The sequence below is a fragment of the Oerskovia sp. USHLN155 genome, assembly GCF_037145535.1.
GTDB classification, from domain to species: Bacteria; Actinomycetota; Actinomycetes; order Actinomycetales; family Cellulomonadaceae; genus Oerskovia; species Oerskovia rustica.
The window spans coordinates 57,257-114,791 of sequence record NZ_JBBCXG010000011.1 but is presented as its reverse complement, the minus strand read 5'-3'; the positions used below and the strand labels follow the sequence as shown (position 1 = coordinate 114,791).

Genomic DNA, 57,535 nt, shown 5'->3' with positions numbered 1-57,535 from the left:
AGACGCCCACCGCGGTCGAGGACTGGAAGTCCTCGGCGCGCGGAACCCGCACGCCCTTGTCCGCGGCGGCACCCACGATCGCGCGGGCCAGGGGGTGCTGCGAGTCGGCCTCGACGGCCGCCGCGAGCGCGAGCAGCTCGTCCTCGCTGCCCGACGTCGCGACCAGGTGCGTCACGACGGGTTCGCCCTTGGTCAGGGTGCCGGTCTTGTCGAACAGGACGGCGTCGACCGTGCGCATCTGCTCGAGCGCCATGCGGTCCTTGACGAGCACGCCCGCCTTGGCCGCGCGCTCGGTCGAGATCGACACCACGAGCGGGATCGCGAGGCCCAGCGCGTGGGGGCACGCGATGACGAGGACCGTGATGGTCCGGATCAGCGCGCTCTCCGGCGTGCCCCAGACCGTCCACGCGACCAGCGTCAGCACCGCGGCGCCGAGCGCGAACCAGAAGAGCCAGCCCGCGGCGCGGTCCGCGAGGCGCTGCGCGTGCGAGGACGACGCCTGCGCCTGCGTCACCAGGCGCTGGATGCCCGCGAGCGCCGTGTCGTCACCGACCGCGTCGACCGTGACGCGCAGCGCCTGGTCGGTCGCGACCGTCCCGGCCACCACGTGGTCGCCGACGGTCCGGCGCACCGGGCGCGACTCGCCCGTGATCATCGACTCGTCGACGTCCGCCGACCCCTGGGACACCACGCCGTCCGCGGGCACGCGCCCACCAGGACGCACCACGACGACGTCGCCCACGACCAGGTCGGTCGGGGACACCGTGGTCACCTGACCGTCGGCGCCCACGCGCTCGGCCTCGTCCGGCAGCAGCGCGGCGAGCGACTCCAGGGCCGACGACGACTGCGCGAGCGAGCGCATCTCGATCCAGTGGCCCAGCAGCATGATGACGACCAGCAGCGCGAGCTCCCACCAGAAGTCGAGCTCGTGCGACAGGATCCCCAGGCTCGCACCCCACGACGAGACGAACGCGACCGTGATCGCGAGCGCGACGAGCAGCATCATGCCGGGCTTGCGCGCCTTGAGCTCGTCGACCGCCCCCGTGAGGAACGGCTTGCCGCCCCACACGTACATGACCGTGCCGAGGACCGGCGAGATCCACGCGATGCCCGGGACGTCAGGGAGCGAGTAGCCGATGATCGAGGCGAACATCATGCTGGCGCCGACCGTCGGGACCGCGAGGGCGAGCATGATCCAGAACAGGCGACGGAACATCGCGACGTGGCCCGCCTGGCCGCCGTGGCCGCCGTGGCCCTGGTGGCCGCCGTGCGCCGAGTGGTCCTCGTGGCCGCCTGCGTGGGCCGAGTGGTCGTCGGGGTCGGCGTGGCCGGCGTGGGCCGAGTGCTCCGTCGCGGTCATGGTCGACATGTCGTGCCCGGCGTGGTCCGTGCCCGCGTGGGCGTCGTGGCTCGCGGCAGGCGCGGCGGTCGCTGCGTGGCTGGTGTGCCCCGCGTGCGAGCCGTCGCTGCCCACGTGGTGCTCGTGGTCGTGACCTGCGTGCCCGCCGTGACCCGTGTGGTCACCGTGCTCGTCGTGGTCCATGGGATTCACTGTCCCGTCCTCCCTCGTATCGCGCCGGGCGACCTTGGCGCTCCGGCATACCCCCTAGGGGTATCGATAACTCCTGATACTGCCGCAGCATTCCCGGTCCGTCAAGAGCAAGCCGCGCGACGCCGACGCGCGGTGCCCCGATTGCGGACCTAGCCTGAAAGCCCGACGACGGGCGGAGCAGCCATGACCCTGGTCCTTCACGACGAGCTCTTCGACGCGCAGCTCGTCCGAGCGCTCGCCTATACCGCGCAGGGTGGTGCAGAGATCGGCGAGTGCCTCGAGACGGCCCGCCGCATCACCCGGACCGACGGGAACCAGTGGTACGACGAGTGGTCCGCGACCGCCGCGCGCGTCGAGAAGACGGCCGAGGAGAGCGACATCGCAGGTCACCCGGTCAGTGCCCGCGGCGCCTGGCTGCGCGCCTCGAACTACTACCGCACCGCGGGGCTCTTCCTCATGGGGGCTCCCGTCGACGACCGGTTCCGTGAGAGCTCGCGCCGCCAGACCGAGACGTTCCGCAAGGGGGCCGCGCTCCTGGACCTTCCGCCGGACGTGCTCGAGATCCCGTTCGAGGGCGGGACGCTCCCCGGCTACTTCTTCCGGGCCGCCGACGACGGGCGCCCGCGCCCCACGGTCCTGCTCGTCGACGGCTACGACGGCACCGCCGAGGAGCTGTACTTCGCGAACGCGGTCGCTGCCCTCGACCGGGGGTACGACGTGCTCGCGTTCGACGGCCCGGGCCAGGGCAGCGTGATCCTCGACCAGGGCGTCGCGTTCCGTCCGGACTGGGAGACCGTGGTGAGCGCCGTCGTCGACCACGCCCTGACCCTGGACGAGGTGGACCCGCAGCGCATCGTGGTGCACGGCTGGAGCTTCGGCGGCTACCTCGCGCCCCGCGCCGCGTCCGGGGAGCACCGCCTCGCGGCCTGCGTCGCCGACAGCGGACCCTACGACCTGTTCGGCACGGTCACCGCGAAGTTCCCCTCGCTCCTGGCCGGCCACCTCGACGACGACCGCGGTGCCGCGCTCCGGGTCGTCGAGACGACGCTCCACCAGCTCCTCAAGAAGCCCTCGGCGGGCTGGGCGCTGCGCCGGAACCTGTGGGCGCACGGCGTGCGCGACCCGCTCGACTTCATCCGGCTGTCCCACGACTACACGATGCGAGGGCGTGAGCACCTCATCCGCTGCCCGGTGCTCGTGTGCCGCACCGTGGGCGACGACCTCTCCGCCTCGGCCCGGACGCTCGCCGAGAACCTCACGTGCCCGACCGAGTACGTCGAGCTCGGCCCCGAGGACGGCGTCACGGGCCACTGCGAGATGATCGGCCGCGGGGTCTTCCACCAGCGCGTCTACGACTGGCTCGACGAGACCCTCGAGTACGACGGCGCCCCCGCGTAGCCGGGGTCCCCACGTAGCCGGGGTCCCGAGAACGGGACTGGGGACGTTCTGCGGTGGATGACGACCTCAACCTCGTTCTCGGCACCCGGGTGCATAAGTCAGGGTGCCGTGGGCACGCTCGTGACCGTCGTCAGGAGGAACGCCGAGTCCTCCAGGGCGGCGACGGCGTGCCGCTCGTGCGTGAGCACGCGCAGCTCGCCCGGCCCGACCTCCTCGTCGCCCTCCAGCGCGGTGACGCGGACGCGGCCGCGCAGCACCTGGATGCTCGCGGCGGGCGGCGAGTTGTGCTCGCCGAGCTCGACGCCCGCGAGGATCGCGATGATCGTCTGGCGCAGCACGCCGTCGTGCAGCACGACCTCCGCGCTGCGGCCGTTGTCGCCGTCCCGGGCGCGCGTGAGGTGCGCGTCGGTGAGCAGCTCGAGGTTCGTCATGGGGTTTCCGTTCGGGTGGGGGCGGGGTTTCCATCATGGCGGTCGGGCGTCCGGTTCGCCCGGTGCGCGCGGGGTGCCCGACGGCGCCGCGCACCCGCGCGGTCGTCGCGCCCTGCGGATGTGACCTCCTGGGAGAGGGCGCGTGCGGATCGTGTGACGCCCGTCACTCGTCGGCAGGTCGGCGCGCGATCCGGGGACGGGTGACAGAGCATGGGGTGATGCACGTGCCCACCTTCGTCGACGTCTGGCAGCTCCTCAACGACGCCGATCGCGAACGTCTCGCCGAGATCGACGAGACCGAGACCGAGATCCTCGACTTCCTGCGGACGCAGCCGGTCGAGGACGTCGACGCGCCCCTGTTCTCCGACCTGCAGGTCGAGCGCCTGCGCGTCTACCGGGCAGCGCTCGAGCGCGCGAACCCGGGCGAGTCCCAGCCCGAGGCCGCGTCGGCCTAGAACCGCGCGCCACGTCGAGTGTGCACTTGTGGCGGTCGACCGCCGCGACGGACGACCACAACTGCACACTCGGTGGGCGTGACGGTGAACCCAGCACGCCGACGACGCGTGCCGGTGGCCCGGGCGGCGGATCGGACGGCCGCGGGGCACAGCCGGGGTCAGTGGGTCGGCATCTCCAGGCAGCCGCCGTCGGCGATCGGGCCGCCCGCCTCGAGGGTGACCCCTTCCGGGGTGACGCCGCCGTAGACGCAGCCTCCCGGGACGCTCACGCCGACCCCGAAGCTCGTCGCAGGGTCGCCCGACGGCGTCGTCCCAGGGGTCACGCCGAACGTCTCGAACCCCGCGCCGGTCAGTGCGGCCACGACCTCGTCGTGGCGCAACGGGTCGCCCGTGACGAGCGGGGCGAGCGCGGCCTCGACCGCCGGGACGGACAGCGCGGCCTCGGCGTCCGACGCGGGGGTCCCGCGGCGCTCGCGGTAGGCCTCGTTCGAGGAGTCGAGCCCCTGGTTCTCCGGCTCGGGGGTCGGGTCCGTCGACCCGGTGACCGCGGGGGGCGCTTCCGGAGAGACGTCGTAGGCGTCGGCCCACCGGTTCACCAGGACGACGTAGCCCACGACGGCCACGACGAGCGCGACCGTGACGAGGGCCGCGAGCCCGACCACGACCCGGACCACCCACGTGGCCGCACGCGAACGACCGGCGGGCGTGACGTCGTCGGGCAGGGGGTGGCTCATCCGGCGAGTCTCGCCGCGCTGCGGCCGACGCGTCCAGCGCAAGGCTCGACCCTGCGCGAGATCTTCACGCACGGCACGCGACGGGGCGAGGGCGGTCGGACCGCCCTCGCCCCGCATCGTGCCGTCACCGTCGCGGCCTACGTCACCGGCAGCCGCAGCGCCTCGCCGAGAGGGACCGTCGGCCCCTGGAACGGGACCACGTCCTGGGCGCACGTCGCCCCGTCGGTCGCCTCGAGGTCGACGAGGTAGCGGGCCACCGCGGCGTCGGCGCACGCGGACTTGCCGATGATCGTGTGCCCCCAGCCCTCGACCGTAAGCACGCGTGCGTCGGGCCAGTGGTCGGCGTACGGCTGCGTGAACGCGTAGGGCGTCGCCGGGTCGAACCGGGTGCCGACGACGAGCACCGGCGCTTCGGTCGTCTGGTCCCACGGACCGGTGAACGCGTCGCGGTCGGTCACCGGGACGAACTCGCACTGGATGCCGACCCAGCCGCGGAAGCGGCCGAAGTGCGGGTACTGCGCGTCGAGCGCGTCGACCTTCGCCGCGTACGACCGCGGGGCGCCCGGCGTCGTGACGTCCACGCACAGGCTCGCGAGCGCGCCACCGACCGACGGGTAGTCCTGCGCGTACCCGGCCCGGCGCAGGAGCTCCCCGAGCGACGGGGCGGCGCCGCGGGCGCTCGGCGCGTCCGCGGCAGGCGGCCCGACGGCGCCGCTCAGCACCGCGAGGCCTGCGAGCGTCAGGTCGAGGTCGCCCCAGGCGGCCGGCTCGTAGAGGTAGGAGAAGACGAGCGCCACGGTCTCGGGATACCCGATCGGGACGGTCGACCCGTCCGGGAGCGGCACCTCGACGGGCGCCTCGCGCAGGGCCGCGTACGTCGCCTCGACGACCTCGGCCGGGTCGCCGAGCGACGCGAGCGCACAGGCCGACGGGCCCGCCTCGGCGCACAGCCGCGCGAACTCCTCGAACGTCTCCGTCGCGCCGGCAGCCTGCCCGATGCGCGCGCCCAGCAGCTCGTCGGAACCGACGCCCGACCACGCGTCGACGTCCATCGTCCCGTCGAGCACCATCGCGCGGACCCGGTCCGGGAAGAGCGCCGCATAGGTGGCCCCGAGGACCGTGCCGTACGAGTAGCCGACGTAGCTGAGCTCGTCGTCGCCCACGGCCTGGCGCAGCAGGTCCATGTCGCGGGCGACGTTCGCGGTCGACGAGTGCGAGATGCGGTCCCCGGAGAACAGCGTGCACGACGCCCCCAGCGTCGCCATCTGCCCGAGGAAGCGCCGCTCCTCGCGGTCGGTCACGGGGAACGCCGGCACGTCCGACAGGAACGCCGTCTCGCGCCCGGCGTCGCGGAAGCACGTCGCGGGATCGGACGTCCCGACGGCGCGCGGGTCGAACCCGATCACGTCGAACCGGGCGAGCACCTCGTCGTCGAACAGCATGCCGCCGAGCTGGTGGAGGCCCTCGACGCCCGGGCCGCCCGGCCCACCGAAGTTCGTGAACAGGCTCCCCACGCGCTGCGCGGGGTCGGTCGCTGGGAGGCGGGTCAGGCCGATCGTCGTCGTCCGGCCCCGCGGACGGTCGTAGTCCGTGGGGACCTCGACGCTCGCGCACTCGAACGCCTCGAGGCCCGTGCCGTCGCACGGACCCCACGCGATCTGCGGCACCGGGGCCTCGACCTGCCCGCCCGGCGACGGCGGATCACCCCCCGGCCCGGTGGCGGCCACGGCAGGCACGCCACCCAGGAGAAGGACCGCCGCCAGCGTGGACGCTGCGGCGCGGACTCGTGTCGTCGTCGATCGCGAAGTCATCGGGACCATCCGAGCACGACCATGTCGGACATGCACCTCGGGGCCCGGGGGCCCCGGGGCCTCGACGCACGAGCGTCGACGAGAGGAGCGTCCTCACCCGACGCGTGTCCTCCTGCACTCACCCGCCGGGAGCGGGAGAGTAGGGGCCATGCAGATCCTCTCCTCGATCGGGACGGCGCTGTTCACCGCTGCCGCCACGCTCGTCATGGTCCTCCTGCTCGCGGCGACGGCTCGCAGGGTCCTCGGGGTACCGGTCGGGTGGATCCGGTCGATCCTCATGACGATCCTCGTGGTGACGCTCGGGTCGTGGGGCCTCACCGAGGGGTTCCAGCAGCTCGGGGTGCAGGAGCCCGACGGGTCGCTCACGGTCCACCCCGGGGTCGTCCTCGTGATCATCGTCCTCGCGTGGGCGTGGTCGTTCGTGATCGGCCTCGGGCTGCTGCTCGTCCTGGAGCTCCTGGTGCCCACGGGCAGCATCCCGACCCCGTGGCGCGCGATCGTCGAGCTGCGCAGCGGGTCCAAGGACCTGTGGCGCTACACCCAGATCATGGGGATCATGGTCCGCCACGGCCTGGGCGGGTTCTTCGGTCGCGGCGCACGGCGGCGCAGCCACCAGCGGACCACGGACTCCGAGGAGAGGGCCGTCGCGCGAGAGCTGCGGGCCGCGCTGAGCGACGCGGGCGTGACGTTCGTGAAGCTCGGCCAGATGCTCTCGACCCGCGCGGACCTGCTGCCCGCGGTGTACGTCGAGGAGCTGTCGCGGCTCCAGAGCCAGGTCCCGCCCGCGCCCTGGGCGCACGTCGAGGCCATGGTCACGCGGTCGATCGGCGCCCCCGTGGACACCGTGTTCGCGCACCTCGACCCCGACCCCATCGCGTCCGCCTCGGTGGGACAGGTGCACTGCGCGACCCTGCTCGACGGCCGCGAGGTCGTCGTCAAGGTCCAACGGCCGGGGGCACGCCAGCAGGTCCTGGGCGACCTGCGGATCGTGCTGCGGATCGCGCGCAGGCTCCAGCGCGACACGTCGTGGGGGCCGTCGCTCGGCATCCTGGACCTCGCCGAAGGCTTCGCGGCCTCGCTGCGCGAGGAGCTCGACTACACGACCGAGCTCGAGAACACGCTCGACGTGCAGGGCGCGCTCGCGACGATCCGGCGTTCCAAGCGGCACCCGCTGCCCGGTGCGCACCAGGTCGACGACCCCGACGCGAACGTGCCCCTCGTCGAGATCCCCCGCGTCTACCCCGAGCTGTCGAGCTCGACGCTCCTGGTCATGGACCGCCTCGACGGCACTCCCGTCGGGGACGCGGCCGAGCTCCTCGCGACGTTCGACGACGACGCGCGCCACGACATCGCAGCCCGCCTGCTGCGCGTCACGCTCGACCAGATCGTCGTGACCGGGGTGTTCCACGCCGACCTGCACCCGGGCAACGTCCTCCTGCGTGACGACGGATCGCTCGGTCTGCTGGACTTCGGGTCGGTGGGCCGGCTCGACGAGGCCGAGCGGGTCGCGCTCGCGGCCGTGCTGCTCGCGGTCGAGGCCGACGACTCGATCGCGGCGACCGACGCGCTCATCGAGCTCCTCGACCAGCCCGACAGCTTCGACGAGCGCCGGTTCGAACGCTCGGTCGGGCAGCTCATCCTGCGGTTCCGCGGGGGAGGGGCCGCGAGCAGCGGCTCGCTGTTCGCCGCGATGGTCCGCCTCGTGAACGACGCGGGCATGGGGGTGCCGCCGCAGGTCGCCGCGGCGTTCCGCACGATCGCGGCGCTCGACGGGACGCTGCACGTCCTGTCGCCCTCGTTCGAGCTCGTCTCCTCGGCGCGCGACGAGGGCGAGGAGCTGCTGCGCAACATGGTCAGCCTGCGCAAGATCCGGGCCAAGGCAGGGGCCCAGCTCCTGGCGTTCGCCCCGTCGATCGAGCGCCTGCCGCGGCGCCTCAACAAGATCACGTCGGACCTCGAGGCGGGGAGGTTCACGGTCAACGTCCGGGCGTTCTCCGACCCCGGTGACCGGAGGTTCGTCACGAGCCTCGTGCAGCAGGTCATCTCGACGATCATCGCGGCCGCGAGCGTCGTGGGCGGGGTGTTCCTGCTCATCGCGGAGAACGGGCCGCAGCTCACGAACGACCTGAGCTGGTACTCGGTCTTCGGGGCCGTGATGCTGTTCGTCGGCGCGGTGCTCAGCATCCGGGTGCTGATCTACGCGTTCCGCGGCGCCCCGGCGGACAGGGGCTGGTAGGAGATGTCCCGCCGCGAGCTCGTCGTCCTCGGCACCGCCAGCCAGGTGCCCACCCGGACACGCAACCACAACGGCTACGTCCTGTTCTGGGACGACGAGGCCATCCTGTTCGACCCGGGGGAGGGCACGCAGCGACAGATGCTGCGTGCGGGGGTGTCCGCGACGGACCTCACGCGGATCGCGATCACGCACCTGCACGGCGACCACAGCCTGGGGCTGGCCGGCGTCGTGCAGCGGATCAGCCTGGACGGCGTGCCGCACACGGTCCCGGTGTCCTTCCCGGCGTCGGGCGCGACCTGGGTCGACCACCTGCTCGACGCCACGTCCTACCACCACCGTGCGGACCTCGCGCTGCAGCCGTTGTCCGCCGACGGGGTCGTCCCGCCCGTGGGCCCTGACCCGGGCTTCACGCTGCGGGCCGAGCGGCTCGACCACGGCGTCGAGGCGTTCGGCTACCGGCTCGACGAGCCCGCCGGTCGGCGCATGGTCCCCGACAGGCTCGCGGCGGCCGGGATCCACGGACCGGCGGTCGGGCTGCTCCAGCGCGAGGGCGTCGTCGAGGTGGGCGACGGACGGACGGTCCGGGTCGAGGACGTGAGCGTCGTGCGCCCGGGACAGTCGTTCGCGTTCGTGATGGACACGCGGCTGTGCGACGCGGTCTTCTCGCTCGCGCGCGGCGTCGACCTGCTCGTGATCGAGTCGACGTTCCTCGACCGGGACCGCGACCTCGCGCACGCGTTCGGTCACCTGACCGCGCTCCAGGCGGCGACGGTCGCGGCCGAGTGCGGGGTCCGGTCGCTCGTCCTGACCCACTTCTCGCAGCGGTACCAGGACCCGGCCGAGTTCTGGGCCGAGGCCAGGACCGTGTTCGACGGCGAGCTCACGGTCGCCGAGGATCTCGACCGGGTGCAGGTCCCGCCGCGCGTGCACTGAGCCGGTGGCCGGCCGGCTGCGGGCAGTCGAGAACGGGGTTGAGGTCGTTCTCGTGGGGATAGCGACATCTTCCCCGTGCTCGACGGCGCGGAATCCCGTGCTCGGCACCACTACCCTCGGAGCATGCCCGACGCGCCCGATGAGCACGACCAGCCCGACGCGCCCGACGACGCACCCCGCCGCCTCCGCTGGGGCTGGCTGCTCCTCGCCGTGGTGGTCGCGGTCGTGTCCTTCCTCGCGGTGAGCGTCCAGGCCGGCCAGTGCGTCGACTCCGTCACGCCCGGCGCGTCCTACTGCACCACCGGTCCCGTGCTCGGCACCGCTGGCTGGCTCGTCGGTCTCGCCGGAGCGGGGTTCGTCATCTACGCGGTGCGCCGGGGGCTCGGTCGGAGGTAGGCGCCAGGACCGTGGGTGCCTCCCGCTACGGTCCACCTCATGGCTGATCGCGCGCAAGGCACCCCCACCCCGCCCACCGACTCCTCGGTCGATCGCGAGGACTGGTACGGCCGGGACCTCGACGGCGAGACGTTCGAGCGCGTCGCGTTCGGTGACTGCGACTTCTCCGAGATCACGACGACGGGCGCCACGTTCACGGAGTGCACGTTCCGCAACGTCCGGTTCAACGCGTCGACCCACACCGACTCGGCCTTCGCGAACTGCACGTTCTCGCGCTGCTCGTTCTTCGACACCACGTTCACACGCTGCAAGACCGTGGGGTCGACGTTCACCGAGTGCACCTTCGACCTCCTCAAGGTCGTGGGCGGCAACTGGTCGTTCGTGACGATGGCCGGGGCGGACCTGCGCAGCGTCACCGTCACCGGGGCGCGCTTGCGCGAGGCGGACCTGACGGGCGCTCGCTGCCAGGGCGCCGTGCTGCGCGACCTCGACCTGTCCGGGGCCTGGCTGCACAAGGCCGACTTCACGGGCACGGACCTGCGAGGCAGCGACCTCAGCGCGCTCGATCCCCTGAGCAGCATCGTGCAGGGGGCCATCGTGGACCCTGCGCAGGCGCTCGTGGTCGCGGAGGCCCTGGGCCTGGACGTGCGGACGCACTGAGCGTGGGTGGGCTGTGCGGACGCACCGAGTGCGGGTGGGCTGTGCGGACGCACCGAGTGCGGGTGGGCCGTGCGGACGCACCGAGTGCGGGTGGGCCGTGCGCCCGCCGACGACACGCCGACGACGCCCGACGCCCCGGTGAGACGCGTCACGTTCGCGTCATGATCGCCGCGCGAGCGTGTCTCTTCTCCTGACAGGCGCTTCACGCCCGACCGTCGGGCACGCCGTGGAAGGACCCACCCATGTCGACGACGAGCGAGACCGACCTCCGGGCCTTGGCCGACGAGGAGCTGGTCGACGCCGTCCGCGGGGGCTCGCAGGACGCGTACGCGGTCCTGTGGTCGCGTCACTCGGGTGCCGGGCGCGGCGCGGCCCGTCGCGTCACGTCGTCGTTCGACCCGGACGACCTGGTCCAGGAGTCCTTCCTGCGGATCCTGCGCGCGATCCAGGCGGGCAAGGGACCGACCGGTCCGTTCCGCCCGTACCTCTACCAGACCATCCGCAGCGTCGCGATCACGTGGTCGCACGCGCCGGACCCGATCGCTGTCGACCAGGTGCCCGAGGTCGCCGACCCCGTGGACATGGCCGACGTCGTGGTCGAGGGGTCGGTCACCGTCACGGCCTTCAAGGCGCTGCCCGCCAGGTGGCAGGCCGTGCTCTGGTACACCGAGGTCGAGGGCATGGACGCCCGCGAGGTCGCGCCGCTGCTCGGCCTGAGCGCGGGGTCGGTCTCGGCCCTGGCCTACCGGGCGCGCGAGGGGCTGCGCCGGTCCTGGCTCCAGGCCCATGTCAACACGGCCGCGGTCTCCGACGAGTGCCGCTGGGCCGCGGAGCAGATGGGCGACTACAACCGGGGCGCCCTGAGCGCACGGAACAAGGACCGTTTCGAGGAGCACCTCACGGGGTGCCTGTCGTGCTCCATCCTGGTCGACGAGGTCGACCAGGTCGCCTCGCGGCTGGGCCTCCTGCTCGTCCCGCTGGTGCTGGGCGTCCCGGCCGTCCTGGGCGGCAGCTCGGCGGCCCTCGGCGGAGCGGGCTTCGTCGCTGCCAAGGGCGTCTTCATCGACCCGACGGCGGATCTCGCCCTCGGCGCCGCGGGCGCCCCGGGCGGGGCAACGGCCAGCGGGTCCGGCGGCGGTGCGGGCGGCGACTCGACCGGGTCCGGCGGCTCTGCGGGCAGCGCCGCCGCGGGTGCAGCAGGTGCCGGGGCCGTCGGTGCGGCCACGACGTCCGGGCTCTCCGGCGGGGCGATCCTCGCGCTCGTCACCGCCGGTGTCGCCGTCGCGGTCGGGGCGGTCGCGGTCGCGCAGCCGTGGGGCGCCACCCCGCCCGTCGTGGCGGAGCACTCCGGACCGGGCCCGCAGACCTCGGCCGACGGGGCGTCCCAGGCCCCGTCGGCCGACGGGCTGGCCCTCGTGCCCGGGACGGACCCGACCGATCCCACGACCGTCCCCGACGAGGTGCACCCGGACACCGCACCGGCGGCAGGGCAGGACGACGACTCCACGGCGGACCAGCCGTCCCGCGGCGCGGGTACCGGTCGGGCGACGAACCCCGTCCGCCCGGCTCCCGACCCGGCCGCTCCTCCCGTGGTGCCACCGGTGGAGCCGGTCGAACCGCCCTCCGAGCCTGTCGACCCGCCGGGGGACCCGGAGCCTCCGGTGACCCCACCGGTGGACCCGGAACCTCCGGTGGACCCACCGGTCGACCCAGAACCCCCGGTCGACCCTGTCGACCCGAAGCTCGCCGCGCCGACCCTCGTAGCCCCGCCTGTGGGTGAGCTGGTCTTCCTGCCCGAGCTCTCGGGCACGGGCGAGCCCGGCGCGATCGTGACGGTGTCGGCGACCAGCCACGGAACCTCTGCCGTGGTGGCCAGTGCGGACGTCGCGCCCGACGGCACGTGGCGAGCGACGCCGTCGGGCAGCGCGACCGTGTGGGAGACGCTCACCGTGACGCAGGAGCGCAACGGCACCACCTCCGAGGCGACGAACGTCCCGGGGCCGTTCACGTTCCTGCTGCCGACGATCCTCGCTCCCACCGACGGCGGGTCGATCCCGTGGGGGCCGTCCGTCACGGTGCGCATCGACGGGCGCGCCGGACTCACGACCGAGGCGTTCCTCGACGGTCGGTCCACCGGCAACCTGCACACCATGTCGGGCAGGCCGATCGACCTGGTCGCCTCGGGTCTCGACCCGGGGCAGCACACGCTCGGGCTGCGCTACGTCGACCGGGCGACGGGCGCCGTCGGGCCGGTCGTGACCTCGACGTTCACGATCGACCAGCCACCGAGCTAGTCGGCCGGGCGGCGGACCACGGTCACCGGGCACGAGGCGTACTCGACGGCCTGGCGGCTGACCGAGCCCAGCAGGAGGCGGTCGAACCCGCCCGTCCCCCGGTTGCCGACGACCAGGCGCTCGGCGCCCTCGGCCGCCTCGATGAGCCCCTTCGCAGGGTGGGCGTGCACGACGCTGCGGCGGACCTGGTCCTCGGGCAGGTCCACGCCTGCGGCCTCGAGCGCGCGGTCGAGCTGCTCGCCGGCGAACTTCTCGTAGTCGTCGACGGGCGGGGTCCAGCCCCACGAGTCGGGCAGCGGGGCCAGCGTGACGATCTGCCAGCAGAACACCGCGTCCAGGACGGTGCCCGTGCGCCGGGCCACCTCGAGCCCGTGGCGCAGCGCGTGCACCGACGTGCGCGAGCCGTCGACGCCCACGACGACGCGCGAAGGCGCGTCGGCCGCGGCCGGGGCTCCGGCGTCGTCCGCCGCGTCGCCCTCGGCGGGACGCACGACCGTGACCGGGACCTGCGTCGCGCCCTGGACCACGGCCGACGACACCGAACCCAGCACCAGCCGACCCAGGCGCCCCAGCCCACGGCTGCCCACGACGAGCATCTCCGAGTGCTCCGCACGGGCCAGCAGCGCGGTGGCCGCCGAGCCCTGGACCTGCTCCGCGTGCGTGACGACCTCGACGCCCGTACGGTGGCGGGCCTCGTCCAGGAGGGTCAGGACCTGGTCCTGCTTGAGGTCCGCGAGGTGGCTGAAGTCGGCCGGCTCCGAGGGGCGCGGACCGTCCTTCCAAGAAGGTTCCCAGGCGAGGACCGCGGTGAGCGGCACGCCTCGCGAACCTGCCTCGACGAGGGCCCAGTCGAGGGCTTCCTGGGACTGGACCGATCCGTCCACACCGACGACCACGTCACTCATCGACGTCACCTGCTCTCTCGTTCGACGACCGTCCAGCGCTCCTGTGCGCCGTCCGCACCTCCATCTTCGCCGGTCCTGCGGGCGACGTCACGCCTGGGCGTGTCTGCTTGATCACGAGGGAGCGTCAGCATCGCCGGGACCGTGCCACGACCTCAGAAGCGCGGCCCGTCGTCGCCGTGCAGGAGGTTGCGGATCGGGGCCGTCGAGATGTCCACGCGGTCCACGAGGTCCGCGGGCCCGGACACGATCACGGCCCGGTCGGCGAGCGGCACGTACACCGCGACCGTGGCCCGGACGGCGACCCGGACGCACGGGTGCGAGACGTCGTCGACCACGAAGGCCGTGTGCTGGAGGGGGGCCTTGTCGACCTCCTCCACGATGGCCCGCATCGCGGACCGGTAGTCCTGGTACGCGTCGGCGAAGTCGGCGCCGGTCGGCCCCTCGGTACCGTCGGGGGCGTCGTTGTGCAGGGGAGCGGCGAGGGCACCGCTGAGCGCGGCCCGCACGATGTCCTCGACCTGCTGCGGGTCGTCCGTCCCGACGCGGAGCGTCTCGACGTCGACCGCCTCGCCGACGAACGACACGTACGCGCGCAGGAAGCGCTCCTCGGTCGGGTCGCGGTCGTCGCCCCCCGTCCCGGTGACGGTCTCCTCCTCGAGGTCCAGGCCCCACATGAGCGGGTCCGTGATCTCGCCGACGACACCGCTGAAGCGGGCGAAGCGCGCGACGATCTGCTCCCACGACTCGTGGGCTCCTGCTGGTTCGTCCGGCTTGTGCATCGTCCTCCCTCGGACTGGCGCGTGCCCCTGCCTCGAGACTGCCCCTGTGGCGTCCTGGGGTCAACGATGCTGGCGGCGCGTCCGTCGCGCACGTCGGGAGCGGGTGAGTCCGGTCGGCGGAACGTGTGGTCCGCCCGCCGGGACGACGCCCTGGTCTGCGACGACGCGTGCCAGCCTCTGGGGATGACCCAGGGGAGCACGCAGCCTGAGCGGCGTCCCACGAGGCGTCGACGACGCCGCGGCCCCGGCTGGGTGCCCGACCAGCACGGCGCGTGGGCGATGCTCGCCGTGCCGCTGCTGGTCGGGGTCTTCCTCGGCAGCCCGGCCTGGGTGCACGTGCCCCTCGCCGCGCTGTGGTTCGTCGGGTACTTCGCGTTCTTCGCGACCGGCCTGTGGTTGAAGTCCCGCTTCAAGGCGCGCTGGTGGCCGCCAGTGCGGGCGTACGGGATCGCGACGGTCGTCCCAGCCGTCGCGGTCCTGCTCCTGCGCCCCGACCTCCTGGCGTGGGTGCCGCTCTTCGCCCCGCTCGTCGCGGTGAGCCTGTGGAGCTCCTACCGGCGCAGCGAGCGCTCGCTGCTCAACGACGGCGCCACGGTCCTCGCGGCGTGCCTCATGCTGCCGGTCGCGTTCGCGGCGGGCGTGGGCCCCGGCGCGCGGCCCGGCGCGGCGTGGCCCGGCGTCTGGCCGCTCATGCCCCTGCCCGACGGCGTCACGGGCGTCGCGGGGATCGGGTGGCTCCAGGTGTGGGCGCTGTTCGTGGTCGTGCTGGCGTACTTCGCGGGGACGATCCTGTACGTCAAGACGCTGATCCGTGAGCGCGGCGAGCGCTCCTACCTCGTCGCCTCGGTGGTCTACCACCTGGCGGCCGGCGTGGTCGCGTCCGCCGCCCTCGCGGCGGCCGGGCTCGTGTGGTGGCCCGCGGCCGCGCTGTTCGCGGGGCTCACGGTGCGTGCGGTCTGGGTGCCGCGCACGCAGGCGACGCCGATGCAGTTCGGGATGGGCGAGGTCGTGGCGAGCGTTCTCGTGACGGTCGTCGTCCTCGTGCTGCCGCAGACGTTCGAGGCGGTCGGGTCCGGCGCGTCGGGCGCCGTCGGGGCGGGAGGGTCGGTCGCCGTCGGTGCGGGCGGCCAGGGTGGCCTAGAGGCGGGCGCCGCGGCGACCGTGGTGCCCTGACCTCGCGTTTCGGTCATCCCCACCTCGCCTAACGGTCACCGGCGGGCGGAACGGACAGCCTCCGGACACCGGTCGCGGTCCTGCCGAAGGTCACGGAGCGAGCCCCTCGTCACGCCCCTGGCGAACAAGGGCATATCCGTGGGGTCGGCCCCGTTGGTCCCGGATAGAGTCGTTGCGGTCAGGCCTGAGCACCACCGGTGCGGGTGTACGCCGCTCGTGAGGAGCAGCACATGTTCGAGAGATTTACCGACCGAGCCCGTCGGGTCGTCGTCCTTGCCCAAGAAGAGGCACGGATGCTCAACCACAACTACATCGGCACCGAGCACATCCTGCTCGGCCTCATCCACGAGGGAGAGGGAGTCGCAGCCAAGGCGCTGGAGTCCCTCAACATCTCCCTCGACGGTGTGCGCTCGCAGGTCACCGAGATCATCGGCGAGGGCCAGCAGGCCCCCAGCGGGCACATCCCGTTCACGCCGCGCGCCAAGAAGGTCCTGGAGCTCTCGCTCCGCGAGGCCCTTCAGCTCGGCCACAACTACATCGGCACCGAGCACATCCTGCTCGGGCTCATCCGTGAGGGAGAGGGTGTCGCAGCCCAGGTCCTCACGAAGATGGGCGCCGACCTCAACCGCGTGCGCCAGCAGGTGATCCAGCTGCTGTCCGGGTACCAGGGCAAGGAGCCCGTCGCCGCGGGCGGCCCTGCCGAGGGCCAGCCTTCCGGCTCGGCCGTGCTCGACCAGTTCGGCCGCAACCTCACGCAGGCCGCACGCGAGGGCAAGCTCGACCCCGTCATCGGACGCACCTCGGAGATCGAGCGCGTCATGCAGGTCCTGTCGCGCCGCACCAAGAACAACCCGGTGCTGATCGGTGAGCCGGGCGTCGGCAAGACGGCCGTCGTCGAGGGCCTCGCCCAGGACATCGTCCGGGGCGACGTGCCGGAGACGCTCAAGGACAAGCAGCTCTACACGCTGGACCTCGGCGCCCTGGTCGCCGGGTCCCGCTACCGCGGTGACTTCGAGGAGCGCCTGAAGAAGGTCCTCAAGGAGATCCGCACGCGCGGCGACATCATCCTGTTCATCGACGAGATCCACACGCTCGTCGGTGCGGGTGCTGCCGAGGGCGCGATCGACGCGGCGAGCATCCTCAAGCCGATGCTGGCTCGCGGCGAGCTCCAGACCATCGGTGCGACCACGCTCGACGAGTACCGCAAGCACATCGAGAAGGACCCGGCCCTGGAGCGTCGTTTCCAGCCGATCCTCGTCTCGGAGCCGAGCCTGCCGCACGCGATCGAGATCCTCAAGGGTCTGCGCGACCGCTACGAGGCGCACCACCGCGTGTCCATCACGGACGCCGCGCTGGTGGCTGCCGCGACGCTGGCCGACCGGTACATCAACGACCGGTACCTGCCGGACAAGGCGATCGACCTGGTCGACGAGGCCGGCGCGCGTCTGCGCATCCGTCGCATGACCGCCCCGCCGGAGCTCAAGGAGCTCGACGAGCAGATCGCCGAGGCGCGTCGCGACAAGGAGTCCGCGATCGACGAGCAGGACTTCGAGAAGGCCGCGCGTCTGCGCGACACCGAGAAGCAGCTCACGCAGCAGCGCGCGGACAAGGAGAAGGCCTGGAAGGCCGGAGACCTGGACACCGTCGCCGAGGTGGACGAGGACCTGATCGCCGAGGTGCTCGCGATGTCGACCGGCATCCCGGTGCTCAAGCTCACCGAGCAGGAGTCGTCGCGCCTGCTGAAGATGGAGGACGAGCTGCACAAGCGCGTCGTCGGCCAGGAGACGGCCATCAAGGCGCTCTCCCAGGCGATCCGCCGCACGCGTGCAGGCCTCAAGGACCCCAAGCGTCCCGGTGGCTCGTTCATCTTCGCCGGCCCCACGGGCGTCGGTAAGACCGAGCTGGCCAAGGCGCTCGCCGAGTTCCTCTTCGGGGACGAGGAAGCGCTCATCCAGCTCGACATGTCGGAGTTCTCGGAGAAGCACACGGTCTCGCGTCTCTTCGGTTCGCCTCCCGGCTACGTCGGTTACGACGAGGGTGGCCAGCTGACGGAGAAGGTCCGTCGTCGTCCGTTCTCCGTGGTCCTGTTCGACGAGGTGGAGAAGGCGCACGCCGACATCTTCAACTCGCTCCTGCAGATCCTTGAGGACGGTCGCCTGACCGACTCGCAGGGCCGCGTGGTGGACTTCAAGAACACCGTCATCATCATGACCACGAACCTCGGTACGCGGGACATCGCCAAGGGCCTGCAGACCGGCTTCAACGCCGGCGGCGACCTGGTGACGAGCTACGACCGCATGAAGGCCAAGGTGAACGACGAGCTGAAGCAGCACTTCCGCCCCGAGTTCCTCAACCGTGTCGACGACGTGGTGGTCTTCCCGCAGCTCTCGCAGACCGAGATCGTCCAGATCGTCGACCTGATGATCGCCAAGCTGGACAAGCGCCTGCGCGACAAGGACATGGGCATCGAGCTCACGACCGCCGCGAAGGCACTGCTGGCCGAGAAGGGCTACGACCCGGTCCTCGGCGCTCGTCCGCTGCGTCGCGCGATCCAGCGCGACATCGAGGACGTGCTGTCCGAGAAGATCCTGTTCGGCGAGCTCAAGGCCGGTCAGATCGTCCTGGTCGACGCCGAGGGCGAGGGCCTGCTGGGCGAGTTCACGTTCCGTGGCGTCTCCAAGGACGACCACGAGCGTGGCCCGGTGAGCGTCGCCGCGACGGCAGCGCTCAACGCCCCCGCGGGCATCTCGACGGCCGACCTCCCGCCGACCGGCGAGCTGCAGGCCGGCGCGGAGTGATCCTCCCGGCAGCCATCGGCTGTCGATCCCCGGTCGTCTGACGCCGACCGGCTCGAAGGGCCCTGATCCTCACGGATCGGGGCCCTTCGGCGCGCCCGGGGACGTGGTGTGGGTGGGGACGTAGGGCGGCGGGTGCGGGACCAACGTCCCTGACGCCGGCCGGCTCCTCGGCGAGAAACTGGTACATCGGTATCAGTTCAAGGAGAACGGCAGGCACATGGCACCCCAGTACACCGCGACGGTCACCGGCACCGCGAAGTCCCCGACGCGCCTCGACGTCCAGATCAGGGACTTCTCCGTCACGATCGACGAGCCCGCGTCGCTCGGCGGCGACGACACCGGCCCCAACCCCGTCGAGCTCGTCCTGTCCGGACTCGCCGGCTGCCTCAACATCACGACCCACATGGTCGCCAAGGAGCGCGGCATCGAGGTGCGGAGCCTGAGCGTCACAGCGACGGGATCGCTCAACCCCCAGCGGCTGATGGGGCGGCCGACCCCGGACCGCGCGGGCTTCCAGGGCATCCGGCTCGAGATCGACGTCGACGCCGACGCGACCCCCGAGGAGATCGACGCACTCCTCGTGGCCGCCGAGGAACGCTGCTGCGTCGCGGACAACCTGATGAACGCGACCCCGGTCAGCGTCGTGCGGGCGGGGGCACCAGCCTCGGCAGCCTGACGCCTCCGCTCCGCCCCGGGCCTGGGCCCGGGGCGGAGCCGCGTGGCGTCTCGGACGCCTCCCGGCGGGGTCAGTCGTGCCCCGCGAGCGAGGCGAGCGCGGTGCGCCACAGCTCCTCGGAGTGCTCGACCGCCTCGGGGGAGTCGTTGTTGTCCTGCCGGATCGTCACACGCGTGCCCTTGGGGTCCGGGGCGAGCGTGATCGCGACCTCGTGGTGGTTCTCCGGGACGTCGGGCACGCCGCTCGCAGGGGAGTAGTGCGTGAAGCGCAGCGTCCGGGGTCGGTCGACCTCGAGGACGGTGCCGTGGTCCTCGAAGTGCTTGCCCTGGTACTGGCCCTCGAACGTGATGGTGCTGCCCGGCTGGTAGTCCGTCTCGACGTTGGCTCCCAGCATCCAGGTCGCGGAGGGGTGGACGAGCTCGGCCCACACCCTCTCGGGGCGGGCGGCGATGTGGATCGAGGCGGTGGCGACGAGTCCGGTCATGGGACCTCTCCTCTTCGAGCGGTTTTCCCCGACCGTAGCCCTCGGGGCGGGGGTCGGCACGTGCGGGTGCGCGCCGAGCGTGCAGTTCGGGCTGTCTCGAGCGCCCGGCGACAGCCCGAGCTGCACACTCGACGCGTGCACCGACCCGGCCCGGCCGTCCACGACGTCACGCACGGCCGGCCTCGTCCAGGACGTCGCGCACCAGGGTGACCACGTCGGCAGGGCGGAGGAGCTGCGCACGGTCGACGACGAGCACCGTCCACCCGCACCGCCGCAGCGCGCCGTCGGGCGCGATATTCAGCCCACCTCGCCGAACGCCGCCGCGAACCGCGGCAGGCTCGCCTCGAGCGTCTCCATGCTCGCCGTGAGCGAGATGCGGAACCGGCCCGGGGTCTCGAAGTACTTCCCTCCCAGGACCAGGACGTCGTGGTCGGCGAGGAGGGCCTCGAAGGCGCGGTCGTCGGGATCGGGGGAGCGGGGGAAGAGGTAGAACGTGCCCTCGGGGCTGTGCAGGTCGTAGCCGATGTCTCGCAGCCCGGCCACCATGAGGTCGCGCTTGCGCTGGTAGAGCGCGACGTCGAACGGGATGCGCTCCAGGAGCGGCAGCGCGTGCTGGAGGACGGCGTTGGGGAACGCGTAGCCGATCGCGATCTGGAGCGCCTCGATCGCGGGCCGCAGGCCCTCCCGCCCGGGCAGGGTCGGCGGGACCGCGAGGTACCCGATGCGCTGGCCGGGCGCGAGGAGCGTCTTGCCGTAGCTGTAGGCCAGCAGGGTCCACGGGTAGACCTCTGCAGGGCTGTGGAACTCCGTGCCGTCGTAGACGATCCGGTGGTAGGGCTCGTCCGACACCACGAAGACGCGGCGCCCGTTCCGCACCGACGCCTCGTCGAGCAACGTCGCCAGACGGCGCAGCTCGTCCAGGGGGTACACGCGTCCGGTCGGGTTGTTGGGCGTGTTGACGAGCACGACGCGGGTGCGCGGCGTGATCGCGTCCGCGATCGCGCCGAGGTCCAGGTCGAACGTCTCGGGGGAGACCGGCACCTTGACCGGTACGAGCCCGGCCTCGCGCACGATCACCTCGTACGCGAACCAGGGCGGCACGCTGTAGACGACCTCGTCGCCCGGGTCGCACACCAGCTTGAGCGCGAGGGCCAGGGCGGTGAATCCGCCCGTGGTGAGGTGCACGTCGTCGGGCTCGAAGGGCAGGTCCACCACGTCCCGCAGCGACTCCGCGGCCGCGGCCCGCGCGGCAGGCTCGCTGACCTTGTACCCGAACCAGTGCTCGTCGCGCGGGACGGCGCTCGCGCGCAGCGCCTCGACGTACTCGGCCGGGGCCGGGTCGTGCGGGTTGCCGAACGTGAGGTCGAGGACACCGGGGCGGGCCCGGCGCTCGGGATACTCGTGCGCGAAGAAGCCCAGCAGGACGTCGAACGGTGTGGACCGCGCGAGGTCGCGCACGCGTCGGGAGATCGTCTCGTCGGCCATGGGAGCTCCTCGCTCGGGCGACGGCAGGGTGGACGGCGGTGTCCGTGAGTGGTCGCCGGGTGGCGACGGGCGGCGGGTGGCAGGGCCGCGAGGATCAGGCTGTTCCACGCTAGCACCGGGCCTGCGGGCCGGCCGGGGGGAGCCGGGAAGGCCCGACGGCGAGCCCGTGCTCGCGGTCGAGCGCATCGAGGAGGTCGAGGCCCCGCCTGGGGCCGAACGCCCGCGCGACCGCCACGACGCGCGCCAGGCGGACCGGGCCTGTCGGCGCGAGGGGTTCGAGCCAGAGGTAGAGCGTGGCGATCTGCGGTCGCCGGGCTCGAGGTCATCGGCAACCTCCACCCGCTCGGCGAGCCCGCGGGCGAGGACGTCGTCTCCCGCTTCTACGACTCCCTGGGCAACACGCTGGACTACGCGTACGAGCTCGCCGGTGACCGCCTGACGATCTGGGCAGGGGCCAAGGGTGGGCCTGCCTACTTCGAGGGCCTGTTCGACGCCGACGGTGACTCGGTCGTCGGGGAGTGGGTCTACCCGGGCGGGGGCGTCGCTGACAGGAGCTTGCCACTGTGCCGAGTGTGCAGTTCGGGCTGTTGATCCGCGCAGGTGGCAGCCCGAACTGCACACTCGACGATCGGGGAGGCCCGACGGCGCCGCTCGGCCCGGGCGTTTCCCGCCCCGTCGAGGGACCTGCCGTGGGCGACCTCACACCGTTTCCTGACGGGCCGACACGTTAGGATGGTTCGTCTGTCCGACTTCGTAGTTGGGGCGGTCGAACGGTCTGCGGCATCTCGCGACACGTCTCGATCCGGGCTGGAAACCCCACGATCCCCGCTGCGTCCCCGAAGGTCGGTCATGCCCGTTTCTCCTCCCTCCACCTCTGCGCCCTCGGCCCAGGTGGTCCCTCCCTCCGCCGAGCCCCACGGCTCCGCGCCGGTCGAGCAGTACGCGCCGGTCGAGACCGGCCCCCGTCGCTGGTGGATCCTCGTCATCCTCGCGCTGACACAGCTCCTCGTCGTGCTCGACGGCACGATCGTGAACATCGCCCTCCCGCAGGCCCAGGTCGAGCTCGGCCTGACCGACACGCAGCGCCAGTGGGTCGTCACGGCCTACGCGCTCGCCTTCGGCGCACTCCTGCTCCTCGGCGGGCGGGTCGCCGACTACTGGGGTCGCAAGCGCACCTACCTGCTGGGCATGGTGGGCTTCGGGGTCGCGTCGCTGCTCGCGGGGCTCGCGCGCAACGGCACCGAGCTCGTCGCGATGCGCGGTCTCCAGGGTGTCTTCGCCGCACTGCTCGCGCCCGCCGCGCTCGCGCTGCTCACGGTCTCGTTCCCGCATGGCCGCCAACGGAACACCGCGTTCGCGGTCTTCGGGTCGGTCGCGGGGGTGGGCGCCGCTGTCGGGCTGGTCCTGGGCGGTGCCCTGACCGAGTTCGCCGACTGGCGCTGGTGCCTGTGGGTCAACGTCCCCGTCGTGGTGGTCGCGCTGGTCGCGGGCCAGCTGCTGATCCGTGAGAGCAAGGCCGAGGGGGACAACCGGTACGACGTCCTGGGGACGGTCGTCGTGGTGCTCGGCCTCGGCTCGCTCGTCTACGGGTTCACGCTCGCCGAGCACAGCTGGGCCGCGCCCGAGACGGTCGCGTGCCTCGCGGCGGGCGTCGTCCTCCTGGCGCTCTTCGTGTGGATCGAGTCGCGCGTCGCGCAGCCGCTGCTCCCGCTGCGCGTCCTGACGGACAGGGTCCGCGCGGGGGCGTTCCTGCTCCAGGCGATCTTCGGTGCGCTCATGATCGGTGCGCTCCTGTACCTCGCGCTCCACCTGCAGATCGTCATGGGTCTCTCGCCCCTGCAGGCGGGCCTGGGCACGCTGCCCATGACGATCATGACGCTCGTCCTGGCGCCCGTGGTCACGCAGCTTCTTGCGCGGTTCGGGCCGCGGCCGCTCATGATCGGCGGGCCGCTGGTCGCCGCGGTCGCGCTCGTCTACCTGAGCCGGATCACGGTGGAGGGTTCGTACGCGGTCGAGGTCCTGCCGGCTCTCCTCGTGCTGGGCGCGGGCATGGCGCTGGTGCTGGTGCCGCTGCAGAACGTCGCGCTCTCGGGTGTCGAGCCGCACGACGCGGGCGCCGCGAGCGCGACCGTCAACGCGTCGATGCAGATCGGCGGCTCGATCGGGCTGTCCGTCTTCACGACGCTCTACGTGGGCGCCGTCGCCGGGGCGGTCGTCACGGACGAGGCGTCGCAGCTCTCGGCGTTCGTCGACGGCTACTCGGCAGCGTTCGTCGCGACGGCGGTCACGCTGGTCGTGGGCGCCGTCCTCGCGGCCGTGCTGATCCGCGGGCCCCGCGAGCGCCTCCTGCCGCAGGGCGAGCAGGTCGCGGTGCACCTGGGCTGAGTCACGCCGCGGTGGGCGCTGCGCCACCGGGGGTGCCCGACGGCGTCACGCGCCTCGGGTGCGCCCGGCGGCGCGTCGGCGAGTGTGCAGTTCGGGAGGTCTCTCGACCTCCGGGACAGCCCGAACTGCACACTCGACGGTCCGTGCCCGGACCGGACCGGGGTGAGCGACGCCGTCGGGCGTGCTGGGGAGACCTGGCCCCCGGGACCGCGCAGGCAGGACGTCAGCCCGCGAGGAGCGCCCGGATGTCTCGCTCGGCCTGACCGGGCGACGCCGTGCGGCAGCCCTTGTCGACCCAGCCCTGGATCAGGCGCGGCTCGTCGCGCAGCAGCCCCCACCCCCGGCGCAGCAGGGTCAGCGGCGGCTTGCGCGACTCCCCGAGGTCGCGCAGCAGGCGGAACCAGAACGTCATGAGCCGGGGCCTGCGCAGACAGATCGCGTCGGCCAGGATGCCCTCGGCCCGGCAGGCCGCGACGAGCTCGGCCGCGAAGATCCCCTCCGCGATCACGAGGCGCGACCCGCTCACGTCGAGCTGCGTCGTGCCCGTGCGGCGCGACGTCGGGATGTCGTACACCGGGACGTCCGAGCGACCCGTCGTGACGAGCGCGAGCAGCGCCTCCATGGCGCTCGCCGAGTCCCAGCTCCCGGGGGAGTCCCAGTCGACGATCCCGAAGCGCTGCGGCATCCCGGGGTGGTCCACGTCGTGGTAGAAGTCGTCGAGCTCGACGACCGGCAGTCCCAGGCGCCGGGTGAGCGACGTCTTGCCCGAGCCCGACGGCCCCGTCAGCAGGACGATCCGACGGGGTGGGACACGCGTGCCCTCGGGCAGGTCGAAGAGGCCGTTCGTCACCCGACCATTCTCCCAGCCCGCAGACGCACCTGGTGCGCGGCGCCGTCGGGCACGGGCTGGGTCCGGCGCGGGCGCCGAACCTGCACTTTCGGTGGGAGCCCGTACGGGAGTACGTACGTACCGAACCGTGTGGGCGCCCCTGATGTGGGCGCCGCGACGCGCGGCCTAGCGTGACGGCACACGATGCCGCGGCAACGGTGCCGCAGCCGTGCTGGGGAGGCGGTCGATCATGCAACGCAGCAGACGGTCCGTGAGGCGGTGGCTCGCAGGAGTCGCCGCGACGGCAGTGGTGGCGGTACCGCTCGTCGCGCAGGTACCCGTGGCGTCCGCGGCCGAGGCGTGCGCGCCGGCGTGGTCGGCGTCGTCGGCGTACACGGGCGGGAGCGTCGCGTCGTACAGCGGGTCCAACTACAAGGCGTCCTGGTGGACCCAGGGCGAGACGCCGGGGACGCAGCAGTGGGGGGCGTGGAAGATCGTCGGGCCCTGCGGGACGGACCCCACGGGGACGACCGGCGGGACGACCGGCTCCACGGGTGGGACGACAGGGACGACCGGTGGCACGACCGGCTCCACGGGCGGCACGACCGGAGGAGACCCGACCGGCGCCGACCCCGGCACCCCCATCTCCACGAACCCGCAGGAGAAGTGTCGCCCCGACGGGCTCGCCGTCAACAAGACCGTCGACGTGCCCTACTGCGACGTGTACGACGAGGCCGGGCGGGAGAAGCTGCCCAACGGGCTCGACCGCCGCGTGATCGGGTACTTCACGTCGTGGCGGACCGGCAAGGAGGGGACGCCGTCGTACCTGGCGAGCGACATCCCGTGGACCAAGCTGTCGCACATCAACTACGCGTTCGCGCACGTCGGACCGGACTCGAAGATCTCGGTGAACGCCGAGTCGGCGACGAGCGAGGCGACGGGCCTGACGTTCGCGGGCGCCGAGAACGCGCTCGACCCGACCGTCCCCTACAAGGGCCACTTCAACCAGCTCACCAAGTTCAAGAAGCAGCACCCGGGCGTCCGCACGCTCGTGTCGGTCGGCGGCTGGGCCGAGACCGGCGGCTACTTCGGGGTCGACGGGAACCGCGTCGCCTCCGGTGGCTTCTACACCCTGGACACGCAGGCCGAGTACGACGCGTTCGCGGCGTCCGCGGTCGCGATGGTGCGGACCTACGGGTTCGACGGGATCGACATCGACTACGAGTACCCGACCTCGAACGTCAAGGCCGGCAACCCGGACGACTTCCAGATCGCGGACGCCCGGCGCGGGCAGCTCTGGAAGAACTACGAGCAGCTCATGAAGACCACGCGCGAGGCCCTCGACAAGGCCGCCGCGCAGGACGGCGAGTACTACATGCTGACCATCGCGGCCCCGGCGTCCGGGTGGCTGCTGCGCGGCATGGAGGTCTTCCAGATCATGCCGTACCTCGACTACGTCAACGTGATGTCCTACGACCTGCACGGGACGTGGAACGACTTCGTGGGCGGCAACGGCGCCCTGTTCGACGACGGCAAGGACGGCGAGCTGGCGGCCGCAGGCGTCTACGGTGCGTACGACGGGATCGGGTACCTCAACGCCGACTGGGCCGCGCACTACTTCCGCGGGGCCGTGCAGGCCGGGCGCATCAACATCGGTGTCCCGTTCTACACGCGCGGCTGGACCAACGTGCAGGGCGGGACCAACGGCCTGTGGGGCAAGGCGGCGCTGCCCGACCAGACCAAGTGCCCGCCGGGCACCGGGCCCTCGCTGGGCGGCACGTCCAAGTGCGGCAACGGCGCGGGCGGGATCGACAACATCTGGTACGACGTCGACAAGGCCGGGGCGAAGATCCCCGCGGGCGGCAACCCGATCTGGCACATGCTGAACCTGCAGAACGGCAAGGTCGGCTCGTACGCGGCGGCCTACGGCGCACCGACCGGTCCGCTGACCGGGACCTACCAGCACAACTTCGACCCGGTCACCAAGACCGAGTGGTGGTGGAACGCGCAGACGAAGTCGTTCATCTCGGGCGACTCCGACCAGGCGATCCAGGCCAAGGCCGACTACGTGGTCGCGGGTGGCTACGGCGGTCTGATGATCTGGGAGCTGGCCGGGGACTACGGCCTGGACGCGGCGAGCGGCGAGTACGGCATGGGTGACAGCCTCGTGACGCGCATGCACTCGACGTTCTCCACCGCGGCACCCTACGGAGCGGCCAAGTCCAAGACCGCGACGCCGGCGCAGGCGATCGACCTGGGGGTGTCCTTCTCGGAGTTCGCGCTCGGGGACAACAACTACCCGATCAACCCCCGGGTGACGTTCTCCAACAGGTCGACGGTCGCGATCCCGGCGGGGTCGACCATCGCGTTCGATTTCGCGACGACCACGTCCGCGACGATCGGCGAGCAGAACGGCTGGGGCATCACGACGGTCGCGGGGCACTCGGGCAACAACGTGGGCGGGCTCAAGGGGGACCTGCACTCGGCGACGCTCAAGGTGCCCTCGGGCGGCATCCCGGCGGGCGGCTCGGCGTACACCAAGCTGTCGTGGCGGCTGCCCATGGCGCAGATCTCGAACGTCCGCGTGACGATCGGGACGAACACCTACGCCACGACCTACGACCACCCGCGCGGCGTGAAGGTCGTGACCCCGGTGGTCTCCGGCGGGACGACGGGCGGCACCCCCGGGGGCACCCCGGGCGGGAGCACCGGCGGTGCCGGGTGCTCGGCGGCCCCGTGGGTCGCCGGGACGGCGTACAACGGCGGAGCGCAGGTCACGCACGCGGGCCACAGGTGGTCCGCGAGGTACTGGACGCAGGGCAACGCCCCCGTGGCCAGCGACTGGGGGCCGTGGAAGGACGAGGGGGCGTGCTGATCCCTTGAGGCCGGTGCCGAGGTAGAGGGATCGCGTCGAGGTAGAGGGTTGGAGCCCTCTACCTCGACGGCGGCCCTCTACCTCGCGCACGTCGCCGGGCCGGCGGGCTCGCGGCCGGGCCACCGGTCGTAGGCTTCCCGGGTGACCTCCGCCGACGCCCTCGCCGCCACCGCCCTCGACTCGATGCGGTCCTGGAGCCCGCTCAGCCCGGCGCAGGCCGCGCTGCGCGAGGAGTACGTGGCCTTCGTCGAGGAGGGCAGGGGCGACGTGATCTTCCGTGGCGGCGCCGAGCACCTGACGGGGAGCTGCTTCGTGCTGACCCCGGACCTGCTGCACGTGCTGCTGTGCTTCCACCGCAAGGGCCAGTTTTGGGTCCAGGTCGGCGGGCACGTCGAGCCGGGGGACGAGAGCCTCGCGGCGGGGGCGTTCCGGGAGGCCCGGGAGGAGAGCGGGATCGTCGGGCTGGTGCCGTTCGAGCCCGACGGCGCCCCCGTGGACCTGCACCGGCACGCGCTGTCCTCGCGCTTCGGGACCTGCCTGGTCCACTGGGACGTGGGCTATGCGGCGTTCGCGGAGCTCGATGCCCTGCCCGTGGTCAGCGACGAGAGCGAGGCCGTCGCGTGGTTCCGGGTCGACCGGCTCCCGCCCGACACGCCCGACGACTTCCCCGTGCGGCTCCGCACCGTCCTCGAGGAGATGACGCACCGCCGTCGGGCGTCCGCCTGACACGTGACCCCAGGGTCATGTGTACGCTTGTACACATGACCTTCCCGGACCCTTCCGACCAGCGCACCATGCGCGAGCGCATGCTCGCGGGCGACCTCTACCTCGCCGACGACCCGCAGATCGCGGCCGACTCCGAGCGCGCCATGTCGCTCAGCCACCGCCTCAACACCCTGGACCCGAACGACGGCACGGCCCGTCGCGAGGTGCTGACCGAGCTGCTCGGCGCGTTCGGCGAGGGCAGCGACATCCGCCCCCCGTTCCGCTGCGACCTCGGCTACCGGACCACGATCGGCGCCCGCGTCTTCGTGAACTTCAACCTCGTGTGCCTCGACGTCGCCCCCGTCACGATCGGTGACGACGTGCTCATCGGCCCGAACGTCCAGCTCCTGACGCCCACGCACCCCGTCGAGCCCGGCCCGCGCCGCGACAAGTGGGAGGCCGCGCAGCCCATCACGATCGGCGACAACGTGTGGCTCGGCGGCGGCGTGACCGTGTGCCCGGGTGTGACGATCGGCGAGAACACGGTCGTCGGCGCCGGGTCCGTCGTGACCCGCGACCTGCCCGCGAACGTCGTGGCCGTGGGCAACCCGGCCCGCGTGCTGCGCCACATCGACGAGTGACCGGCGTGCGCCGCGTCGACCCCGACCGCAAGGACCGGATCGTCGACGCGGCCCTCGACGTGATCGCCGAGCACGGCGTCGCGGGCACGACCCACCGGGTGGTCGCCGCCGCGGCCGACGTGCCCCTGGGGTCCATGACGTACCACTTCGAGAACCTCGACGAGCTGCTGCGCCTCGCGTTCGAGCGGCACGCGGTCCAGGCCGCGGCGCGCTTCGAGGCGGCCATGGCTGCCGTCCCCGAGGGCGGCGACCCGGTCGAGGCGATCGTCGCGCTCGTGTGCGACGAGTCGGGGAACTACCAGCGGGACCTGCTGGTCGCGCTCGAGCTCTACGTGCTCGCGGCGCGCAAGCCCGCCTTCCGCACCGTCACGCAGCGGTGGATGGCCGCGAGCCGGGCCGCCCTGCGCCGGCACGTGGACGCGGACGTCGTGCCCGACCTCGACGCCCTCATCGAGGGGCTCGTGCTGCACTCCGTGCTGTCGACCGGGCCCGACGGGCGGCCACCGCTCGACCCCGAGCGCGTGCGCCGCGCGGTGCGACGCCAGGTGGGCTGAGCACCCGCTCGCGCTGCCGAGCATGCGGTCGTGGTCCGGTTCGGGCTCGATACCGACGCCAACCGCATCCTCGGCACCGAGCGGGGGCCCGGGCAGCGAGGGAGCGAGCGCTCAGCCCAGCAGGATCACGTGGAGCGTCCGCGGCCCATGCACGCCCTCGACGCGCGAGAGCTCGATGTCGCTCGTCGCGCTCGGCCCTGAGATCCACGTCTGCGGGCGCGTGGGGTGCGCGGCGAGGATCGTCACGGCCTCGGGCAGCGTGTGCACGACCTGCTCGGTCCGCACGACGCACACGTGCAGGTCGGGCACCAGGGTGATCGCGCGTCGCCCCTGGTCGTCCTCGCCGTCCAGGACGATCGTCCCGGTGTCCGCGACGGCCAGCCGCGAGGCGGTCAGGACCGCGTCGACCTGGTCGAGCTCGGCCGCGGTCCGCCGGTCCTCGCGCGAGTCCTGCACGACGGCGGTGCCGTCCCCGAGCGTGCCCGTCCAGCCCGCGGGCACCCCCGGGGGCACGACGACGGAGCGCGCGTCGGCGAGCAGCTCGCCCACGGTGCGGGCCAGGTCGGTCTCGGTCGCGGCCCGGTGCACGATCGCGCGGTAGTCCACGAGCCGGTCGACGAGGATCTCGACCGCCTCGGCCGACCCGGGGGAGTGCTCGCCCGTCGTCCGGTACTCACGTGAGATCGGCGCCTGTGCGGCCACGGCGTCCCCGAGGTGCGCGCCGTCGGTGATGACGGCCGCGCGCACGCGGGCCAGGATGTCGTCGCGCGCGCTCATCGGGGGCCTCCGGTCGTGTCGGGCGAGGCGGGGTCCTCAGGCGAGGCGGGAGGGGCGGGCTCGTGCGCAGCGTGGTCGGTGGCCCACCACTCGCGGAAGCTCTGCTTGGGCAGGACGGGCAGGTCACGGGCGTCGGTCCACCTCGAGCCCGGGAACGGCAGCGACGTGATGCGGCCCTTGCTGCCGCCCAGGACCCGGGTCACGCCGCCGGCCTTCTCGGCGAGCTCGAACCGGCCGGGCTTGGCCATGACGAACGACGCGGCCTTCATGGCCGCTCCCCAGGCCGTGGGTCGGCCCCGGTCCTGGTCGACCTCGCGCGCGCGCAGGTGCACGAGCAGCGACGGGATGTCGATCTTGACGGGGCACACGTCGTAGCACGCACCGCACAGCGTCGAGGCGTACGGCAGCGAGTTGTTGGGGTCCGACTTCCCCGTCGACCCCGTGAGCTGGGGCGTGAGGACCGCACCGATGGGGCCCGGGTAGACCGAGCCGTACGCGTGCCCGCCCACGCGCTCGTACACCGGGCACACGTTGAGGCACGCCGAGCAGCGGATGCAGTGCAGCGCGGCGCGGCCCACCTCGTCGGCCAGGGCCTTGGTGCGCCCGTTGTCGAGCAGGACCAGGTGGAACTCCTGCGGCCCGTCGCCCGGGGTGACGCCCGTCCACAGGGAGGTGTACGGGTTCATGCGCTCGCCGGTCGAGGACCGGGGAAGGAGCGCCATGAAGACCTCGAGGTCCTGGTACGTCGGGATGAGCTTCTCGATGCCCATGACGGTGATGAGGGTCTCGGGGAGCGTGAGGCACATGCGCCCGTTGCCCTCGGACTCGACGACCGCGAGCGTGCCCGTGTCCGCGACGGCGAAGTTCGCGCCGCTGATCGCGACCTTCGCGGAGAGGAACTTGCGGCGCAGGTGCGCCCGGGCGGCCATGGCGAGCTCGCGCGGCGCGTCGGTCAGGTCGGGTGGGGCGTCGCCCATGCGCTCGAGGAAGATCTCGCGGATCTCGGAGCGGTTGCGGTGGATCGCGGGCACGAGGATGTGCGAGGGCATGTCGTCGGCGAGCTGCACGATGAGCTCGGCGAGGTCGGTCTCGAACGCCGCGATGCCCTCGTCGGCCAGCGCCTCGTTGAGCCCGATCTCCTGCGTGACCATCGACTTGACCTTGACGACCTCGGTCTCGCCCGTGGCCTTGACCAGGTCCGCGACGATGCGGTTGGCCTCGGCGGCGTCCCGGGCCCAGTGCACGACGCCGCCGCGAGCGGTCACGTTGCGCTCGAGCTCTTCGAGGAGGTGCGGGAGGTCGCTCATGACGTGGGCCTTGATGGTCGAGCCCGCGTCGCGCAGGGCCTCCCAGTCGGGCACCTCGCCGACGACGGCCGCGCGCTTGGCCCGGATGGTCGAGGTCGCGTGGGCCAGGTTGCGGCGCAGCTGCGTGTTCTGCAGCGCCTGCCTGGCGGCCTCGGGGAAGGTCTCGCCCCAGCGCAGCGGCGCGTCGGGGTGAGGCACGTCGTCGGCCCAGCCGGGGCCCGCGGTGGTGCCGGGAGCGCCGTGGTGCGTGCCGCCGTCGGGCAGGGTCTTCGCGCCCCGACGGGTGGGGAACCCCAGGAAGGTGCTCATCGCGCGGCCTCCTCGTCGTCCGGGCGAGCGTGGGCGCCCGCCGGTTCCGCCACGAGCGTCGGCACGTCCTGCGTCGAGGCCAGGATCTCCGCGAGGTGCATGGTGCGCACGCCCGTGCGCAGCTTCGAGAGGCCGCCGCCGATGTGCATGAGGCACGAGTAGTCGCCCGCCGTGAGGACCTCGGCGCCGGTCGACTTCACGTTCGACATCTTGTCGCTGAGCATCGCGGTCGACGTCTCGGAGTTCTTGAGCGCGAACGTCCCGCCGAACCCGCAGCAGCTCTCGGCGCCGGGGAGCTCGACGAGGTCGATCCCGTCGACGGCCCGCAGGAGCTGGAGGGGCTTGTCTCCCACACGGATCATGCGCAGCGAGTGGCACGTCGGGTGGTAGGTGACGCGGTGCGGGAAGTGCGCGCCGACGTCGGTCACGCCGAGCACGTCGACGAGCAGCTCGGACAGCTCGTAGGTCTTGGCGGCCAGGGCCTCGGCGGTCGCGCCCAGCTTCTCCTGCCCCGCGCGCCGGCACACCATGGCCTGCTGGTGGCGGATCGAGCCGGTGCACGAGCCCGACGGCACGACGATCGCGTCCCACTCCCCGTCGAGCGCGGGCGCGAACGTCTCGACGTGGTTCTGGATGACGGGCACGGCCTCGTCGAAGTAGCCGGTGTTGACGTGCATCTGCCCGCAGCACGTCTGCTGCTCGGGGAAGTAGACCTCGTGGCCGAGGCGTTCGAGGAGCTGGACGGTGGCCCGGGGGGCCTGGGGGAACATCGCGTCGGCGATGCAGGTGGCGGCGAGGGCGATACGCACTGGGGACTCCAGCCGGGCAGGGGGCGGTGGGATTCAGTCTGGTCCCGGCGGACGGCGAGTGCCCGTCGGAGGTGCTGTGCGGCCCTCCCGTCCCCTGCTCGGCGATGAGCAGGCTGTGGTCTGACCACATATTGTCCGAGCCACTGTAGACCATCGCGTCGCTGTGGTCGGACCACATCGGCAGGGTGGGTCAGAACGGGCCCGACACCGCGGCCACGCTCGTCCGGCCAGCCTCGCGCGGCACTACGCTGACCCCGTGCGCACCCACGAGATCGTCCTCGCCCGGATCGAGGCGGACCTGACCGCCGGCCGCTGGGGCCTCGGCGAACGTCTCCCGGCCGAGCGCGCGCTCGCCGAGGAGCTCGGCGTCTCGCGCCCCTCGGTCCGCGAGGCGCTGCGCGTCCTGGAAGCCATGGGCATCGTCCGCACCGCGGTCGGTTCGGGGCCCGACGCCGGCGCCACCGTCATCGACCGGCCCGCCGCAGGCCTCGGTGCAGCCGTGCGGCTGCACGTCGCGTCCGGGACGCTCGTGGTCCGGGACGTCGTGGAGACCCGGGTGCTGCTGGAGACGTGGGCGGTCGGGCAGGCCGCTGCGAAGGCCGCGGGCGCGGGGCTCGCCGAGGCTGTCGCGCTGCTCGACGCCATGGACGACCCCGCCCTCGACGCGGCCCGTTTTCGCGAGCTCGACGCGGCGTTCCACGTGGAGCTCGTCCGGCTCGCGGGCAACGCGCTCGTCGAGGCCGTCATGACCGGGCTCCGCGGGGCGATCGAGTCCTACGTCGAGGCCGGCACGGAACGGCTGGAGGACTGGCCCCGCACCGCGGTGCGCCTGCGCGCCGAGCACCGCACGATCCTCGACGCGGTCGCGAACGGTGACGGGGCGGGCGCGGTCGTGGCCGTGCGCGAGCACATCGAGGGCTTCTACCGCGAGGCGGGGTTGTGAGCCGGACCCCGGGGCGCGGCGCCCGCCCGTGGGCCGCCACGTCGTAGTGTTCCTCTGGGCCTACCCGGTCCGCCGCCCACCCACGAAGGACCCCGCATGACCATCGACCACCTGGACGTCCTCGCCGCGGCGCAGCGCATCTCGGGGCAGGTGCGGCCCGTCGCGCTCGCTCCCATGGACCCGGGTGCCCTGGGTGCCGCGACGGGTGTGTTCGCGCTCGAGCTCATGCAGCACACGGGCTCGTTCAAGGCGCGCGGCGCCCTGAACTTCGTGGGTGCTCACCTCGACGCGGGCACGCTGCCCGAGGCCGGGATCGTGATCGCGTCGGGCGGCAACGCGGGCATGGCGAACGCGTGGGCGGCGCGGGCGCACGGGGTCCGGGCGACGGTGTTCGTGCCCGAGACCGCGCCGCCGGTCAAGGTCGCGCGACTGCGCACGCTCGGCGCAGAGGTCCACCAGGTCGGGTCCGAGTACGCCGAGGCCCTCGACGCCGCGCAGCGCTTCGCGGCCGAGACCGGCGCCCTGGCGTCGCACGCCTACGACAACCCCCTGATCGCGGCCGGCGCGGGCACGCTCCTGCAGGAGATCGTCGCGGCCCGCCCGGACGTCAGCACGGTCGTCGTCGCCGTCGGCGGTGGCGGGTTGTTCAGCGGGGTGGCCGCCGCGGCGCGGCCGCACGGGATCCGGGTCGTGGCGGTCGAGCCCGTCGGCGCGCAGGCACTGCACGCCGCGCTCGACGCCGGCCGCGTGGTCGACGTCCCCGTCGCGTCGGTCGCGGCCGACTCGCTCGGCGCCCGCCGGACGTCCGAGACGGCGCTGTCGCTCGCGCGGCACGGCGACGTCCGCTCGGTCCTGGTGTCCGACGACGCGATCGTCGCCGCGCGCCGGCACCTGTGGGACGAGCGGCGGCTCGTCGTCGAGCACGGGGCCGCGGCGGCGCTCGCGGCGCTCGAGTCGCGCACGTACGTGCCCGATCCCGGCGAGCGCGTCGCGGTCGTGCTGTGCGGGGCGAACACGGACCCGGCGGACCTGGCGCGCTGAGCGGCCGTCAGAGCGAGCGTGGCCCCGGGCGCACGCTCGCCCTGACACCCGTGCCCGACGGCGGAGCGCACCCCGGGGGCCGGCCGGCGTGAGGTCAGGCCCCGCTCTCGATGCCCGACGGCAGTGCGTCGTCGGCCCACGTGCCCGGGGTGCCGACGCGCCAGAGCGGGCGTGCCGCTGCGATGACGGCGACCGTGGCGACGAGCAGCCCGGCGAGCGCCACGAGCGCGGTCCCGATCCCGAACCGGTCGAGCAGCCCGGCCCCGACGAGAGGGATCAGGGGTCCGGCGGCGAGCCCGGTCAGTCCCATGATCGAGGCGAGACGTCCCTGCATCTCGAGCGGGGTGATCGCCGCGGCGTAGCCTGCGAGGCCCGCGTTGACGGCCGGGACCAGGAGGACGGCGAGCGGCAGCACGGCCACGTAGGCGGGGTACGTCTGGAGTGCGGCCATGAGGGTCGCGCCGACGGCGAGGGTGACCAGCGCGGCGACCGTGAGCGCCCCGGCCCGGACGCGCGCGACGAGCCGCGGTGCGAGCACGGCCCCGACGAGGATGCCCACGCCGACGGCGAGGTCGATGACCCCGATGAGGACGGGGGCGACCCCGGTCCGGACGAGCTCGAGGTTGATCCCGACGAGCAGCCCGCCGAACGCGACGTTGATGACGACGAAGAGGCCCAGGAGCGTCCGGAAGAGCGGGACCGACCAGACGAAGCGCAGCCCCTGGCGCAACGCCTCGACGGGTCGGGTCGCGCGGGCCTCCGCGGTGTCGCCGTTGAGGGGCTCGCGCACGGCCCACGTGCATGCCGCGGTCGCGGCCGACCCGATCGCGGCCGCGACGAGGGGGACGGCGTGCCCGACGGCGAAGAGCAGGCCGCCGACGGGACCCGCGAGCAGGCTCGCGACGGCGTCCCGCCCCTGGGACGCGGCGAGCGCCGTCGGGAGCTGAGGGGTCGGGACGACCGAGCGGAAGGCTCCGCTCGTCGCGGGATCGACGAAGGCTCCCACGACCGAGGCGCCGAACAGCACCAGCGCGAGGTGCCAGGCGGTGAGCGATCCGAGCGCTGCCGCGACGCCCACGGTCACCCAGAGCGCGGCGCCGACGGCGCTCGCGGCGACGATGAGCCGGCGCCGGTCCACGCGGTCCGCAACGACGCCGGCCGGGAGCGTCGCGAGCAGGGCCCCGACCTGGCCGACGGCGGCGACGGCTCCGGCCTGGAGGACCGACCCGGTCAGCGAGTAGGCGACGAGCGGGACGGCGAACAGGGCGAGGCCGGCTCCGAGCGACTCGGTCGTCAGCCCGGACATCAGGAGCATGTACGACCGGTTCCGCAGGAGGGGCGGAGGGGAGGGCGGTGCCTCGACCTGCGTCTCTGGCGAGATGGGCTCCTCCGATGCGGGGGAGCGCAGGGGCGAGGCCGCCGGGGCCGCAGGGTGCGTCGAGGCGCGGGGAGGTGGCGGCGTGCTCTGGGTGGTCGACATGCGACACACGGTAATCTCGCAACAACTAATGCGCAATGATCATTGCGCAAGTGGTCGTGCGGACGGCGACGGCGTTGCTAGCCTCGGGGGATGCGCGAGACCTTCCACGTCCAGGACCCCACGGCGCTCCGGGCCGTCGCGCACCCCATGCGGCAGCGGATCCTCACGGAGCTCGCGGCCCTCGGGCACGCCCGGGCTGCGGATCTCGCGCAGGCGATCGGAGAACCCGCGAACTCCATCAGCTTTCACCTGCGGGTGCTGGCCAAGGCGGGCATGATCGCCGAGGCTCCTGAGCACGCTCGCGACCGGCGCGACCGCGTGTGGACCAACGTCGCCGAGAGCTACGTCGTCGACCCCGGGTCGCCCGAGGCCGTCCGGGAGGTCGTCCGCCCGGCGCTGGTGTGGGCCGAGCGCCTGTTCGTCGAGGCGAACGACGAGAAGGCCCGGCGGGGCGACCGGTTGCTCGCGATCAACGCGCTCGTCCTCACGCCAGGGCTGGCCGCGGAGATGACGCAGGACCTGGCGGACCTGCTCGAACGCTGGGCGGACCGCGCGCTCACCGAGGCCAAGGAGTCGCCCGACCCGGCGCGGCGCGCCTACCAGGTGCTCGCGGTGCTGGCTCCCCACGGGCAGGACAGGAGCGACGACACGCACTGAGGTGCCGTCACGTCGTCCCATGAGAATGCCCGACGGCGGAGCGCACCCGGGTACGTGGGTGCGCTCCGCCGTCGGGCATGCAGGGCGTCGAGCCCGAGCGGCCGGGCCGCGCGCCGGGCGTCAGCCGAAGATCTCGTCCTCGAGCAGGACCACGTCGTCGAGGCGGTTGCGCACCGACGTCACGCGCCAGCGGTCCGGGAAGAGCGCCAGGTACTCGCCGTCCTCGCGCTGGAGGACCTCGACGCCCGGCTGCTCGTTGAGCTTCGCGACCCAGTCCTTCGTGGTGCGCAGCGCCATCGAGTAGCCCAGACGGTCGAGCGTCACGGGCGCGTTGAACTCGGTCGCCATGCGGTGCTCGGCGACCTCGAACTGCATGGGGCCGACCACGGCCAGGACGGGCGCCTGGTCACCGCGCAGGTCCGAGCGCAGGACCTGGACGACGCCCTCGGCGCCGAGCTGCATGACGCCGCGCTGGAACTGCTTGTAGCGCGAGACGTCCTTGGCGCGCATGACCGCGAAGTGCTCGGGCGCGAACGTCGGCAGCGGCGGGAACTCGACCTTCTTGTCCAGGTACAGCGTGTCGCCCACGCGCAGGCCGGCGGCGTTGACGAGGCCCACGACGTCGCCCGGGTAGGCCGTGTCGACGATCGTGCGCTCGCGCCCGAAGACCTGCTGCGCGTACTTGGTCGCGAAGGGCTTGCCCGTGCGGGCCGAGCTCACGACCATGCCGCGCTCGAACACGCCCGAGCAGATGCGCGCGAACGCGAGGCGGTCACGGTGCGCGGTGTCCATGCCGGCCTGCATCTTGAAGACGAACGCGCTGAAGGGCGCCTCGACGGGACGCGTGTCCTCGTTCACGGTGACGCGCGGCGAGGGCGAGGGGGCGACGTCGACCAGGACGTCGAGCAGCGCGTGCACGCCGAAGTTCTGCACCGCCGAGCCGAACAGCACCGGGGTCGTCTGACCGGCCAGGAACGACTCCTGGTCGTGGTCGCCGTTGGTGTCGGCGAGCAGCTCGGCCTCCTCGGTCGCGGTCGTCCACGCGTCACCCTCGCGGGCCAGGGCCGCGTCCGGGTCCATGATCTCCTCGGGGGCGATCGTCGTGCCGCCCGCGGTGCGCGTGTAGTGCACGTACTGACCCGTGCGGCGGTCCAGGACGCCGCGGAAGTCGCCGCCGACGCCCACGGGCCACGTGAGCGGCGTCGGGACCAGGCCCGTGCGCTCCTGGATCTCGTCCATGAGCTCGAGCGCGTCCTTGCCCGGACGGTCCCACTTGTTGATGACCGTGATGAGCGGGATGCCGCGGTGCTTGCAGACCGCGAACAGCTTCATGGTCTGCACCTCGAGGCCCTTGGCGGCGTCGACGAGCATCACGGCCGCGTCGACCGCGGACAGCACGCGGTAGGTGTCCTCGGAGAAGTCCGCGTGACCCGGGGTGTCGACGAGGTTGATCATGGCGTCGCGGTACGTGAACTGCAGCGCGGCCGACGTGATCGAGATCCCGCGGTCCTGCTCCATGTCCATCCAGTCGGACACCGTGCGCCGGCCCGCCTTGCCGTCCGCGCGGCCCGCCTCGCGGATCGCGTTGGCGTGCAGGGCGAGCGCCTCGGTGAGGGTCGACTTTCCCGCGTCCGGGTGGCTGATGACCGCGAACGAGCGGCGGCGCGAGGCCTCCGCGAGGACGGTCGCCTGCTCCTTCGCCGCGGTCGCCGGTGAGGCGGCCGCGGGGGCGGTGGTGCTGGAGGTCGTGGTGGGCTGGTCCGCTGAGGGCACTGGAACGTCCTGTGGCTTCCTGCAGTTTCCTGCGCGATCGAGGTCGAGGGGCGGGGCGCATCCGCGCGGGACGCAGCACCCAGCTCTCCATTCTCCCGCGAGATCGAGGCCGCGCTGACCACGTGCCGAGCACCCCGGTCGACTGGCCGCGGCGGGGGCCGGGTCGCTCCGCTGCGGAGACCCGCTCACTCCGGTGCGGGGTCGCCCCGGCTGAGCCGGATCTCCTCCAGGTCGAGCCGCGCCTGGACCTGGCGCAGGACGGTGTCGTCGATCGCGCGCTGGTCGCGCAGGCGCACGACCGTCTCGCGCTTGCGGGCCAGCAGTGCGAGGCGCAGCTCGGTGTACTCGTCGTCGAGGCGCACCGCGGGGTCCGGCTCCCCGCCCTCGTCGCCCTCCGCGTCCCGGGCGCGCAGCAGCGTCAGGTGTTCCTCGTACTCACCGCGCAGGCGGTCGACGACCGACGGGTCGGTGCCGAGCGCCGCCGCGACGTCGGGCAACGCGTCGAGGGCCTCCTGGGCGGCCGTCTCGTCGGCGAGCCGGCGCTCGCGGGCGACCCCGTCGTCGTCGGGCAGGCGCGCCCACCGGATCGTGGGGGCCAGCAGGAGGCCCTGGACCACGAGCGTCGTCGCGACCACGCCGCACGTGATGAACACGATGAGGTCGCGGTCGGGGAAGGGCGCGCCCGAGCTCAGGGTCGTCGGTACGGCGAGCGCCGCGGCCAGCGAGACCGCGCCCCGGAATCCCGCGACGGTGCTGACCGCTCGCGCCCGGTTCGTGACGCGCCGCCCGCGTTGGGACGGACGCCGGTCGACGAGGCGGATCGTGTACGCCGAGAGCACGAGGAAGCCGAACCGGACCACGAGGATGACCGCGCACACGACCGCGACACCGACCACCGCCGTCACGAGGTCCTCCGAGACCAGGTTGCGCACCGCGGACTGCGCCTCGAGCCCCACGAGCACGAACAGCGACGCGTTGATGAGGTACGTCGAGACCGACCAGAACGCGACGGTCTGCTGCCGCGTCGCCGCGCGCCCGATCCGCGGCCCGACCTGGCTCATGACCAGCCCGCACACGACCACGGCCAGCACCCCGGACGCCTCGATCAGCTCGGCGAGCAGGTACGCCGTGAACGGGATGAGCAGGACCACGACGTTGCCCAGCAGGGGGTCGTCGATGCGGCGCCGGGCCAGCACCGCGAGCCACGCGACGAGCAGGCCCACCGTGATGCCGCCGCCGTACGCGAGCACGAACAGCCACGTCACGTGCCCGGCGCTGAGCGTCTCCTCACCCACTGTCACGCCCACCGCGACGCCGTAGAGCACGAGGGCGGTGCCGTCGTTGACGAGGCTCTCGGCCCGCAGGACCGTGACCGTGCGTCGGGGCAGGGCCCGCGCGAGGACCCCCACGGCGGTCGCGTCGGTCGGCGCGACGGCCGCCCCGAGCACCCACGCGGGACCCCACGGCAGGCCCAGCGCGTGGGCCGCCGCGGCGACCGCGGCAGCCGTCACGACCACGAGCAGCGTGCTCGTCAGGACGATCCCGCGAAGCGTCGCGCGGATCTCCCGCAGCGAGATGGTGATGGCCTCCCAGTAGAGGAGCACCGGGAGGAACACCAGCAGCATGAGCTCGGGCGGCAGGTGCACCTGCCGCAGCGCCGGGACGAACCCCAGCGCGATCCCCGCGACGAGCAGCAGGATCGGGTCCGCGACCCGGGTACGGCGCGCGAGGATCCCGCACACGACGATGACCACGCCGAGGACCACGACGAGCTCGAGTCCGATCACGGCCGCCTCCTCCTGGTCTCGGCCCCGTTGGCGACCCGAAGACCCGGCCGCCGGTACCCCGCGCTACTTCGCCGTCGGGACCGGGTGCCCCTCCGAGGCCTGCACGACGACGATGCCGCGCCCCGTGAGACCGAGCTGGTACGCCTCGCCCGACCCACGGCCGATCGCCGCGGAGAGCTTCGCGGTCTTGCGGATCGTGGACGTGAGCGAGCTCGACCACAGGACCGCGGCCTGCATGTCGACGTACGTGGGCTCGTCGACGTCGAGGACCACGGGCGTCCCGTAGGCCGTCACGGCGAGGGACCCCGTCCCGGTGAACGTCGTGTTGAACAGTCCGCCGCTCATCATGGACGCGCCCTCGACGCGGTTGATGTCCCAGGTCAGGGTGCTCTCGAACGCCAGCACGTTGGACCCGTTGACCGTGACGGCCTCGTCCTCCAGGTGCAGGACGAACACCTGGTCCGCGTCCTGCGCGAGGAACACGTCGCCGCTGCCCGAGACCTTCATGAGGGACATGCCCTCGCCCGTGAAGGCCTTCTTGAACATCTTCGCGACACCGCCCGAGCCCTCGTACGCGAAGTCGACGTCGCCCTGGTAGGCGACCATCGAACCCTGCCGGGCGTAGAAGAACCCGCCCGTGCCCGCGAGGTCGACCTTGAGCATGCGGTCGTTCTGCAGCTGGAAGCTTCCCGGTTCGCCCGGCTGTTCGGTGTGGTTCATGAGTGTGCTGCGCATGGGACAGATCATCCGGCAACGGGGAGACCCGTGCACGTGTCAGCGCTCGACGATCGTCGTCACGACGCCGGTCACGGCAGGTCGTCGCGGCGTGGAACCGAACCCGAACCGGACCGGCGGGTCGACGTCCCGCAGGTCTCCCAGCGACTCGCCGGCCCACTCGGTGCGGGCGCCCGTGATCTCGTGCACGTCCGTGGCGCCGTAGTGCTCGACCCGACCGGGTCCGGCGCTCCCGCGCGTCCGGACACCGCGGAGGAAGACCCGCGCGACGGGGTCGGTGAGGACCGTCGTCCGGTGGGAGGCGGCGACCCGACGGGGCACGACGCGGAGCACGCGGCCGAGCGCGGTGCGGCGTCCGACGTCGACCCGCGCCTCGAGCGGCCCGGCGACGACCTGCCAGTGCTCGGGCCCGTCCCCGCGGCTCACGGTGACCGGGCACACCTCGACCCGGTCGAAGCGGTACGTCGTCGCGACGAGACTCGCGACCTGGTGCGACGGGGCGAGGAGGATGCGCTCGCCGTCGGGCCGCTCCACCATGACGTCGGCGAACGCGCCGAACGGGGACACGTCCCACCTGCCGACGACCAGCCGCGTCCCCGACGCCGTGCCCCACCCGGCGATGCGGCCGCGGAACCGCTGGATGCTCGACATCCACCGAAGCCTAGATCGCCGGAGCGAACCCGGTCGAGAAGACCGCCGCGACGACCGCGACGACGGTCACGAGCACGAACGACACGAAGAGGGCCCGCTCCGTCCCTGGGCGCCGGGCCCACGGCCGACGGCGTGCGTTCCGCAGGAGAGCGAGCGCCCCGAGGACGACGACGGCCGCGACCACTGCGGAGCCCGTCCGATTGATCTGCGCGGGGCAGGGCGGCGTCATGACGAAGGAACCGTCCGGCCCACCACCGGCCGAGGCGCACACGACCTCGAGGGTTGCGCTCCACACCAGCACCACGAGCGCGGCGGCGGCCACCAGCACCGCCTGCCGGACCGGATGGGTCGGGCGGACCGGTGCAGTGGGGGCCGTCGGGCGCGCTGCCCCCGAGGGGCTCGTCGCGGCGTCGTCGGGCATCGCAGCAGTCTGGCAAGTCCGGGACGATCCCGCCAGGCCCGACGGCGCCACGCCCGTCCCGCGCGCGACCGGCGCGCCGCCACCACCTCAGGCCGACCGGAGAGACCATGGCGGGATGAGTGCTGACAGCGAGGTCGCCGACCGGGTACGGGTCGTGACGGGCAAGGGTGCGGTCGAGGGGACCGTCGCGGACGGCGTCGAGCGGTTCCTCGGGGTGCCGTACGCGGCGCCGCCCTTCCGCGGCCGCCGGTTCGCGTCGCCCGAGCCGGCGGAGCCCTGGGACGGGGTGCGGGACGCGACCCGGTACGGGGCCACGTCGCCGCAGTCCCCGTACCCGGGTGCGCTCGGCGAGCTGCTGCCGACCGTGACGATCGACGGCGAGGACGTGCTGCACGTCAACGTGTGGACCCCGGCGGAGCGGGGCACCGAGCTGCTGCCCGTCCTCGTGTGGGTGCACGGCGGGTCGCTCGCGCACGGGTCGAACGCGCTCGCGGGCTACGACGGGACGCGGTTCGCGCAGGACGGCGTCGTGTTCGTCGGGGTCAACTACCGGCTCGGCGCCGAGGGGTTCTCGGTGCTCGACGGCGCCCCGCGCAACCTGGGCCTGGCCGACCAGCTCGCGGCGCTGGCCTGGGTCCAGGACGAGGTCGCGGCGTTCGGCGGCGACCCGCGGCGCGTGACGCTCGCGGGCCAGTCCGCGGGCGGCAACACGGTCGCGGCGATCCTGGCCCACCCCTCGGCACCGGGGCTCGTCGCGCGCGCGATCGTGCAGAGCGGGCCGCTGTCCGCGCAGCCGGCCGCCCGGGCAGGGCGCATCACGCGCGCCATGGGCAAGGACCTGGCCGTCCCGACGACGAGCGCAGGTTTCGCGACCGTCCTGCCCGAGGCGCTGATCGCCTCGCAGGACCGCGTCACTGCGGGGGCGACCCCGCTCACGGGAGGTCCGGGGTTCGCGCTGTGCCTCGACGACGACCTGGTGCCCCGCACCCCCGAGGACGCGCTCGTCGAAGGGGCCGGGCGCACGATCCCGCTGCTCGTGGGCGCCACGACCGAGGAGTACCGCCTCTGGTTCGTGCCCACGGGACTGCTCGGCACGTTCAAGCGCCTGCACCTCGCGGTGGCCCGTCGCAAGGTGGGGATCTCTGCCCGGGCCGTGCGGCTGTTCCGGCGCAACCGGCCCGGCGCGTCGGTCGGGGTCGTCCTCGGGGCGCTCGCCACGGACGTCCTGCTGCGGGTCCCGCTCCAGCGGGTCGCCGACGCCCGCCGGGCCGTAGGCGCGCAGACGCACGTCTACGAGTTCGCCTGGCGCAGCCCGGTCGCGGACCTCGGTGCGGCCCACGCCGTCGAGCTGGGCTTCGTGTTCGACGGCCTGGCGACGCCGGACTCGCGCGCGCTCGCCGGGCCCGACGCCCCGCAGTCCCTCGCGACCGCGATGCACTCGGCCTGGGTGGGGTTCGCGACGACCGGCGACCCGGGCTGGCAGTGCTGGGACGAGTCCCGCCCCGTGCGGGTCTTCGACGGCGAGGGCGACCCCGTTGTCCTCGCGCCGCGCGACGACGAGCGGGCCGCGCTCGACCGTCGCTAGCCGGCGCACGGCCCCGCCGGGCGCCGACCATCTACGGACGGCTACGCGAGGACGAGCTTCTCGCCGTCCACCGGGTGATCGGCCATCGCGACGCTGTGGATCGCCGGGTCGTCGTAGGTGTTCCAGTAGTAGGTCGCGGTGCTGGAGGAGAAGAGCCCGGTGTAGACCGTGATCTCGAACTCGCCCGACCCCATCGCGGCGCACCCGTCGACCATCGCGACCTGCTGCAGCGTGTGGAAGGCCCTGCTCACGTTCTCCGCCTCGGTCCCCTTGGTCGGGTAGTGGGCGTTGACGTAGGCGGCACGGACGAACCGGGAGGGCGAGTAGTAGTCCCCGGGGATGCCGCGCATGTGCGAGCCCGAGCCGAACGGGGTGAGGCGCGCCCTGCCCAGCTCGGTCTCCGGGGGGAACTCCGGGGAGGTGTTGAGGTAGTTGCGAAGATTCTCGTGGTGCCACGCGAACCCGGGCTGGTTCGTCAGGACGTCGACGTCGTCGTCGAAGACCTGCATGCCCTCGCTCGTGTGCTCCACCACGATCGAGCGCTCCCCGTCGGCGACGATCCAGTGGAGCAGCGAGCTCGGGTACTTGTCGTTGATCGGCTTGTCGACGATCACCACGTGCGCGAGAGCCGCCTCGACCTCGTCCACGCTCGCGAACTGCGAGCACACCCACAGCGGGAACTCGTACGCGGCGACGTTGACCGAGCCTTCGACAGGTCCGGGGGCGTACGCCGCGTACCCCGGGAAGTTGAGCCCGGCCACGGCCAGCCCCGCGTCGTTCCCGCAGTCGAAGTAGAGCGGGGTGTCCTCCTCCACGATGCCCATGCCGATCGTCGCATGCTCGATGCCGGGCACCGCGCCGAACGGCGACCTCGGCGCGTAGCCGGTGGGGGTCAGCACCACCTGCTGGCCGTAGCCGCTCGTCCAGTCGAGGTTCCGTGCGAGGTAGACGCTGCCCTGGCCGTCCGAAAACCTGATTCCCGTACACATAGCGATGCTCCCGTCGTCGGTGCGGATCGCGGCGGACGCGGCTCGCCATGCCTCCGCGTCGTGCCCCCGTCCTTCCATGGTCGGCTCCGACGGGCGGTCCCGCTCATCGGGGCGCAGGTCCGCTCCCGGGCAGGAGACGCCGACGACTTGGTCGATCCGCCCACCCGGGGGAATGATCGACCCATGCTCACCCTCACCGGAGCCGCCGGCTCGCGCATCGTCGGGATCGGCCACCACCAGCCTGAGCGGACGCTCACCAACGACGACATCGCCCAGCTGGTCGAGACGAACGACGAGTGGATCCGGTCCCGCACGGGGATCGTCACGCGGCACGTCGCGGCCGAGGACGAGACCGTGGCGGACATGGCCACCGCCGCCGCCCGGCACGCCCTGCAGGACGCCGGTGTCGCGGCGAGCGAGGTCGACATGGTCATCGTCGCGACGGCCACGGCGCGTGACCGGTCGCCCAACACCGCGGGCCGCGTGGCGTACAACCTGCGCACGGGTGTCATGCCCGGCCAGTCCACGCCCGAGGAGGAGGACGCACCCGACCTGCGCGGCGTCGTCGGGCCCGTGATCCTGGACGTCAACGTCGCGTGCTCGGGCTTCGCGCACGCCCTGGCGCTCGCGGACCAGGCGATCCGCACGGGCTCCGCGACGACCGCCCTCGTGATCGGTGCCGAGAAGCTCACCGACTTCACCGACTGGACCGACCGCGTGACGTGCATCCTCACGGCCGACGGCGCGGGCGCGTTCGTGGTGCAGGGCACCGACACCCCGGGGATCGGGCCGGTCGCGTGGGGCTCGGAGCCCGAGCTGACCCCCGCCGTGCTCATCGAGGCACCGGACGAGAAGTTCGTGCAGGACGGTCGCGCGGTGTTCCGCTGGGCCATCACGCGTGCGGCGGACCGGGCGCGGGCCGCGGTCGAGAAGTCCGGCCTGACGCTCGACGACATCGAGGTGCTCGTCGCGCACCAGGCGAACCTGCGCATCATCGAGCCGCTCGCCAAGGCGCTGGGCCTCGAGGACAAGGTCGTCGTCACGGACATCACCGAGTCGGGCAACACGTCGGCCGCGAGCATCCCGCTGGGCCTGTCGAAGTGGTGGCACTCGGGCAAGATCCCGGCGGGTGTGCCCGCGCTGCTCATCGGCTTCGGCGGCGGCTTCGCGTGGGCCGGGCAGGTCGTGCAGACGCCCACGCGCTGAGCGTGGTCGGCGAGGACCGCGCCTGACGCAGCCGGCCCGCCGAGACGGCGGCGCACCGGCGTGCCACGCTGGGCGCATGGCTCGTGACGTGCGGGTGCGCCGACTGCGCCGCGAGGCGTGGGGGTTCGTCGTCGGGTCGGCGTGCTTCCTGGTCGGTGCGGTGCCGTTCTACGCGCAGGCCGTGGGGCCCGTCGTGGTCGGGGCGACGTTCTGCGTGGGCTCGGTCTTCTTCACGCTCGCGGCGGCGATCCAGCTCAGCCTCAGCGGTCGCCGCGTGCCGCGTCGGGGCACGAACCCGGCCGACCGCTGGGACTGGTGGGCCGCGGCCGTCCAGCTCGCCGGGACCCTCTTCTTCAACATCAGCACCGCGGCCGCGCTGGGCGCGGCGATCGCCGACCCCGCGCGCCTGGGCGCGGGCTGGCGGCCCGATGCCTACGGGTCGGTCGCGTTCCTCGTCTCGAGCGCGTTCGCGGTCGTCGCGACCCGGGACCGTGGTCACCTGTGGGACACCGACGCGCGCACGTGGCACGGGACGTGGTTGAACCTCGTGGGGTCGGTCGCGTTCGGCGCGTCGGCCGTGGGGGCGTACGTGGTGCCGCAGACGGACTCGCTCGTGAGCGCGTTCTGGGCGAACCTCGGGACGCTGCTGGGGGCGGTGTGCTTCCTGGTCGCGGCGCTGCTGTCGCGACGCACGATCGACGCCCCGGCTCCTGCGGCGTCGCCCGGTCCGCGTCCTGCTGCCTGAGGCGCGGCTAGCGCGGGCTGCGCGCCCGCGAGGACGCGGCGTCCATGCCCTGCACGACGACGGCGCACCGGTTCTCGTCGTGGCTCGCCCCGTCGGCGGCGCGGTCGAGCAGGCGGCGCAGGGTTCCGCGGTCGGCGGCGTCGAGGCCTCCGAGCAGGTCCTCCTCGGCTGCGGCGACGCGGGCGTCGAGGTCGGCGAGGACCTCCCGCCCCTTGTCGGTCGCGACGATGCGCCGGGTCCTGCGGTCGGTCGGGTCGGCCTGCCGCTCGACGAGGTCGCAGTCGACGTACTTGTCGATGAGGTAGGTCATGACGGTCCGGTCGATGCCGAGGCGTGCGGCGAGCGCGGCCTGGCTGGGCGGGGTGTCGTGCACGACGGCGGAGAGCACCTGGTAGCAGCGCGTCCCGTCGGGCAGGTCCTCGGCGAGCGAGTCGACGCGCGCGCTCCACTCGCGCAGGAGCGCGGTGAGCGGCCAGCCGAGGGGGCTGGGGGTGCGGGTGGTGTCCGGCGTCGCGAGGGTCACGGGACCAGGATACATCGGAATGATCTCGATGGAAGATGAGTTGCTGGTGATATCGTCTGTAACTCAGATGATCTTTGAAGACGACCGCCGCCCCCGCGGCACACGGAGCGCGCACGCATGACGGACTACGGCCACGACCTCATCCTCGGGACCTTCCTGACCCCGCAGAACAGCGACCCGCAGGCGCCCGTGCGCCTCGCGCAGATCACCGAGAACGCGGGGCTCGACCTCGTGACCTTCCAGGACCACCCCTACCAGGCGGGCTTCCTCGACACCTGGACCCTCATGACCTGGGTCGCCGCGGCGACCGAGCGCGTGCACGTCGCGGGCAACGTCCTCAACCTGCCGCTGCGTCCGCCGGCCGTCCTGGCCCGCGCGGCCGCGAGCCTCGACCTGCTCTCGGGCGGCCGGTACGCCATGGGCCTCGGGGCCGGTGCGTTCTGGGACGCGATCGAGGCCATGGGGACGCCGCGCCTCACACCGGGCGAGGCCGTCACGGCCCTCGACGAGGCCGTCGACATCATCCGCGGCATCTGGGACACGAGCGACCGCACGCCCCTGCGCGTGCACGGGACGCACCACCAGGTCGACGGCGCCAAGCGCGGCCCGGCCCCCGCGCACGACATCCCGATCTGGATCGGCGCCGTCAAGCCGCGCATGCAGCGGCTCATCGGCCGCAAGGGCGACGGCTGGCTGCCGTCGCTGTCCTACCTCCAGCCCGGCGACCTCGCCAAGGGCAACGCGGTGATCGACGAGGCCGCGGTCGCGGCCGGACGCGACCCGAGCGCGGTGCGCCGCATGGTCAACGTCAACGGCAGGTTTACCTCGAGCCGCCTGGGCTACCTCCAGGGCCCCGTCGAGCAGTGGGTCGAGGAGCTCGGCAACCTCGCGCTCGAGGACGGCGTCTCCGGCTTCGTCCTCGCGACCGACGACCCGCGCGAGATCCAGGTCTTCGGCGAGGAGGTCGCCCCCGCGCTGCGCGAGCTCGTCGCGGCCGAGCGCCGGTCCGTCGGCACGGCTCCCGCCGGTCGCCGTCGCGGCGCCCTCGCGCTGGCGGCCCGCCGCGACGGGATCGACTACGACGGCCTGCCCGACTCGCTGACCGAGCGCGCCGTCGAGCCCGGCGACCGCGCCTACGACACGGTCCGCCACACCTACATGCGCTCGGGCGCCCCGGGCATCGTGCTGCGCCCGCGCACCGCGGACGAGGTCGCCGAGGCCGTCGTCTGGGCCGGCGAGCAGGGCGTGCCGCTCGCGGTCCGCTCGGCGGGCCACGGCATCAGCGGTCGTTCCACCAACGACGGCGGCGTGCTCCTCGACGTCGGCGCCCTGGACCAGGTCACCGTGCCCGACGACGGCTCGCACCGCGTGCGCCTGGGTGCGGGCGGGACGTGGGGCCAGGTCGCCGAGGTGCTCTCCCCGCACGGCCTCGCGATCAGCTCGGGCGACTCGGGCGGCGTGGGCGTCGGCGGCCTCGCCACGACGGGCGGCATCGGCCTCCTGGGCCGCAAGCACGGCCTGACGATCGACCACGTGGTCGCCGCCGAGATCGTGACCGCGGACGGCCGGGTGCGCGTCGTCGACGCCGAGAACGACGCCGAGCTCTTCTGGGCCCTGCGCGGGGCCGGCGGCAACATGGGTGTCGTGACCTGGGTCGACGTCGAGGCGACACCCGTGACCGACCTCGTCTACTCGACCATGGTGCTCGACGCCTCGGACACCGCGGGCCTGCTCGAGCGCTGGGCCGCGATTGTCGAGTCGGCGCCGCGCGAGCTCACGAGCTTCCTGCACATGAGCGGGGCGCGCGGCGGACGCGGCCCCATGGCCCAGCTCATGACCGTGTGGGCCGACGACGACACGGGGGCGGCGATCCGCGCGCTCGAGGCCCTCGCCGACTCGGCCCCTCTGCTCGACCACCAGGCCGTGCTGACGCCGTACTCGGGCATCGTGCGCCGGGCCGACGCCCAGCACTCGGGCGGCGGAGAGCCCGGCTCGCGCTCCGGCCTGATCGAGCACGTCGACCAGGCCACTGCCCGCGACCTCGCCCGCTTCCTCGACGGCGGCGGCGCGCAGCTCCTCCAGCTCCGCGCGGTCGGCGGGGCGGTCAACGACGTCGCGCCCGACGCGACGGCGTACGCGCACCGCACGCAGAACTTCTCGGTCGCGGCCTTCGGGTCGCGCCGCGGACCCGGCGGGATCGACGGTGCGTGGGACGAGCTCGTCCACCCGCACACCGACGGGCTCTACCTGTCGTTCGAGACCGACCCGCGTCCCGAGCGCCTGCGCGAGGCGTTCCCCGAGCCGACGCTCTCGCGCCTGCGTCAGGTCAAGCGTCAGGTCGACCCGACGAACCTGTTCTCGGCGAACTTCCCGATCCCGCCGGCAGACGCCTGATTCCCCGACGGGCCGCCGCCCCGACGAGCCGCGACCCCGACGGGCCGCGATCCCACGGGTGACACCACGGGACACGGCGCAGGGCCCGGAGCCGCTCCCTGACGGCTCCGGGCCCTGCGTCGTTCTCGTGTCGTCGCCGGTCAGCCCACGAGGTTGAAGTCCTCGTCGAGGACCGTCCCGCGGTGCGGCTTGTAGAGGTCGTACCCGCGCGGGTTGCACTGGAGACCGCCGTTGATGCACTGCTTCACGAGCGCGGCGAGCACGTCCGGCTCCCAGGCGTTGACGAAGTCGTAGTGCCACGACTGGTCCGATCCGCTGGCCAGGCGCACGTCCGACATGTCACCGCTCACGGGCCAGGCGATCTTGAACTCGAGCATGGGCACCGCGACCGGGTGGGTCAGGGGGCACTGCCCCGCGACCGGGTAGGCCATGTGCGTGCCGTGCCCCATGTGCGAGGCCGCGCCGGGCGTCAGGTGCTTGCCGTCCCAGCAGCTCGGCGACTGGTAGCGCAGGTTGAGCTGGCTGCCCGGGTCGCAGTGGTCCGGGATCGACCAGCTCTTGGAGATCTCGCCGCACTCCCAGCCCTCGACCGCGCCCGGGGCCGTCCGGAACGAGTCGACCGTGGCCATCATGTCGCCCGCGACGAACTCCAGACCTGCGGGGAACGGGACGACCTGGGTGTAGTCGTCGATCCCCGACTTGTAGTAGATGGTCATGGGGATGTCCGGAGCGATCGGCGTGTCCCCGCGATACAGCGCGGGGAACCAGTACGACGAGTGGTCCTGGGGGACCGTGCACGTCGAGTCGGTGCTCGCGAACAGCGACGCCGGGGTCGTGAAGGCGTTCGTCGACCGGTTGCCGACGAACGTGTGCAGGTGCGAGGCGCCCGGCTGGCCTGGGAAGACGATGGGGTCGTCGTTCGCGAAGTGCGAGAACGAGCAGTTCGCCTGGAACTCGTGGTGCGTGACCTCGTCGTCGAACCCCGGGGTCTCCGGGACCTCGACCGGCGTGCCGTCGCCGAAGACCTGGAGCTCGAACAGCGAGTAGCCGTAGCCCGTGGCGCGCTCGGTCCCGACGAGCTGGACGTAGCGTCCCGTCGCCTCGACGTCGAGCGACTGGAGCCCGCCCGTGCCGGCCGTGACGGTCACCGCCGTCGACCAGGTCGCGGCGTCGTCGGACACCTGGATCGTGAACGCCGTGCCGTAAGCGGCCTCCCAGTCGAGGACCACCCGGTCGAGCGCGAACGAGCCGCCCAGGTCCACGCGGAACCACTGGTCGTCGCCCGGCGAGCTGGCCCACCGGGTCGACCGGTCGCCGTCGACCGCGAACCGCGGACCGAGCCCGCCGGACTCGGAGCTCGACGCCTCGGTCGCGGCGCCCTGCGAGAGCAGGGTCCCGGGTGCGGCGGTCGCCGGACCGGCCACGCCGAGCGCGACCGCGGACGAGGTGACCAGAGCGGCGACCGCGAGCGACCCGACCAGGGCGCGCGTGCGCCGTCGGGCACGGGGAGCCGGGCGGGACGTGTGTCCCCGCGCGAGGCGGGACGTGGGAACGGTGCGATGCATGCTTCCTCCTGTGACGTCGTCGTCGGGAGGTCGCGCCGGAGCGCGACGCGCCCACCACCGTGCGGTGGCCCCCGGGCGCGGGCCGGGTGGGAGCAGGGGCCGCTGCTCCCACCCGGGGTCTCGTCAGCGCCGGTAGACGCCGAGCTCGAAGAGCGAGTAGCCCCACTCCGTGCCGCGCTCCGTGAGGTTCAGGCGCACGTAGCGCCCGGTCCCCGCGACGTCGAGGTCGTCGACGCCGCCGTTGCCGCCCGTGACGGTCCTGACGGTCGTCCACGTCGAGCCGTCGGTCGAGGTCTGGACCTCGTACGACTTCCCGTAGGCCGCCTCCCACACGAGCTGGAGATGGTCGAACGACTGCACCGAGCCCAGGTCGACCTGGAACCAGGCCGTCGGGCCCCACTGGCTCGCCCAGCGCGTGCCCAGGTCGCCGTCGACCGCGCGGGCGGCCGAGAAGTCGCCGTTCCACGGGTCGAAGCTCGACGCGGTGGCGGTCTTGCCCAGCGCGACGTTCGTGCCCTGGACCGCGGGCGGCACCACGCGCAACGAGCGCGTCTCGACGCCCACGTTGCCCTGACCGTCCTCGGCGAACACGTAGACCTTCCACACGCCCAGGCGCTCGGGCGCGGTGACCGTGAACTTCCCGGGGGCGGTCTGCGTGAGCGCGGTCCACGCGAGCCCGCCCGCCCCGTCGATGTACTTGCTGTTGAAGAAGGCGACGTAGTCGATCGGGTCGCCGTCGGGGTCGGTCGCGGTCAGGTTCAGGTCCACCGAGGACCCGGCCACGACGCTCGTCGAGCCCGGGACGTCCATGCTCAGGATGCGGGGCGGGGTGTTCGTCGCGGTCGTGTCGACGCCCCACGCCTTGGCGATCGAGTAGTAGCCGAGACGCTTGTTGTCGCCCGGGATCACGTTGAACCAGACGCCGCCGAAGTCGCCCTCGGTGCCGTAGTGGAAGAACGTCGCGCCGAGCGCCTTGCCCTCGTGCTCCATGAGGCACTTCCAGGACGAGACGTATGCCGCGCCCTTCTCGATGTCGGTCGGCTCGTCGGGGACGCCGTTGACGTCGTCCGGCACCTCCCACTCGCCGGCCGCGCCGCCCTCGGTCAGCAGGTAGGGCTTGTCGTACCCGCCGGCCTCCCAGTTCTCACGGATGTTGCACACGTCGCCGTACGCGTTGATCGAGAGCAGGTCGAGGTCCGGGGCGTTGGCCTTGAGGTACGGCCAGGCGCCGGCCCAGGCGTCGGTGTTGGTCGTGGGGTGGTTCGCGTCGACCTGGTGGATCGCGAGGCTGACCTCGTTGACGAACGCGGCGTAGGCGTTGCGCTCGGCCTCGAGGACCGCGCCCGAGAAGCAGTTCTGCAGGCCCAGGATGGCCTCGTTCCCGATGTTCCACAGGAGGACGCCCGGGTGGTTCTTGTACGTCTCGACCCAGTGGAGGATGTCGGCCTTGGTCGTGGCCTTGTAGCTGGCGTCGGTCGTGTAGTTGATGCAGCCGCCCGAGCCCGGTCCGCCGCCCGGCAGCAGCCAGAAGCCCATGACCACGCGGACGTCGTGAGCGGCCGCTGAGTCGAGGAGCTGCTTCGTGTCGGCTCCCGTGCCCCACGTGCGGACCGTGTTCGCGCCCATGGCGACGAGCGGACCCATGTAGTGGTCCGCCGAGGCGAACGACGGACCCCAGGTGAAGCCCTTGACCGTGTACGGCCTGCCGTCGACCTGGAGGTCCCAGTCACCGGAGCCGCCCACGACCTTGACCGTGCTCGGGCCGGAGTCCGGCACGGGCACGTTCGGGTGGCCCGGGTTCACATAGTCGGGGTCGGTCGGATCGACAGGGTCGACCGGTCCGGCGCCCGGCGTGCCGAAGACCTTGAGCTCCCACAGGGAGCTCCCGTAGCCCGTGGCGCGCTGCGTCGCGAGGAGCCGGACGTAGCGACCAGCGCCCGAGACGGCGAGCGTCTGGTCACCGCCGGTCGAGCTCTGCGTCGAGTAGACGTCGGTCCAGGTCGTGGCGTCGTCCGAGACCTGGATCTGGTACGCCTTGGCGTGCGCCGACTCCCACTGGAGCTCGACGCGCTCGATCGCCGCACGCTGCTGGAGGTCGACCTGGATCCACTGGGGATCCGACCAGGCGCTGGCCCAGCGGGTGCTGGCGTTCCCGTCGACGGCTGCCGAGGCGGGCGTGTAGTCGGCGTTCTCGACCGAGGACGCCGTGGCGGGCTTGCCCTGGGACAGGAGGGTCGGGGCCGCGTCGGCCGCTCCGACGGGCACGAGGGTCGCCGAGGCGACGAGCAGCGACAGCGCGAGCGCGGTGAGGCTGCGCCGTCTCCTGTGCGGCGGGCGGGCAGGGGTGTGCGGGGGTCTCATGTTCTACCTCTCGGGGGAGACGGGAGCCTGGCCGTCGTCGGCCAGGCTCCGGGAGTCAGTTCTTCGTCGAGCTGGATCCATCTGGGAGAGCGCTCTTACCCGAATTCGGAGTATTCCGACCTTCCTGTGGCCTGTCAAGGGAACGGTTCCCACGTCGGAGGGGCCTGGGTGATTTCCGTCCCTCGGCACGAGGGGTGTCGGCGCGTCGGAATCGTGGGAATCAGAGGGATCGGAGACGGTCTCCACGTCGCACGACGTGGGAAAGCGCTATCCCGCAGGTGCTAGCGTCGCACCGTGACATCTCCTCGTCCTGCCGCCGGTCCGACGCTCGACGACGTCGCGCGCGTCGCCGGAGTCTCGCGCGCGACCGCGTCGCGCGTCATCAACGGCAAGCGCAAGGTCGCGCCCGACCTCCAGGAGCTCGTGCTGAGCGCGGTCGCCGCGACGGGGTACGCCCCGCACCGGGCGGCCCGCACGCTCGTGACCCGCCGGACCGGGAGCGTCGCGCTCGTGATCTCCGGGACGGACCCCGAGACCGACCCTGCGACCGACCCCGGGTCGGGCGGGAGCCGCTACGCGGGTCACGTGTTCGACGACCCGTTCTTCGGGCGCATCGTCGCGGGCATCGTCCGGGCGCTGCGGCCGCACGACGTCCACCCGGTCCTCATGCTGGCCGAGGACGACGCCGCGCGGGCCCAGGTGGTCTCGTACGTGCGTCAGGGAAATGCCGACGGCGTCCTGCACGTCTCGACCCGCGCCGACGACCCGCTGCCCGCCCTCCTGGTCGAGGCCGGACGGCCCGCGGTGCTGTTCGCGCGTCCCGCGACGTCGCTCCCGCTCAGCTTCGTCGACCTGGCCAACCGCGACGGGGGAGCGCTTGCCGCCGAGCACTTCCTGGCCGACGGCAGGACCGCCCTGGCCGCGGTGTCGGGACCGCTCGGGGTGCCCGCGGCGAACGACCGGCTCGCCGGGTTCCGCGACGCGCTCGCGCGGCGAGGGCACGCCTACGTGCCCTCGGTCGAGGGGAACTTCACGATCGAGAGCGGCGACGCCGCGATGCGAGCGCTGCTCGGGCAGGTGCCGGACGTCGACGCGGTCTTCGCCGGGAACGACCTCATGGCCCAGGGAGTGATCGACGTGCTCCGGGAGAGCGGGCGACGGGTCCCCGAGGACGTCGCGGTCATCGGGTTCGACGACACGGCGCTCGCGCAGCGTGCCCGTCCCGCGCTGACGACCGTGCGCCAGCCGGTCGAGGAGATGGCGGGGGAGATGGTCCGGCTCCTGCTCGAACGCATCGAGGACCCGTCGCTCGCGGTCCGCTCGGTCCTGTTCGAGCCGGCGCTCGTGGTGCGCGACTCGGCCTGAGGCGCCGGACCGAGGGAACGGCTGGGCCGACGGTCCGGCCGTCCCAACGACGAGCGTCGCGGGACGACCGGACCGGGCCGATCGGGCCGGGCCGATCGGGCCGAGGCCGGTCGGCCTCGGCCCGTCAGGAGGTCAGCACGTCCTCCCGTCGAACGTCGCGGGCACGACGGTCGTGACCGGCTGCCCTGCCACGGTGCCGGTCGCGGTCACCGAGGTGCTGCCCGCCGCGACCGACGTCGTCCGGGCGTTGAAGGACTGTGCCGCGAGCCTGCCGCCCGCCACCTGGGAGAACGACTTGGTGCCGTAGGGCGTCGCGAGCGCGACGTCGACCGGGGTCCCCTCCTTGTTGGTCGCCGTGACCGCGAGCTGGACCTTGCCCGCCACGCAGCGCGTGACGGCCGAGGCCTGTACGTCGAGAGCCGGTGCGGGGGTCACGTCGACGCCGCCGTAGAAGTCGACGTAGCTCGGGATCGTGTCCGGGCCGTCGGCACGGGGGCCGACGCCGTTGATGACGGCGTCGAAGATGCCCTCGCCGCCGAGCGAGACGACGAGCAGGTGGTGCATCTTGACCCCGGCGACCTGCGGGACCTCGAAGCCGCCGTCGACGACGATCTCGGTCTCCTCGGTGTCGGACGTGAAGTTCGAGTAGGAGCCCAGGCCCCAGGCCTCGTGGTTCTTCACGTCGTCGGCGACCTTGTAGGCGGCCCAGCCGCGGGTGTCGCCGTTCTGCCAGGCCGCCTGGTCCGGGACGTCGTAGGGCAGCTCGTTCTGGTAGAACACGGTCCTGCCCCGCTCGCCGTTCCACAGGGTGTTGTACTTCTGGTAGTGCTCGACGAACAGGCCGTACGCCGAGACGTCGTCCCCGTTGACCACGAACCCGTAGTCGGACGTGTTGAGGTCCCAGCCGATGCCCTCGCCGTGGTCGCCGCGCCACGACCACACGTGGTCGACGATCGTGTCGTCGGCGTGGATGACCATGGCCGCGTCGACCTTGCCCGCGACGGCCCCGCCGACGCGCATGAACACGTCGTGCAGCACGATCGGGTCGTCCGAGTGGTCGGTGTGGACGCCCTCGTCGCCGACGACGAAGAGCGCCGGGGACTCGGTGACCGCGGCGTCGAACAGGATCCCCGCGACCGTGATGCCGTCCTCGTCGGCCACGTGCATGCCGACGCCCCCGTGCTCGGGGATGATCGTCGCGTAGCCCAGGCCCAGGACGACCGTGCCGGGGTCGTCCACCTGGATCGTCTGGTCCACGCGGTAGACGCCGGGGGTCAGGAGCAGGTTCTTGCCCGCGGCCAGGGCTGCGTTGATCTCGGCGGCCGTGTCGCCCTCCTTGGCCACGAAGAAGTCGTCGAGCGGGATCGAGGTGCCGGCCGTGTGGCCGGTCTTCCACGTGGTGCCGGTCGTGCCCTCGCGCAGCTCGGGGACGAACACGGCCCACTCGTCGCCGTCGAGGTAGAGGTACGGCTTCTCACGGACGGCGCCCGTGGTGTCGAGCGTCGTCACCGGGGGCGTCGGCCACGTCGCAGCAGTGGGCAGCGTGCCCTCGACGCCCGAGTAGACCATGTTCCAGACGCCGCCCTTCCACTCGCCGACCGAGCTGTCGCGGGCGTACCACTGCTGCTGCGTCCAGGACTCGACGACGCCGGTCACGTTCGAGTCGGCGATGTAGCCGCCCGAGGACCAGCCGTAGGCCGACGAGTCGAGCTGGAGCCCGCCGTTGACCTGGATGCGGCGGAACGGTGCCGCCTGGGACGTGGCCCAGCGGGCCATGCCGTCGTCGGGGGTGATCGACAGGTTCTCGGCCGAGCGCCAGAAGTTCTGGGTCGCGTTGCCGCCGAACCACTGCGCGTCGACCCAGTCCCCGCCCTTGACGGTCACGTCGGTCGGGTCCTGACCGACGCCCGAGAGCGAGGTGTAGAAGCCGATGCGGGCGTCGACGTCGTACTCGCCGGGCGTGAAGAGGAACTGGTAGCGGCCGGGGCCGAACTGGTCCTGCTCCTGCTGGGCGAACACGGTGTCGATCTGGTGCTGGATCGCCGAGTCCGGCATCGAGGGGTCGAACACGAGGACGTTCGGGCCGAACAGGTCGGTCGTCGGGTCGATCGAGGCACCGGGGGCGAGCACGCGGAACTCGTACATCGAGTAGCCGAACGTCGTGCCGCGGGCGAGGCCCTGCCACCGCACGTACCGGGCGGAGGTCGTGTCGAACGTGACGACGTCGGTCCCGCCGTCCTGGCCTCGCGCCTGGGCGGCCGTCGTCCACGTGGTGCCGTCGGTCGAGACCTGGACGTCGTAGTCCTTGCCGTACGCGCCCTCCCACAGGATGCTCACGCCGCAGACGTCGTTGGCCTCGCCCAGGTCCACCTGGAGCCACTCGTCGTCCTGGCCGGTCCAGGTCGTCGTGTTCAGCACGGAGCCCCAGCGGGTGCTCGTGTTCTGGTCGACCGCCTTGGCCGGGGTCGAGTCGCCCTGCTGGGAGGAAGCCGTCGCGGTCGCGCCCGCGGTCACGTCGGTCAGGCAGGCCGTGGGGCCGTTCGGGTCCGTGGGGTCGACCGGGTCCACCGGGTCGACCGGTCCGCCGGCGGGCTCGCCGAACACGCGGAACTCCCACAGCGAGTAGCCGTAGCCCGTGCCGCGGACGTCGCCGAGCAGGCGGACGTAGCGCCCGGTGCCGTCGACGTCGAGCACGTCGGCGCCCCCGTCGCCGTCGGTCACGGTGCGCACGGTCGTCCAGGTCGAGCCGTCGTCCGAGGTCTGGATGCGGTAGCCCTTGCCGTAGGCGCCCTCCCAGTCGAGCTCGACGCGGTCGATCGAGGCCCGCTGGCCCAGGTCCACCTGGATCCACTGCGGGTCGGTGGCCAGGCTCGACCAGCGGCTGCCGCCGTCGCCGTCGAACGCCTCGCCGGCCTGGTACCCG

46 protein-coding genes (2 of these 46 cut by a window edge) are annotated in these 57,535 nt (G+C 72.8%); 23 read left to right on the top strand and 23 right to left on the bottom strand.

Annotated features, from left to right (window positions below):
• Positions 1-1,543, bottom strand: the 5' portion of a protein-coding gene (locus WFH32_RS16300) for a heavy metal translocating P-type ATPase (RefSeq protein WP_336708362.1). 749 nt of this gene lie to the left of the window's left edge; 1,543 of the gene's 2,292 nt are visible here — the first part of the coding sequence; it begins with the start codon at positions 1,541-1,543; its stop codon lies off the left edge, out of view.
• Between the two features lie 192 nt (positions 1,544-1,735).
• Here WFH32_RS16300 and WFH32_RS16295 point away from each other — a divergent pair, with 192 nt between their 5' ends.
• Positions 1,736-2,950, top strand: coding sequence for an alpha/beta hydrolase family protein (locus WFH32_RS16295; RefSeq protein WP_336708360.1), 1,215 nt, complete (start codon positions 1,736-1,738; stop codon positions 2,948-2,950).
• A gap of 98 nt (positions 2,951-3,048) precedes the next feature.
• Here the strand turns inward: WFH32_RS16295 and WFH32_RS16290 are convergent, their stop codons facing one another.
• Complete coding sequence (locus WFH32_RS16290; protein WP_191792260.1) at positions 3,049-3,381, bottom strand: cupin; 333 nt, start codon at positions 3,379-3,381, stop codon at positions 3,049-3,051.
• 218 nt (positions 3,382-3,599) lie between these two features.
• On the opposite strand from WFH32_RS16290, the gene WFH32_RS16285 reads away from it, so the two are divergent.
• Positions 3,600-3,836: a hypothetical protein gene (locus WFH32_RS16285; RefSeq protein WP_191792262.1), complete on the top strand. Its 237-nt coding sequence runs from the start codon at positions 3,600-3,602 to the stop codon at positions 3,834-3,836.
• A gap of 158 nt (positions 3,837-3,994) precedes the next feature.
• Here the strand turns inward: WFH32_RS16285 and WFH32_RS16280 are convergent, their stop codons facing one another.
• Positions 3,995-4,570 (bottom strand): DUF6993 domain-containing protein, encoded by a 576-nt coding sequence (locus tag WFH32_RS16280; RefSeq protein ID WP_191798232.1) that lies wholly within the window; start codon positions 4,568-4,570, stop codon positions 3,995-3,997.
• 137 nt (positions 4,571-4,707) lie between these two features.
• Entirely contained in the window at positions 4,708-6,381 is a 1,674-nt protein-coding gene (locus tag WFH32_RS16275; RefSeq protein WP_336708355.1) for an alpha/beta hydrolase, read from the bottom strand.
• A gap of 148 nt (positions 6,382-6,529) precedes the next feature.
• On the opposite strand from WFH32_RS16275, the gene WFH32_RS16270 reads away from it, so the two are divergent.
• The 5 genes from WFH32_RS16270 (at position 6,530) to WFH32_RS16250 (ending at position 12,900) form a co-directional block, all read left to right on the top strand.
• Positions 6,530-8,617, top strand: coding sequence for an ABC1 kinase family protein (locus WFH32_RS16270; protein WP_336708353.1), 2,088 nt, complete (start codon positions 6,530-6,532; stop codon positions 8,615-8,617).
• Positions 8,618-8,620: 3 nt separating this feature from the next.
• Positions 8,621-9,550, top strand: a complete 930-nt coding sequence (locus WFH32_RS16265) for a ribonuclease Z (RefSeq protein ID WP_336708352.1) — start codon at positions 8,621-8,623, stop codon at positions 9,548-9,550.
• 123 nt (positions 9,551-9,673) lie between these two features.
• On the top strand, positions 9,674-9,946 hold the full coding sequence (locus WFH32_RS16260; protein ID WP_336708351.1) for a hypothetical protein: 273 nt from the start codon (positions 9,674-9,676) through the stop codon (positions 9,944-9,946).
• A gap of 39 nt (positions 9,947-9,985) precedes the next feature.
• Positions 9,986-10,606, top strand: a complete 621-nt coding sequence (locus WFH32_RS16255) for a pentapeptide repeat-containing protein (RefSeq protein ID WP_336708349.1) — start codon at positions 9,986-9,988, stop codon at positions 10,604-10,606.
• Positions 10,607-10,848: 242 nt separating this feature from the next.
• Positions 10,849-12,900, top strand: a complete 2,052-nt coding sequence (locus tag WFH32_RS16250; protein WP_336708347.1) for a sigma-70 family RNA polymerase sigma factor — start codon at positions 10,849-10,851, stop codon at positions 12,898-12,900.
• Here WFH32_RS16250 and WFH32_RS16245 read toward each other — a convergent pair.
• Positions 12,897-13,805 (bottom strand): universal stress protein, encoded by a 909-nt coding sequence (locus WFH32_RS16245; protein WP_336708346.1) that lies wholly within the window; start codon positions 13,803-13,805, stop codon positions 12,897-12,899. The two genes, WFH32_RS16250 and WFH32_RS16245, sit on opposite strands and share 4 nt — an antisense overlap.
• A 152-nt stretch (positions 13,806-13,957) precedes the next feature.
• On the bottom strand, positions 13,958-14,584 hold the full coding sequence (locus WFH32_RS16240) for a hypothetical protein (protein WP_191796458.1): 627 nt from the start codon (positions 14,582-14,584) through the stop codon (positions 13,958-13,960).
• Positions 14,585-14,767: 183 nt separating this feature from the next.
• Between WFH32_RS16240 and WFH32_RS16235 the strand changes: the two genes are divergently transcribed.
• From WFH32_RS16235 to WFH32_RS16225, 3 genes are all read left to right on the top strand, one after another.
• Complete coding sequence (locus WFH32_RS16235) at positions 14,768-15,757, top strand: YwiC-like family protein (RefSeq protein ID WP_336708344.1); 990 nt, start codon at positions 14,768-14,770, stop codon at positions 15,755-15,757.
• A 230-nt stretch (positions 15,758-15,987) separates the two neighbouring features.
• The gene (locus WFH32_RS16230) at positions 15,988-18,555 is read left to right on the top strand and encodes an ATP-dependent Clp protease ATP-binding subunit (RefSeq protein WP_138825941.1); all 2,568 of its coding nucleotides are present in this window, start codon (positions 15,988-15,990) and stop codon (positions 18,553-18,555) included.
• A 217-nt stretch (positions 18,556-18,772) separates the two neighbouring features.
• Positions 18,773-19,231 carry an OsmC family protein gene (locus tag WFH32_RS16225; protein WP_191796456.1) on the top strand — a complete coding sequence of 153 codons (459 nt, stop codon included), beginning with the start codon at positions 18,773-18,775 and terminating at the stop codon, positions 19,229-19,231.
• Between the two features lie 70 nt (positions 19,232-19,301).
• Here WFH32_RS16225 and WFH32_RS16220 read toward each other — a convergent pair whose 3' ends face one another.
• Together WFH32_RS16220 and WFH32_RS16215 are read right to left on the bottom strand one after the other, a co-directional pair.
• Positions 19,302-19,715 (bottom strand): SRPBCC family protein, encoded by a 414-nt coding sequence (locus WFH32_RS16220; protein ID WP_191796455.1) that lies wholly within the window; start codon positions 19,713-19,715, stop codon positions 19,302-19,304.
• 297 nt (positions 19,716-20,012) lie between these two features.
• On the bottom strand, positions 20,013-21,200 hold the full coding sequence (locus WFH32_RS16215; protein ID WP_336708341.1) for an aminotransferase class I/II-fold pyridoxal phosphate-dependent enzyme: 1,188 nt from the start codon (positions 21,198-21,200) through the stop codon (positions 20,013-20,015).
• An 849-nt stretch (positions 21,201-22,049) separates the two neighbouring features.
• Here WFH32_RS16215 and WFH32_RS16210 point away from each other — a divergent pair.
• Positions 22,050-23,585: an MFS transporter gene (locus WFH32_RS16210; protein WP_336708340.1), complete on the top strand. Its 1,536-nt coding sequence runs from the start codon at positions 22,050-22,052 to the stop codon at positions 23,583-23,585.
• A gap of 223 nt (positions 23,586-23,808) precedes the next feature.
• On the opposite strand, the gene WFH32_RS16205 is transcribed toward WFH32_RS16210, so the two are convergent.
• Entirely contained in the window at positions 23,809-24,435 is a 627-nt protein-coding gene (locus WFH32_RS16205; protein WP_191796452.1) for a uridine kinase family protein, read from the bottom strand.
• A 229-nt stretch (positions 24,436-24,664) separates the two neighbouring features.
• Between WFH32_RS16205 and WFH32_RS16200 the strand changes: the two genes are divergently transcribed.
• The 4 genes from WFH32_RS16200 (at position 24,665) to WFH32_RS16185 (ending at position 29,189) form a co-directional block, all read left to right on the top strand.
• The gene (locus tag WFH32_RS16200; RefSeq protein ID WP_336708338.1) at positions 24,665-27,289 is read left to right on the top strand and encodes a glycosyl hydrolase family 18 protein; all 2,625 of its coding nucleotides are present in this window, start codon (positions 24,665-24,667) and stop codon (positions 27,287-27,289) included.
• A 141-nt stretch (positions 27,290-27,430) separates the two neighbouring features.
• The gene (locus tag WFH32_RS16195) at positions 27,431-28,015 is read left to right on the top strand and encodes an NUDIX hydrolase (RefSeq protein WP_191796451.1); all 585 of its coding nucleotides are present in this window, start codon (positions 27,431-27,433) and stop codon (positions 28,013-28,015) included.
• Positions 28,016-28,050: 35 nt separating this feature from the next.
• The gene (locus tag WFH32_RS16190) at positions 28,051-28,635 is read left to right on the top strand and encodes a sugar O-acetyltransferase (protein WP_210411027.1); all 585 of its coding nucleotides are present in this window, start codon (positions 28,051-28,053) and stop codon (positions 28,633-28,635) included.
• 5 nt (positions 28,636-28,640) lie between these two features.
• The gene (locus tag WFH32_RS16185) at positions 28,641-29,189 is read left to right on the top strand and encodes a TetR/AcrR family transcriptional regulator (RefSeq protein WP_318244139.1); all 549 of its coding nucleotides are present in this window, start codon (positions 28,641-28,643) and stop codon (positions 29,187-29,189) included.
• Between the two features lie 111 nt (positions 29,190-29,300).
• Here WFH32_RS16185 and WFH32_RS16180 read toward each other — a convergent pair whose 3' ends face one another.
• From WFH32_RS16180 to WFH32_RS16170, 3 genes are read right to left on the bottom strand one after another with little or no spacing between them, the layout of a single operon-like run.
• Positions 29,301-29,966 (bottom strand): LutC/YkgG family protein, encoded by a 666-nt coding sequence (locus WFH32_RS16180; protein ID WP_191796449.1) that lies wholly within the window; start codon positions 29,964-29,966, stop codon positions 29,301-29,303.
• The gene (locus WFH32_RS16175) at positions 29,963-31,582 is read right to left on the bottom strand and encodes a LutB/LldF family L-lactate oxidation iron-sulfur protein (protein WP_336708337.1); all 1,620 of its coding nucleotides are present in this window, start codon (positions 31,580-31,582) and stop codon (positions 29,963-29,965) included. The genes WFH32_RS16180 and WFH32_RS16175 overlap by 4 nt, the downstream gene beginning before the upstream one ends.
• The gene (locus tag WFH32_RS16170; protein WP_336708335.1) at positions 31,579-32,391 is read right to left on the bottom strand and encodes a (Fe-S)-binding protein; all 813 of its coding nucleotides are present in this window, start codon (positions 32,389-32,391) and stop codon (positions 31,579-31,581) included. The genes WFH32_RS16175 and WFH32_RS16170 overlap by 4 nt, the downstream gene beginning before the upstream one ends.
• Positions 32,392-32,647: 256 nt before the next feature.
• Between WFH32_RS16170 and WFH32_RS16165 the strand changes: the two genes are divergently transcribed.
• The gene (locus tag WFH32_RS16165; RefSeq protein ID WP_191796446.1) at positions 32,648-33,334 is read left to right on the top strand and encodes a FadR/GntR family transcriptional regulator; all 687 of its coding nucleotides are present in this window, start codon (positions 32,648-32,650) and stop codon (positions 33,332-33,334) included.
• Positions 33,335-33,430: 96 nt separating this feature from the next.
• Positions 33,431-34,375 (top strand): threonine/serine dehydratase, encoded by a 945-nt coding sequence (locus tag WFH32_RS16160; RefSeq protein WP_336708333.1) that lies wholly within the window; start codon positions 33,431-33,433, stop codon positions 34,373-34,375.
• Between the two features lie 94 nt (positions 34,376-34,469).
• Here the strand turns inward: WFH32_RS16160 and WFH32_RS16155 are convergent, their stop codons facing one another.
• Complete coding sequence (locus WFH32_RS16155; RefSeq protein ID WP_191796444.1) at positions 34,470-35,855, bottom strand: MFS transporter; 1,386 nt, start codon at positions 35,853-35,855, stop codon at positions 34,470-34,472.
• A gap of 90 nt (positions 35,856-35,945) precedes the next feature.
• On the opposite strand from WFH32_RS16155, the gene WFH32_RS16150 reads away from it, so the two are divergent.
• Complete coding sequence (locus WFH32_RS16150; protein ID WP_336708331.1) at positions 35,946-36,512, top strand: ArsR/SmtB family transcription factor; 567 nt, start codon at positions 35,946-35,948, stop codon at positions 36,510-36,512.
• 120 nt (positions 36,513-36,632) lie between these two features.
• Here WFH32_RS16150 and WFH32_RS16145 read toward each other — a convergent pair whose 3' ends face one another.
• The 5 genes from WFH32_RS16145 to WFH32_RS16125 all read right to left on the bottom strand — a co-directional run bounded on the left by WFH32_RS16145 (position 36,633) and on the right by WFH32_RS16125 (position 41,879).
• Complete coding sequence (locus WFH32_RS16145) at positions 36,633-38,285, bottom strand: peptide chain release factor 3 (protein ID WP_336708330.1); 1,653 nt, start codon at positions 38,283-38,285, stop codon at positions 36,633-36,635.
• A 185-nt stretch (positions 38,286-38,470) separates the two neighbouring features.
• The gene (locus WFH32_RS16140) at positions 38,471-40,072 is read right to left on the bottom strand and encodes a Na+/H+ antiporter (RefSeq protein WP_191796442.1); all 1,602 of its coding nucleotides are present in this window, start codon (positions 40,070-40,072) and stop codon (positions 38,471-38,473) included.
• 63 nt (positions 40,073-40,135) lie between these two features.
• Complete coding sequence (locus WFH32_RS16135; RefSeq protein ID WP_030153006.1) at positions 40,136-40,807, bottom strand: AIM24 family protein; 672 nt, start codon at positions 40,805-40,807, stop codon at positions 40,136-40,138.
• Positions 40,808-40,846: 39 nt separating this feature from the next.
• A complete protein-coding gene (locus WFH32_RS16130; RefSeq protein WP_336708328.1) occupies positions 40,847-41,458 on the bottom strand; it encodes a hypothetical protein in 612 nt (203 codons plus the stop codon).
• A gap of 10 nt (positions 41,459-41,468) precedes the next feature.
• On the bottom strand, positions 41,469-41,879 hold the full coding sequence (locus WFH32_RS16125) for a hypothetical protein (RefSeq protein ID WP_336708327.1): 411 nt from the start codon (positions 41,877-41,879) through the stop codon (positions 41,469-41,471).
• A 115-nt stretch (positions 41,880-41,994) separates the two neighbouring features.
• On the opposite strand from WFH32_RS16125, the gene WFH32_RS16120 reads away from it, so the two are divergent.
• Complete coding sequence (locus WFH32_RS16120) at positions 41,995-43,464, top strand: carboxylesterase/lipase family protein (RefSeq protein ID WP_336708325.1); 1,470 nt, start codon at positions 41,995-41,997, stop codon at positions 43,462-43,464.
• Between the two features lie 41 nt (positions 43,465-43,505).
• On the opposite strand, the gene bsh is transcribed toward WFH32_RS16120, so the two are convergent.
• Entirely contained in the window at positions 43,506-44,531 is a 1,026-nt protein-coding gene (bsh, locus tag WFH32_RS16115; protein ID WP_336708323.1) for a choloylglycine hydrolase, read from the bottom strand.
• 105 nt (positions 44,532-44,636) lie between these two features.
• On the opposite strand from bsh, the gene WFH32_RS16110 reads away from it, so the two are divergent.
• Both WFH32_RS16110 and WFH32_RS16105 read left to right on the top strand, forming a co-directional pair.
• On the top strand, positions 44,637-45,659 hold the full coding sequence (locus WFH32_RS16110; protein ID WP_191796437.1) for a beta-ketoacyl-ACP synthase III: 1,023 nt from the start codon (positions 44,637-44,639) through the stop codon (positions 45,657-45,659).
• 76 nt (positions 45,660-45,735) lie between these two features.
• Positions 45,736-46,404, top strand: coding sequence for a hypothetical protein (locus WFH32_RS16105; protein WP_336708322.1), 669 nt, complete (start codon positions 45,736-45,738; stop codon positions 46,402-46,404).
• A gap of 7 nt (positions 46,405-46,411) precedes the next feature.
• Here WFH32_RS16105 and WFH32_RS16100 read toward each other — a convergent pair whose 3' ends face one another.
• On the bottom strand, positions 46,412-46,927 hold the full coding sequence (locus WFH32_RS16100; protein WP_336708321.1) for a MarR family winged helix-turn-helix transcriptional regulator: 516 nt from the start codon (positions 46,925-46,927) through the stop codon (positions 46,412-46,414).
• Positions 46,928-47,044: 117 nt separating this feature from the next.
• Between WFH32_RS16100 and WFH32_RS16095 the strand changes: the two genes are divergently transcribed.
• The gene (locus WFH32_RS16095; protein WP_336708320.1) at positions 47,045-49,321 is read left to right on the top strand and encodes an LLM class flavin-dependent oxidoreductase; all 2,277 of its coding nucleotides are present in this window, start codon (positions 47,045-47,047) and stop codon (positions 49,319-49,321) included.
• 140 nt (positions 49,322-49,461) lie between these two features.
• Here the strand turns inward: WFH32_RS16095 and WFH32_RS16090 are convergent, their stop codons facing one another.
• Positions 49,462-50,886 (bottom strand): DUF1996 domain-containing protein, encoded by a 1,425-nt coding sequence (locus tag WFH32_RS16090; RefSeq protein ID WP_336708318.1) that lies wholly within the window; start codon positions 50,884-50,886, stop codon positions 49,462-49,464.
• Positions 50,887-51,009: 123 nt separating this feature from the next.
• Positions 51,010-53,247, bottom strand: a complete 2,238-nt coding sequence (locus WFH32_RS16085) for a discoidin domain-containing protein (RefSeq protein ID WP_336708317.1) — start codon at positions 53,245-53,247, stop codon at positions 51,010-51,012.
• Between the two features lie 294 nt (positions 53,248-53,541).
• On the opposite strand from WFH32_RS16085, the gene WFH32_RS16080 reads away from it, so the two are divergent.
• Positions 53,542-54,612 (top strand): LacI family DNA-binding transcriptional regulator, encoded by a 1,071-nt coding sequence (locus WFH32_RS16080; protein WP_336708315.1) that lies wholly within the window; start codon positions 53,542-53,544, stop codon positions 54,610-54,612.
• 132 nt (positions 54,613-54,744) lie between these two features.
• Here WFH32_RS16080 and WFH32_RS16075 read toward each other — a convergent pair whose 3' ends face one another.
• Positions 54,745-57,535, bottom strand: the 3' portion of a protein-coding gene (locus WFH32_RS16075) for a discoidin domain-containing protein (RefSeq protein ID WP_336708313.1). 212 nt of this gene lie beyond the right edge of the window; the window shows 2,791 of its 3,003 coding nt (coding positions 213-3,003); its start codon lies beyond the right edge, outside the window; it ends in the stop codon at positions 54,745-54,747.

Coding starts and splice junctions, on each gene's coding strand:
- WFH32_RS16210 (WP_336708340.1), top strand. CDS start 22,050: ATGCCCGTTTCTCCTCCCTCCACCTCTGCGCCCTCGGCCCAGGTGGTC.
- WFH32_RS16150 (WP_336708331.1), top strand. CDS start 35,946: ATGCGCGAGACCTTCCACGTCCAGGACCCCACGGCGCTCCGGGCCGTC.
- WFH32_RS16120 (WP_336708325.1), top strand. CDS start 41,995: ATGAGTGCTGACAGCGAGGTCGCCGACCGGGTACGGGTCGTGACGGGC.
- WFH32_RS16280 (WP_191798232.1), bottom strand. CDS start 4,570: ATGAGCCACCCCCTGCCCGACGACGTCACGCCCGCCGGTCGTTCGCGT.
- WFH32_RS16265 (WP_336708352.1), top strand. CDS start 8,621: ATGTCCCGCCGCGAGCTCGTCGTCCTCGGCACCGCCAGCCAGGTGCCC.
- WFH32_RS16105 (WP_336708322.1), top strand. CDS start 45,736: ATGGCTCGTGACGTGCGGGTGCGCCGACTGCGCCGCGAGGCGTGGGGG.
- WFH32_RS16290 (WP_191792260.1), bottom strand. CDS start 3,381: ATGACGAACCTCGAGCTGCTCACCGACGCGCACCTCACGCGCGCCCGG.
- WFH32_RS16130 (WP_336708328.1), bottom strand. CDS start 41,458: ATGTCGAGCATCCAGCGGTTCCGCGGCCGCATCGCCGGGTGGGGCACG.
- WFH32_RS16250 (WP_336708347.1), top strand. CDS start 10,849: ATGTCGACGACGAGCGAGACCGACCTCCGGGCCTTGGCCGACGAGGAG.
- WFH32_RS16260 (WP_336708351.1), top strand. CDS start 9,674: ATGCCCGACGCGCCCGATGAGCACGACCAGCCCGACGCGCCCGACGAC.
- WFH32_RS16155 (WP_191796444.1), bottom strand. CDS start 35,855: ATGTCGACCACCCAGAGCACGCCGCCACCTCCCCGCGCCTCGACGCAC.
- WFH32_RS16270 (WP_336708353.1), top strand. CDS start 6,530: ATGCAGATCCTCTCCTCGATCGGGACGGCGCTGTTCACCGCTGCCGCC.
- WFH32_RS16285 (WP_191792262.1), top strand. CDS start 3,600: ATGCACGTGCCCACCTTCGTCGACGTCTGGCAGCTCCTCAACGACGCC.
- WFH32_RS16200 (WP_336708338.1), top strand. CDS start 24,665: ATGCAACGCAGCAGACGGTCCGTGAGGCGGTGGCTCGCAGGAGTCGCC.
- WFH32_RS16180 (WP_191796449.1), bottom strand. CDS start 29,966: ATGAGCGCGCGCGACGACATCCTGGCCCGCGTGCGCGCGGCCGTCATC.
- WFH32_RS16090 (WP_336708318.1), bottom strand. CDS start 50,886: ATGCATCGCACCGTTCCCACGTCCCGCCTCGCGCGGGGACACACGTCC.
- WFH32_RS16095 (WP_336708320.1), top strand. CDS start 47,045: ATGACGGACTACGGCCACGACCTCATCCTCGGGACCTTCCTGACCCCG.
- WFH32_RS16190 (WP_210411027.1), top strand. CDS start 28,051: ATGACCTTCCCGGACCCTTCCGACCAGCGCACCATGCGCGAGCGCATG.
- WFH32_RS16255 (WP_336708349.1), top strand. CDS start 9,986: ATGGCTGATCGCGCGCAAGGCACCCCCACCCCGCCCACCGACTCCTCG.
- WFH32_RS16245 (WP_336708346.1), bottom strand. CDS start 13,805: ATGAGTGACGTGGTCGTCGGTGTGGACGGATCGGTCCAGTCCCAGGAA.
- WFH32_RS16275 (WP_336708355.1), bottom strand. CDS start 6,381: ATGACTTCGCGATCGACGACGACACGAGTCCGCGCCGCAGCGTCCACG.
- WFH32_RS16175 (WP_336708337.1), bottom strand. CDS start 31,582: ATGAGCACCTTCCTGGGGTTCCCCACCCGTCGGGGCGCGAAGACCCTG.
- WFH32_RS16235 (WP_336708344.1), top strand. CDS start 14,768: ATGACCCAGGGGAGCACGCAGCCTGAGCGGCGTCCCACGAGGCGTCGA.
- WFH32_RS16295 (WP_336708360.1), top strand. CDS start 1,736: ATGACCCTGGTCCTTCACGACGAGCTCTTCGACGCGCAGCTCGTCCGA.
- WFH32_RS16230 (WP_138825941.1), top strand. CDS start 15,988: ATGTTCGAGAGATTTACCGACCGAGCCCGTCGGGTCGTCGTCCTTGCC.
- WFH32_RS16085 (WP_336708317.1), bottom strand. CDS start 53,247: ATGAGACCCCCGCACACCCCTGCCCGCCCGCCGCACAGGAGACGGCGC.
- WFH32_RS16135 (WP_030153006.1), bottom strand. CDS start 40,807: ATGCGCAGCACACTCATGAACCACACCGAACAGCCGGGCGAACCGGGA.
- WFH32_RS16240 (WP_191796458.1), bottom strand. CDS start 14,584: ATGCACAAGCCGGACGAACCAGCAGGAGCCCACGAGTCGTGGGAGCAG.
- WFH32_RS16125 (WP_336708327.1), bottom strand. CDS start 41,879: ATGCCCGACGACGCCGCGACGAGCCCCTCGGGGGCAGCGCGCCCGACG.
- WFH32_RS16215 (WP_336708341.1), bottom strand. CDS start 21,200: ATGGCCGACGAGACGATCTCCCGACGCGTGCGCGACCTCGCGCGGTCC.
- WFH32_RS16160 (WP_336708333.1), top strand. CDS start 33,431: ATGACCATCGACCACCTGGACGTCCTCGCCGCGGCGCAGCGCATCTCG.
- bsh (WP_336708323.1), bottom strand. CDS start 44,531: ATGGAAGGACGGGGGCACGACGCGGAGGCATGGCGAGCCGCGTCCGCC.
- WFH32_RS16225 (WP_191796456.1), top strand. CDS start 18,773: ATGGCACCCCAGTACACCGCGACGGTCACCGGCACCGCGAAGTCCCCG.
- WFH32_RS16110 (WP_191796437.1), top strand. CDS start 44,637: ATGCTCACCCTCACCGGAGCCGCCGGCTCGCGCATCGTCGGGATCGGC.
- WFH32_RS16220 (WP_191796455.1), bottom strand. CDS start 19,715: ATGACCGGACTCGTCGCCACCGCCTCGATCCACATCGCCGCCCGCCCC.